At 30.4% G+C, this 57,671-nt stretch carries 52 protein-coding genes and 2 pseudogenes (1 of these 54 running past the window's edge); 47 read left to right on the top strand and 7 right to left on the bottom strand.

Features of this window, described 5'->3' with window-relative positions:
• The 38 genes from J2Z44_RS11615 to J2Z44_RS11435 form a co-directional block, all read left to right on the top strand.
• On the top strand, nt 1-2,682 hold the end of the coding sequence (locus tag J2Z44_RS11615; RefSeq protein WP_021284938.1) for a helicase-related protein. The gene continues 3,426 nt to the left of window position 1, outside the view; 2,682 of the gene's 6,108 nt are visible here — the last part of the coding sequence; the start codon falls outside the window, past its left edge; its stop codon occupies nt 2,680-2,682.
• Between the two features lie 25 nt (nt 2,683-2,707).
• Complete coding sequence (locus tag J2Z44_RS11610; protein ID WP_021284937.1) at nt 2,708-2,974, top strand: hypothetical protein; 267 nt, start codon at nt 2,708-2,710, stop codon at nt 2,972-2,974.
• The gene (locus J2Z44_RS11605) at nt 2,974-3,690 is read left to right on the top strand and encodes a JAB domain-containing protein (protein ID WP_021284936.1); all 717 of its coding nucleotides are present in this window, start codon (nt 2,974-2,976) and stop codon (nt 3,688-3,690) included. The genes J2Z44_RS11610 and J2Z44_RS11605 overlap by 1 nt, the downstream gene beginning before the upstream one ends.
• A 26-nt stretch (nt 3,691-3,716) precedes the next feature.
• Nucleotides 3,717-4,694 carry a DUF3991 and toprim domain-containing protein gene (locus tag J2Z44_RS11600; RefSeq protein WP_021284935.1) on the top strand — a complete coding sequence of 326 codons (978 nt, stop codon included), beginning with the start codon at nt 3,717-3,719 and terminating at the stop codon, nt 4,692-4,694.
• 133 nt (nt 4,695-4,827) lie between these two features.
• Nucleotides 4,828-5,139 carry a plasmid mobilization protein gene (locus J2Z44_RS11595; RefSeq protein WP_021284934.1) on the top strand — a complete coding sequence of 104 codons (312 nt, stop codon included), beginning with the start codon at nt 4,828-4,830 and terminating at the stop codon, nt 5,137-5,139.
• Nucleotides 5,140-5,148: 9 nt separating this feature from the next.
• Complete coding sequence (locus tag J2Z44_RS11590; protein ID WP_021284933.1) at nt 5,149-6,105, top strand: relaxase/mobilization nuclease domain-containing protein; 957 nt, start codon at nt 5,149-5,151, stop codon at nt 6,103-6,105.
• A gap of 23 nt (nt 6,106-6,128) precedes the next feature.
• Nucleotides 6,129-8,288: a VirD4-like conjugal transfer protein, CD1115 family gene (locus J2Z44_RS11585; protein WP_021284932.1), complete on the top strand. Its 2,160-nt coding sequence runs from the start codon at nt 6,129-6,131 to the stop codon at nt 8,286-8,288.
• The gene (locus tag J2Z44_RS11580; protein ID WP_021284931.1) at nt 8,275-8,628 is read left to right on the top strand and encodes an Mbov_0395 family pilin-like conjugal transfer protein; all 354 of its coding nucleotides are present in this window, start codon (nt 8,275-8,277) and stop codon (nt 8,626-8,628) included. Before J2Z44_RS11585 ends, J2Z44_RS11580 begins: the two co-directional genes overlap by 14 nt.
• A gap of 44 nt (nt 8,629-8,672) precedes the next feature.
• On the top strand, nt 8,673-8,903 hold the full coding sequence (locus J2Z44_RS11575) for a DUF6133 family protein (RefSeq protein ID WP_021284930.1): 231 nt from the start codon (nt 8,673-8,675) through the stop codon (nt 8,901-8,903).
• Between the two features lie 64 nt (nt 8,904-8,967).
• Entirely contained in the window at nt 8,968-9,804 is an 837-nt protein-coding gene (locus J2Z44_RS11570) for a conjugal transfer protein TrbL family protein (protein WP_021284929.1), read from the top strand.
• On the top strand, nt 9,804-10,013 hold the full coding sequence (locus tag J2Z44_RS11565; protein WP_021284928.1) for a hypothetical protein: 210 nt from the start codon (nt 9,804-9,806) through the stop codon (nt 10,011-10,013). The genes J2Z44_RS11570 and J2Z44_RS11565 overlap by 1 nt, the downstream gene beginning before the upstream one ends.
• 39 nt (nt 10,014-10,052) lie before the next feature.
• On the top strand, nt 10,053-10,376 hold the full coding sequence (locus J2Z44_RS11560) for a hypothetical protein (RefSeq protein WP_021284927.1): 324 nt from the start codon (nt 10,053-10,055) through the stop codon (nt 10,374-10,376).
• A 6-nt stretch (nt 10,377-10,382) separates the two neighbouring features.
• Nucleotides 10,383-10,649, top strand: a complete 267-nt coding sequence (locus tag J2Z44_RS11555) for a helix-turn-helix domain-containing protein (protein ID WP_021284926.1) — start codon at nt 10,383-10,385, stop codon at nt 10,647-10,649.
• Between the two features lie 18 nt (nt 10,650-10,667).
• Nucleotides 10,668-11,174 carry a prepilin peptidase gene (locus tag J2Z44_RS11550; RefSeq protein ID WP_021284925.1) on the top strand — a complete coding sequence of 169 codons (507 nt, stop codon included), beginning with the start codon at nt 10,668-10,670 and terminating at the stop codon, nt 11,172-11,174.
• 1 nt (nt 11,175) lies between these two features.
• Nucleotides 11,176-11,952, top strand: coding sequence for a Flp pilus assembly protein CpaB (cpaB, locus tag J2Z44_RS11545; protein ID WP_021284924.1), 777 nt, complete (start codon nt 11,176-11,178; stop codon nt 11,950-11,952).
• Entirely contained in the window at nt 11,953-12,756 is an 804-nt protein-coding gene (locus J2Z44_RS11540) for a hypothetical protein (protein WP_021284923.1), read from the top strand.
• Nucleotides 12,756-14,114: a CpaF/VirB11 family protein gene (locus J2Z44_RS11535; protein ID WP_021284922.1), complete on the top strand. Its 1,359-nt coding sequence runs from the start codon at nt 12,756-12,758 to the stop codon at nt 14,112-14,114. The genes J2Z44_RS11540 and J2Z44_RS11535 overlap by 1 nt, the downstream gene beginning before the upstream one ends.
• The gene (locus tag J2Z44_RS11530) at nt 14,101-15,042 is read left to right on the top strand and encodes a type II secretion system F family protein (RefSeq protein ID WP_021284921.1); all 942 of its coding nucleotides are present in this window, start codon (nt 14,101-14,103) and stop codon (nt 15,040-15,042) included. Before J2Z44_RS11535 ends, J2Z44_RS11530 begins: the two co-directional genes overlap by 14 nt.
• A gap of 14 nt (nt 15,043-15,056) precedes the next feature.
• Entirely contained in the window at nt 15,057-15,929 is an 873-nt protein-coding gene (locus J2Z44_RS11525) for a hypothetical protein (protein ID WP_021284920.1), read from the top strand.
• Nucleotides 15,930-15,979: 50 nt separating this feature from the next.
• Complete coding sequence (locus J2Z44_RS11520) at nt 15,980-16,348, top strand: DUF4320 family protein (RefSeq protein WP_245353257.1); 369 nt, start codon at nt 15,980-15,982, stop codon at nt 16,346-16,348.
• Nucleotides 16,339-16,893 (top strand): hypothetical protein, encoded by a 555-nt coding sequence (locus tag J2Z44_RS11515; RefSeq protein WP_021284918.1) that lies wholly within the window; start codon nt 16,339-16,341, stop codon nt 16,891-16,893. Before J2Z44_RS11520 ends, J2Z44_RS11515 begins: the two co-directional genes overlap by 10 nt.
• Nucleotides 16,894-17,053: 160 nt before the next feature.
• Nucleotides 17,054-17,596, top strand: a complete 543-nt coding sequence (locus tag J2Z44_RS11510) for a DUF6550 family protein (protein WP_021284917.1) — start codon at nt 17,054-17,056, stop codon at nt 17,594-17,596.
• A 66-nt stretch (nt 17,597-17,662) separates the two neighbouring features.
• Nucleotides 17,663-19,390, top strand: a complete 1,728-nt coding sequence (locus J2Z44_RS11505) for a DUF8193 domain-containing protein (RefSeq protein WP_021284916.1) — start codon at nt 17,663-17,665, stop codon at nt 19,388-19,390.
• A 15-nt stretch (nt 19,391-19,405) separates the two neighbouring features.
• Entirely contained in the window at nt 19,406-19,780 is a 375-nt protein-coding gene (locus J2Z44_RS11500) for a DUF3846 domain-containing protein (protein WP_021284915.1), read from the top strand.
• A gap of 10 nt (nt 19,781-19,790) precedes the next feature.
• Complete coding sequence (locus J2Z44_RS11495) at nt 19,791-20,462, top strand: hypothetical protein (RefSeq protein WP_209649585.1); 672 nt, start codon at nt 19,791-19,793, stop codon at nt 20,460-20,462.
• A 55-nt stretch (nt 20,463-20,517) separates the two neighbouring features.
• Complete coding sequence (locus J2Z44_RS11490) at nt 20,518-20,724, top strand: hypothetical protein (RefSeq protein ID WP_021284912.1); 207 nt, start codon at nt 20,518-20,520, stop codon at nt 20,722-20,724.
• A 2-nt stretch (nt 20,725-20,726) separates the two neighbouring features.
• Nucleotides 20,727-22,559 (top strand): VirB4 family type IV secretion system protein, encoded by a 1,833-nt coding sequence (locus J2Z44_RS11485; RefSeq protein ID WP_021284911.1) that lies wholly within the window; start codon nt 20,727-20,729, stop codon nt 22,557-22,559.
• A 15-nt stretch (nt 22,560-22,574) separates the two neighbouring features.
• Entirely contained in the window at nt 22,575-23,405 is an 831-nt protein-coding gene (locus J2Z44_RS11480) for a C39 family peptidase (RefSeq protein WP_021284910.1), read from the top strand.
• Between the two features lie 20 nt (nt 23,406-23,425).
• Nucleotides 23,426-23,593 carry a hypothetical protein gene (locus tag J2Z44_RS11475; protein ID WP_021284909.1) on the top strand — a complete coding sequence of 56 codons (168 nt, stop codon included), beginning with the start codon at nt 23,426-23,428 and terminating at the stop codon, nt 23,591-23,593.
• A complete protein-coding gene (locus J2Z44_RS11470; protein ID WP_021284908.1) occupies nt 23,568-24,578 on the top strand; it encodes a hypothetical protein in 1,011 nt (336 codons plus the stop codon). Before J2Z44_RS11475 ends, J2Z44_RS11470 begins: the two co-directional genes overlap by 26 nt.
• A gap of 21 nt (nt 24,579-24,599) precedes the next feature.
• The gene (locus J2Z44_RS11465; protein WP_021284907.1) at nt 24,600-25,217 is read left to right on the top strand and encodes a helix-turn-helix domain-containing protein; all 618 of its coding nucleotides are present in this window, start codon (nt 24,600-24,602) and stop codon (nt 25,215-25,217) included.
• A 352-nt stretch (nt 25,218-25,569) separates the two neighbouring features.
• A complete protein-coding gene (locus J2Z44_RS11460) occupies nt 25,570-26,268 on the top strand; it encodes a 4'-phosphopantetheinyl transferase family protein (protein WP_209649584.1) in 699 nt (232 codons plus the stop codon).
• Between the two features lie 20 nt (nt 26,269-26,288).
• Nucleotides 26,289-26,981, top strand: a complete 693-nt coding sequence (locus tag J2Z44_RS11455) for a thioesterase II family protein (protein ID WP_021284904.1) — start codon at nt 26,289-26,291, stop codon at nt 26,979-26,981.
• A gap of 7 nt (nt 26,982-26,988) precedes the next feature.
• Nucleotides 26,989-27,345, top strand: coding sequence for a condensation domain-containing protein (locus J2Z44_RS21830; RefSeq protein WP_342591515.1), 357 nt, complete (start codon nt 26,989-26,991; stop codon nt 27,343-27,345).
• Nucleotides 27,345-27,494 carry a condensation domain-containing protein gene (locus J2Z44_RS21960; protein ID WP_342591514.1) on the top strand — a complete coding sequence of 50 codons (150 nt, stop codon included), beginning with the start codon at nt 27,345-27,347 and terminating at the stop codon, nt 27,492-27,494. Before J2Z44_RS21830 ends, J2Z44_RS21960 begins: the two co-directional genes overlap by 1 nt.
• A 721-nt stretch (nt 27,495-28,215) precedes the next feature.
• Nucleotides 28,216-28,737 carry a P-loop NTPase family protein gene (locus tag J2Z44_RS11445; RefSeq protein WP_021284902.1) on the top strand — a complete coding sequence of 174 codons (522 nt, stop codon included), beginning with the start codon at nt 28,216-28,218 and terminating at the stop codon, nt 28,735-28,737.
• 12 nt (nt 28,738-28,749) lie between these two features.
• Nucleotides 28,750-29,754 (top strand): radical SAM protein, encoded by a 1,005-nt coding sequence (locus J2Z44_RS11440; protein WP_021284901.1) that lies wholly within the window; start codon nt 28,750-28,752, stop codon nt 29,752-29,754.
• 455 nt (nt 29,755-30,209) lie between these two features.
• On the top strand, nt 30,210-31,313 hold the full coding sequence (locus tag J2Z44_RS11435; protein ID WP_209649583.1) for a glycosyltransferase family protein: 1,104 nt from the start codon (nt 30,210-30,212) through the stop codon (nt 31,311-31,313).
• Between the two features lie 144 nt (nt 31,314-31,457).
• Here the strand turns inward: J2Z44_RS11435 and J2Z44_RS22070 are convergent.
• Nucleotides 31,458-32,512 (bottom strand): annotated as a pseudogene (locus J2Z44_RS22070) (transposase).
• Nucleotides 32,513-32,965: 453 nt separating this feature from the next.
• Between J2Z44_RS22070 and J2Z44_RS11425 the strand changes: the two are divergent.
• The 3 genes from J2Z44_RS11425 (at nt 32,966) to J2Z44_RS11415 (ending at nt 37,061) form a co-directional block, all read left to right on the top strand.
• Entirely contained in the window at nt 32,966-34,525 is a 1,560-nt protein-coding gene (locus tag J2Z44_RS11425; protein ID WP_021284897.1) for a B12-binding domain-containing radical SAM protein, read from the top strand.
• Nucleotides 34,526-35,090: 565 nt separating this feature from the next.
• Nucleotides 35,091-35,999, top strand: a complete 909-nt coding sequence (locus J2Z44_RS11420) for a 5'-nucleotidase, lipoprotein e(P4) family (protein WP_021284896.1) — start codon at nt 35,091-35,093, stop codon at nt 35,997-35,999.
• A 51-nt stretch (nt 36,000-36,050) separates the two neighbouring features.
• Nucleotides 36,051-37,061 (top strand): NAD-dependent epimerase, encoded by a 1,011-nt coding sequence (locus J2Z44_RS11415; RefSeq protein WP_021284895.1) that lies wholly within the window; start codon nt 36,051-36,053, stop codon nt 37,059-37,061.
• 393 nt (nt 37,062-37,454) lie between these two features.
• Here J2Z44_RS11415 and J2Z44_RS11410 read toward each other — a convergent pair whose 3' ends face one another.
• A complete protein-coding gene (locus tag J2Z44_RS11410) occupies nt 37,455-37,925 on the bottom strand; it encodes a hypothetical protein (protein WP_021284894.1) in 471 nt (156 codons plus the stop codon).
• 122 nt (nt 37,926-38,047) lie between these two features.
• Nucleotides 38,048-38,467: a hypothetical protein gene (locus J2Z44_RS11405; protein ID WP_021284893.1), complete on the bottom strand. Its 420-nt coding sequence runs from the start codon at nt 38,465-38,467 to the stop codon at nt 38,048-38,050.
• Nucleotides 38,468-38,735: 268 nt separating this feature from the next.
• Here J2Z44_RS11405 and J2Z44_RS11400 point away from each other — a divergent pair, with 268 nt between their 5' ends.
• Complete coding sequence (locus J2Z44_RS11400) at nt 38,736-39,902, top strand: nucleotide sugar dehydrogenase (RefSeq protein ID WP_021284892.1); 1,167 nt, start codon at nt 38,736-38,738, stop codon at nt 39,900-39,902.
• A 796-nt stretch (nt 39,903-40,698) separates the two neighbouring features.
• Here the strand turns inward: J2Z44_RS11400 and J2Z44_RS21550 are convergent.
• The 4 genes from J2Z44_RS21550 to J2Z44_RS21535 form a co-directional block, all read right to left on the bottom strand.
• Entirely contained in the window at nt 40,699-41,034 is a 336-nt protein-coding gene (locus J2Z44_RS21550; protein ID WP_242833443.1) for a transposase, read from the bottom strand.
• 17 nt (nt 41,035-41,051) lie between these two features.
• Complete coding sequence (locus tag J2Z44_RS21545) at nt 41,052-41,426, bottom strand: hypothetical protein (protein ID WP_021284891.1); 375 nt, start codon at nt 41,424-41,426, stop codon at nt 41,052-41,054.
• 306 nt (nt 41,427-41,732) lie between these two features.
• Entirely contained in the window at nt 41,733-42,029 is a 297-nt protein-coding gene (locus J2Z44_RS21540; RefSeq protein ID WP_021284890.1) for a hypothetical protein, read from the bottom strand.
• Between the two features lie 24 nt (nt 42,030-42,053).
• Nucleotides 42,054-43,268, bottom strand: a complete 1,215-nt coding sequence (locus J2Z44_RS21535; protein ID WP_021284889.1) for a hypothetical protein — start codon at nt 43,266-43,268, stop codon at nt 42,054-42,056.
• Nucleotides 43,269-43,538: 270 nt separating this feature from the next.
• Between J2Z44_RS21535 and J2Z44_RS11385 the strand changes: the two genes are divergently transcribed.
• From J2Z44_RS11385 to J2Z44_RS11370, 5 genes and pseudogenes are all read left to right on the top strand, one after another.
• On the top strand, nt 43,539-48,020 hold the full coding sequence (locus tag J2Z44_RS11385) for a non-ribosomal peptide synthetase (protein WP_021284888.1): 4,482 nt from the start codon (nt 43,539-43,541) through the stop codon (nt 48,018-48,020).
• A 28-nt stretch (nt 48,021-48,048) separates the two neighbouring features.
• Nucleotides 48,049-48,714, top strand: coding sequence for a serine hydrolase domain-containing protein (locus J2Z44_RS11380; protein WP_242833441.1), 666 nt, complete (start codon nt 48,049-48,051; stop codon nt 48,712-48,714).
• An 876-nt stretch (nt 48,715-49,590) separates the two neighbouring features.
• Nucleotides 49,591-49,992, top strand: a pseudogene (locus J2Z44_RS21950) (serine hydrolase); the annotation flags it as partial.
• A gap of 120 nt (nt 49,993-50,112) precedes the next feature.
• Nucleotides 50,113-51,996: a cyclic peptide export ABC transporter gene (locus J2Z44_RS11375; RefSeq protein ID WP_342591513.1), complete on the top strand. Its 1,884-nt coding sequence runs from the start codon at nt 50,113-50,115 to the stop codon at nt 51,994-51,996.
• Nucleotides 51,997-52,017: 21 nt separating this feature from the next.
• Nucleotides 52,018-57,671 (top strand): non-ribosomal peptide synthetase (locus tag J2Z44_RS11370; protein WP_209649582.1); only part of this gene is annotated, 5,654 nt, incomplete at its 3' end.

Here is a 57,671-nt window from a genome sequence, read left to right as displayed (position 1 = left end):
TTAAATCAAAAGGAAACAATGCTGGCAAGAGAAAAGCAAAATCAATTAAAGGAAGAATTTAAAAATTGGTTATTTAGAGATCCAGATAGAAGAAAGAAATATGTTGAGTTTTATAATGAAAATTTTAATAACATCAGATTAAGAGAATATGATGGTTCACACCTAACTTTTGCAGGAATGAATCCTGATATTAAGCTTAGAAAACATCAAGTAAATGCTATAGCAAGAATACTTTATGGAGGAAGTACATTACTTGCCCACTGTGTTGGTGCAGGTAAGAGTTTTGAAATGATAGCAAGTGGTATGGAACTTAAAAGATTGGGACTTGCAAAGAAGAGTATATATGTAGTACCTAATCATTTAACAGAGCAAATGGGGGCAGAGTTTTTAAGGCTTTATCCTTCTGCAAATATCCTTGTAACCACTAAAAAGGACTTTCAAAAACAAAATAGAAGGAAGTTTGTAAGTAGAATTGCTACAGGAGCTTATGATGCAATTATTATTGGTCATAGTCAATTTGAAAAAATACCAATCTCTAAGGAAAGACAAGAGCGAATGCTAAATTATCAGATTGAGCAAATGACTTATGCTATTGAACAAACTAAAAGGGAGCGTGGTGAAAACTGGTCTATAAAGCAAATGGAGAAATTTAAAAAAGGACTTGAAAGTGAGCTAAAATCATTATTAGATGCTTCTAAAAAAGATGATGTTATTAATTTTGAAGAACTAGGTATCGATTGTATGTTTGTAGATGAGGCACATTATTATAAAAATTGTGCAGTGTTTTCTAAAATGCGTAATGTTGCAGGTATCTCTAATACCAGAGCTAAAAAGGCAAGTGATATGCTTATGAAATGTCAATATCTCCATGAAGTTAATGGTGGTAGAGGAGTAATTTTTGCAACAGGAACTCCTATTTCAAACTCCATGACTGAGATGTATGTAATGCAAAGATATCTTCAAAACCATGAGTTAGAAAGACGTGGTATTCATCATTTTGATGCATGGGCAGCAAGCTTTGGAGAAGTTGTATCCTCACTTGAACTTGCACCAGAAGGAACAGGTTATAGATTTAGAAGTAGATTTTCTAAATTTACTAATTTACCTGAACTAATGACATTATTTAAAAATATTGCAGATGTGCAAACGTCAGATGTGCTACAGCTACCAGTACCAAAACTGAAGAATGATAATTATATACTTGCAGCATCAGAGCCAAATGAATTTATCCAAGATGTAATGATGGAGTTTGTAGAAAGGGCTGAGAGAATAAGGAATGGTATGGTAGACCCATCTAGTGATAATATGCTTAAGATAACTAATGAAGCAAGATTACTTGGTACAGACCCAAGGCTTTTAGATATTAATGCTATAAATGATCCTGCATCTAAGGTTAATCAATGTATTGAAAATATTTATGAAGAATACTCAAAATCACAAGATATAAAAGGAACTCAAATAGTCTTTTGTGATGTAGGAACGCCTAATAGTGATGGGCGTTTTTCTGTTTATGATTATGTAAAACAAGAGCTTATGAGGAGAGGAGTTCCAGAAGATGAAGTTTGCTTTATCCATGATGCTAAAAATGAAATTCAACGTGAGCAAATTTTTTCTGATATGAGGTCAGGAAACAAAAGAGTAATTATAGGAAGTACACCTAAGATGGGAACAGGAACTAATATTCAAGACAGACTTATAGCACTTCATCATTTAGATTGTCCATATAGACCAAGTGATATAGAGCAACGTGAAGGAAGAATTTTAAGACAAGGAAATATGAATAGTGAAGTTAATATTTACAGGTATGTTACTAAGAACACCTTTGATTCTTATCTATGGCAAATAGTTGAGCAAAAGCAAAAATTTATTTCTCAAATAATGACTTCAAAATCCGTTGCAAGAAACTGTGAGGATGTAGATGAAACAGTACTTTCTTATGCAGAAGTAAAAGCTCTTGCAACAGGTAATCCATTAATTAAAGAAAAGATGGATATTGATAATGAAGTATCAAGGCTTAGAGTATTAAAATCTGCCTATGATAATCAAAAATACACTATGCAAGATAACTTTACTTTTAAATACCCAAAGCTTATAAATGAAGCAAAACAGCAACTTGAATGTGTTATTAAAGATATTAATAAGCGTGATATGAACAAGATTAATGATTTTGCTATTACTATTAATGGTAAATTATTTGATGAAAGAGAAAAGGCAGGGACAATGATGGAAGCCTTATCTTCAAAAATTCCTAAAGGAGAAGAACTTCATATCGGTACTTATAGAGGCTTTGATTTAATGCTAAGAAGAAATATATTTTATGAAAAAGTAGAGCTTATACTTCATGGAAATTCAAAATATACTGTAGAACTTGGAGATAGTCCACATGGAAATATGATAAGGATTGAAAATGCACTAAATAATCTTGAAAATAAGTTAAGCAGCATTGAAGATAAAATTGAAGAATATCAAAGAAACTTACAGCAGTCAAAGATAGAATATGAAAAACCATTTCAGTATGAAGAAGAGTTAAAGGTGAAAGTTGCAAGGCAATTTGAACTTAATACGCTTCTTGATATGAATAAAAAGGATGAGGAGGTTTTAGTTGATGAAGATACATTAAATTCAGTAGATGATGAAGCTGCTATTGATGTAGAGCGGGAAGATGAAGAAATAGCTATATAAAAATTGTAAAGGAAAGGTGAAACAGATGAATAAACAAAGGAGAATTAATCTAACAGAGTATAAATATATAAGTTCTTTGCTTGGACAGCTTCTTGAGCTGGATATTGATACTGAAGAAAAAATTACAGGATACATTGAAAACTTTGGGGTAGATAATTTCCTAAATGATATTGAATTAATGGATTTACCTTATGATGTATTAGAAAAACTTGAAAGCTTAGAGCAAATTATTGAAGCTTTAGATGATGAAAAAGAGATGCTTAAAAATGATAAGAATGGGGGTGCTATTTAATGAAGAATATGCCACACACAGAAAATTTTCTAAAAGGACTAACTACATTAACAGGTATTCCTATGAAAAAAATTAAAGAATATGCAAAAGATAATAGTCCATTTAATATTTTAGAGCATCCACGTATTATAGAGCCTAATGAAAAACAGCTTCAAAAGATAGGATTACTAAATGAATTTATAGCTTCGTATAATTTGTTAAAATCCCATGAAAGCGAAAATAAAATAAAGATAACATCACCAGAGCAAGCAGGAGCTTACTTTGTACCCTTACTTAGTGGTAAGAAAGACAAAGAAAAGTTCATGGTTGCTTTTTTAGATTCAGGAAATAACATTATTCATTCAAGTGTAGTATCGGAGGGAACAGTAGCACAAGCAGTAGTTTATCCAAGAGAAATATTAAAGCAGGCTTTAGCTTGTGATTGTAAATCAATGCTTATAGCCCATAACCATCCAGGAGGTTCAATAATGCCATCTAATGAAGATAAAAACATGACACAAAGGCTTGTAGATATATTTCATCCACTAGAAATTAGAATACATGATCACATTATTGTGGCAGATACAAAATATACTTCAATGGCAGAAAAGGGATACATGCCAAGCAGTGCACAGGCAGGAGCAAATTATGAGCCTTTTGAAATTGTAGAAGCTACAAAGGAAGAAGAAATAGTTTATTCTATGGATATTGAAGATGAGGAATTGGAGCTTGAATAAATCATGGTATAGGAGTGATAGGGTTTATGACAAGAGAAAAATTGAGATTTACAGATGAACAAATTGCTCTTGCAGATAGTGTAAATATTATAAGCTATGCCGAAAGCATAGGATATGCAGTAAAACAAGTTACTCCAAAATCCTTTAAAATTCAAGGTTATGGTGGTTTATATATTCATGGTAATGGTCATAAGTGGAACTGGTTTTCTCAAAATAAAGGTGGTGGAGCAATTCAATTTGTTATGAAAATGGAGGGCAAAACTTGGGTAGAAGCGATAAAAAAGCTACTTAATATAGATAATGAAGTTGTAAGGTATGCACCACCTAGAGCTGAAAATATAGAAGAAGAAAAAGGAGAATTTATTTTACCAGAAAAAAATAGCACCTTTAAGCATATATTCGCTTACCTAATAAACACTAGAAATATTGATAAAGAAATAGTTTATGAATTTGTGAAAAAGGATAAGCTTTATGAAAATAAACATGGAAGCTGTGTTTTTGTAGGCTATGATAATGAAGCACAGCCTAAATATGCTAGTGTAAGAAGCACCAACACTTCAGGTAAATCCTTTAGATGTGATGTAAAGAATTCAGATAAAACTTATCCGTTTTGTAGGTTTGGAACTAATGATACAGTATGTGTATTTGAAGCTCCTATTGATCTAATGAGCTATTTAACATTGATTAAAAAGCATAATATTAAAGGTTTTGAAAGCCACTGTATTTCTCTTGGAGGTGTCGCTGATAAAGCTCTTGAATATTATCTTAAAGAAAATCCTAATATAACTAAAATAATGCTCTGCCTCGACAATGACGAAGCAGGGCATTTTGCATGTCAGCAGATAAGAGAAAAATATAGGGATAGGTACAAGATAGTAAGACATTTGCCACAAGGTAAGGATTTTAATGAACAGCTTATAAATATGGGTAAATCATATGTGGAAACTACAGAGAATACAGCACCACATGTAGTTGCAGAAGATGAATTATTTATTTCTCAATGACCTAAAAGGCCAAAGTCAAAGCCTATGGCTTTGGTGAGGGCAAGCTTCCTATTGGTATAGCCAATAGCTTGTTAAGAGTGGGGAATCCCCACGCCCCTTTTTAAATAAATTCTTTGCAGCAAGGAGGGAATGGATGAGAAAAAGAAACCTACAGACCAACATTAGAATGACAGAAAATGAAATGGAACGGATAAAGAAAAAGGCTAAAAGTGCAAATATGACTTTTAGTAATTACGTTATAACTTCAGCACTAAATAATGAAATTATAGTTATTGATGGAATAAAAGATTTTACTCACCAGATTTCAAAGGTAGGTACAAATCTTAACCAACTTACAATGCTTTGTCATCAAGGAAAAATAAATTGTGCAGATATAACATCAGTAAATAAATTGTTAAATGATTTATGGGAGTATTTAGTTTCTATAAGGAAACGTAAAAAGTAAGGTGAGAAAATGGCTGTAATAGAGTTTATTAATGCTTCAAATAACACCTATAAAGGAATGAAAAGAGCCATTAATTATATTAAGAATCCTATTAAAACTGAACCACATTTAGTTGGTGGAAAAGATTGTAGTCCGGATACTGCTTTTAATGAGTTTGTAATGACTAAGCAAAACTTTAAAAAGGAAACTGGAAGGCAGTTTATACATTTTGTACAGTCTTTTTCACCACATGATAAAGCTACTCCAGAAGTAATAAATGAAATTGGGAAAAGACTTTTAGAACATGAAGCCTTTAAAGATTTCCAAGTTGTATATGCTACTCATACAGATAAAGAACATTTGCATAATCACTTTATCATTAATTCTGTAAGTTTTACTACAGGACGAAAATGGCAGCTATCAAAAGAGCAATTAGAAAGCTTAAAGGAATATTCTGATGAGTTATGTAGAGATTATGGACTTATTATTGTTGATGGAGCTAAAGGAAACCATAGAAATAGAGGAGAACACAGGGCTAAAGATAAAGAGCAAAGTTGGAAGTATGAGCTTTTCTTAGCAGTAAGGCAATGCAAATGGGGTAGTAGAAGTAAGGAAGAATTTATTGAGAATATGGAAAAGCTAGGTTATAAAGTGGATTGGAGCGATGAAAGAAAATATATTACTTTCACTACTCCTAACGGTAAGAAATGTAGAAATAGAAAGCTGTATCCACCAGAACAATTTACTAAAGAAGCACTTAATAAAGCTTTTCAATTAAATGAGCAGCAAGCAACTAAAAAACAGCTTCAAGCAAAAATGGAACTTTTATTATCTGCCATTCAAATGTTATCTAAAGAGGATACCAACTATAATCAAGGACATTATCCTTTAACATCTCTTGAAGGACAGGCTAGAAAGGAAAGGGCTATTGAGGAAACTAAGGGAAGGGGATTTGATTGGGATAAAGGAAATGGAGAAGCCAGATAAAAAATAAGAAATGGAGTGATACCTTGAAATCGAAAAAGAAAAAATTACTTATTTCCTTGCTGATAATAGTTGGAGGGCTATTATTTAATGCTTATTTTTCAACAACTGTATATTTGTTACTTACAAAGAAAATAACAACTTTACAAATATCTAATTTTAAATATTGTTTAGCAAGCATGGCGTCAAGTAAAGAACACTTGATGCTTTTTTTATGTCTAAACGGCTTTGTAGTTTTATTTGCAATATTTTTCTTTGTAGCAAATAACAAGCCTTATCAAAGTGAATTAAAACAAATAACACCTAAAATCTCTACACCAGTATCAGCAGGACAAAAGCAGTTTGGTTCAGCAGAATGGCTAAGTGAAAAAGAGAAGGATTCAGCTTTTGAAAGCTTTATTCTAAATGTCAATGAAAGCACAGTTAGAACATTGATTAAGCAAGGCTATGATGACTTGCGTGAAATTATGAAGGGAAGTGAATGTAAAAATGAAAGAGAAGAAGGTAAAGAAAAACAAGAAGAAGTTCAAGAAAAATCAACATTGGGAAAACAAGAAGGAAATGATGAAAACTCAAATGAAACCACCCAAAGTATTTGTAAGTGTTACGAAGCTCTTTTACCACAGGGTGGTGTAGTACTTGGTTATAGAAAGGAAGGTGGTAAAGAAAAAATATTTTTTATTGGTGAAGATGTTCACAGTTTATGCATTGGTGCAACTCGTTCAGGAAAAACAAGAACAGTGGTACTTCAAAGTATAGGAAATATAGCACTTGCAGGTGAAAGTATGGTTTTGAGTGATCCTAAGGGAGAGTTATATCAATATACCTATCCGTTTTTAGAAAGGTTAGGATATGAGGTTATTGCTATAGATTTTAAAAATCCATTAAAGAGTGATAGATATAATTTCTTAGAGCCTGTAATTGAAGCAGTTGATAACAAGGATATTGCAAAAGCTATTGATGCTACATGGGATTTAACTTCTCAACTTGTAGGTGAGCCTAAAGGTGAAAGAATATGGACAGATGGTGAAGCAAGTATTATTGCCAGTGCCATTATGAGTGTTGTCTATGACAATAGAGAAGGGAAAAATCGAAAATATCAAAATATGACCAATGTTTATTATTTTATTAGTGAAATGTGTAAGGTTGTAGGAAACTCAATGCCTATTGTTGAGTATGTAAAAAAACTTAGCCCTACACATCCTGCAAAAGCTTTACTTGCTATATCAGAAGTTGCACCAAGTAAAACAAGAGGAAGCTTTTATACAGCAGCTCTTACTACGTTAAGGCTTTTTACTAATCCACTTATAAATTCTATGACTAATGTAAGTGATTATAATCCAAAGGAAACAGGAGATAAGAAAAGAGCCATATTTATTATTCTTCCTGATGAAAAAACAACTTACTATTCGTTAGCAAGTTTATTTGTATCACAGCATTATATAGAACTTGTAAAAAGTGCAGATGAAAGAGGCGGTAGATTAAAAAATAGAGTAAACTTCTTGCTTGATGAATTTGGAAATTTTGCTCAAATACCTGATTTCTCAAATAAGCTTACCGTTGGAGGGGGTAGAGGAATTAGGTTTAATTTATTTTTACAAAGTTTTGCACAACTAGATGAAAAGTATGGAAAGGAGGTGGCTAAGACAATAAAGGGCAACTGTGAAAATTGGATTTATCTTCAGGCAGATGACCTTGAAACCTTAGATGAAATATCTAAGAAGTTAGGCAATTACACAGTAGCTACTTATTCATTAAGTGCTTCCCATGGAAAATATAGTACTCCATCAAGTTCACATAGTATTAACCTTACTCATAGAGCTTTACTTACAGTTGATGAAATAAGACTTATTTCAAGACCTTATAGTTTAATTACATCAAGAAATAATCCTGCAATTATGTATTCTCCAGATTTGTCAAAATGGCAATTAAATAAAATCTTTGGGCTAGGAGATAAGGAGCATAATCGAAAGGTAAGAGAATTAAGGGAAAACAGAAGGAAAGTAAGAAGTGCAAGTATGGAAGAGATGGAGCTGTGGGGAGTATGGCTTTATTACACAGCTAATGAGCAATTAGGTATTACAAAAAATTCAATAACGGGATTACAAGAAAAGGTTGCTAAAGCTCAAAGAATTAGCTATGTAGCAGGAAACGAGAAAGGAGAAGATTATTTTGAAGAAGATTAGAAATTTTTTAGAAAAGACAAAAGAAAAAATATTACTAACTATATTATCAGTTTATACAGTCAGTATGATTTCAACACCAGTTTATGCAGCAGATGATGTTAAGAATAGCCAGATTGTAAAAGGTACAGAAAAATTAATTAATGATACTACAACTTGGTTAATGGTACTTGCTCCTGTACTCGCAGGACTTTTAATTATATATTTTTGTGTTAGAAGAAGTGCAGCAGACGAGATGGATCAGAAAAAATGGAATAACAGAATTGTGGTAGCAATTGTTTCATGTATTGGAGCAGTTCTAGGTTCGGCAACATTAAATCTTATTGTAGGTTACTACAAATAATTAATAAAAAATTATAATAATCAAATTTATGGAGGTATAACAATATGAAAAATTTAGTATTAAGAACACAAATAAAGGCTATGAATATGGTAGGAAAGGCAAAAGAAGCTCTCACAAGCAAAAGCGGTGAGGGCTTTGTTGATACAGCAGTAAAAATTTTAATGTCTGTAGTAATAGGAGCATTAGTACTTGGAGGACTGTATTTATTATTTAAAGACACAGTTCTTCCAACACTAACTCAAAAAATTAAAGATATGTTTAACTTCAAAGGTTAAGATAAATCCATTTAAGGAGCTTATGATATAAAACGTAAGCTCCTTAAAAATTGGAGGTGATGATGTGGAATATTTATTAGTGCTTTTAATTGCAGGAATATTAAGTGGTTGCCTTGCTTATGTAAATTCATTATTAAATGATTTAGTACCTATTGCTTTACATGCAGAAAGATATATGGATACAATGCTTGGAACTAATGGTTTGACAGAAGTATTTAATATTTTCTTTGGTTTTGGTGTCTCACTAATAGTGCTGAAATTTTTAAAGAAAGGCTTTGAGCAATATATTCTTTGGATAGAGGGTGATGCAGATGCAGACCCTATATTAATGCTTACAGGATTTTTTAAAGCGTTAGCAATAGCTGTAAGCTTTCCAACTTTATATGGTTGGCTAGGTAAAATCATTGAAGATTTAACAGATAAATTGATAAAGGCAGTAAGTAAAGGAATGGTAACAGATTTTACAGCTATAATTAATGGAATATCAAGTGCAGGGCTTTTTACAGCCATTATTTCACTGATATTTTTTATATGTTTCTTCCTTCTATATCTTCAATTTTTAATGAGAGGAATGGAGATATTAATACTTCGTGTAGGTCTTCCAGTAGCTTGTGTTGGCTTATTAGATGCAGATAATGGTGTATTTAGGACATATATTCAGAAGTTTTTCCAGTCAACTTTAGCAGTATTAGTACAAATAGTTTTAGCAAAAGTTGGAGTGGCGTTAATGCTCAATACTCATGTGTTTTGGGGAGTAGCAGCTTTAATGCTTGCAATAAAAACACCGAAATTCTTACAGGAATTCATTATTGTATCAGGTGGACATGGAGCAGGAGTTATGGGCAATGTTTATCAATCAGTAAGGTTAGTACAAATGGCGAAAGGAGCGTTTAAAAAGTAATGGATTTAGTAAAAGAAATGGCAGATGCGTTTGTAATGCTCATTAGAGTAGGTGCAGGATTAAGAGTTGTTTACTGTTTTATAAGAATGGGTGCTTCTGAGGATGAAAGTTCTATGTATAAAAAAAGAGCAAAAAATACATTGATATTTTATATACTTGCAGAAAGTATATGGCAAATTAAGGAGTTGGTACTGGCATATTATAGTTAAAAATATGATTTGACATTATATAGTTTGGGAGGTGTTACATTGGATAATTATGAAAAAGAAACCCTATATATTCCACTAGGTCTAAAGACAAAGACAGAAATCTTTGATGGCTTTGGTAAAGAAGAGTTGTTTCAAGCTATTCTTGCTACATTAGTAGCAGGAGTAATTGATGTAATTGTATATATGTTGACTAAGAGCACCGCATTTTGTGTGGTGTTTATTTTATCTTCAATTGCAGGTTCTGTAATGATGCTTACAAAGGACAAAACTAATATTTCTGTTGTAGATCAGCTGAAATTTATGATTAAGTTTGCTAAATCACAGAAGAAATACCAATATAAATATCTTGATGAATGGAGATGAAGATAGATGAATGATGAATTGGTAAAGTACAAGTTAACAGGCACATTAAAGACAACTATTGCAGGTAAACTTATATATGGCTTATTGTGCGAACTTGCAGATTCTGATGGAAAGATTCAAGTACCTATAAAGAAAATTAGTTATACATTAAATATAGGTGAGAACACAGTAAGGAGGAATAGTCATAGACTTGAGGAAAAGGGGTATATAGATATTAGGAAGATTTATCATGATGATGGTGGAAGAGCACCTAATATTTATATTATCAAGTAAAGGAGAATTAAGGGATGAATGAAAAAGTCAAAAATATTAATGATTCTTGGAGCAATACTTACAATAATAAGTTTAATAGGGTTATTTAAAGCCTTTGATGATACTAATTTAATCGTCAAGGGCTTTTTTTACGCCTTAATTTTAATTTATGCAAGCTATAAGGACTCAAAAGAAAAGATTATTCCAGATAAAATACATTTAATGATTATTGCTATTAGCTTGATTAAAGTGAATTTTATGATTGCTATTATGGGATTTATTATTGTTCCACTACCATTTTTTATAACAGCATTATTAAAAGGAGATGGAATAGGTGGCGGTGATATAAAATTCATGGCATCTAGTGGATTTCTATTAGGAGTGAAGGGAGGGTTTATTGCAAGTATTATAGGACTTACTTTAGCAGTAGCTATCAATTTCATTTATTACAAAATCAAAAATAAGGATAAAAATATATCTTTTCCATTAGCACCTTATTTATCTATAGGGTGTTTTTTATCATTTTTAATTACAGGAGGATGTTAAGATGAGAAATTTATTTAGAAATAGAACAGTAGTAGGGCTTACAGCAATTGTATTATCACTTTTAATTTGCGTTGGAATTACACCACTTTTTAATAATGCATTACAGTCTAAAATATCAGTTGTAAGAATTGTTAAGGATGTTAAAGCAGGAGAACAAATCACATCAGATAAGATTCAAGTTGCAGAAATAGGTGGATATAACTTACCAAATACAGTTCTGAAAAATAAGGAAAATGTAGTAGGTAAATATGCAACAGCAGACTTGTTTAAAGGTGATTATGTATTAAATACTAAAGTAGCAAATAGTCCACTTGCAGAGAATAAATATCTTTATGGACTAGATGGAAATAAACAAGCCATTTCAATTTCTATTAAAAGTTTTGCAGCAGGATTATCAGGAAAGCTTGAAACAGGGGATATTATTTCAATTATTGCATCTAACTATGGTGAGTTTAGAGAAACAATTACACCAAAAGAGCTTCAATATGTAAGAGTACTAGCAGTTACAACAAATAAAGGGTCAGACAAAGAATTTACAGATAATAAAAAGGATGACAAAGAACAAGAACTTCCATCCACAGTAACTCTTTTAGTAAATAAAACACAAGCAAAACTATTAGCAGAATTAGAGGAAAAGGGCAAAATGCATGTATCACTTATTTATCGTGGTAATGAAGAAACAGCACAAAAGTTTATAGATGAACAAGAAAAGGTTATAAAAGATTCTAGTGGCAATGCTGAAACTAATACTGTAAAACAAGTTCAGGGAGGAATGTAAATGAAGAGTAATCAAATTCTTGCGATATGGGGGAATCCCAATTCTGGGAAGACAATAACAAGTATAAAGATTGCAAGAGAGTTAGCATTAAAAAAGAAAAATGTAATTATTGTAATGTGTGACACACTGTGCCCTGAATCTATGATAGTTTTGCCTAATGTTAAGGTAGAGAAAAAATCACTAGGAAGTTTATTATCAGCACCTACTATTAGTCAGGAAGATATTTTATCTAAGTGCATTACTTTAGATAAAAATCAGTATATAAGTATTCTAGGATATGAGCAAGGTGAAAACATATTTACCTATGCTCAGTATTCAAAAGAAAGAGCTAATGATTTATTTATATTACTTAGGCATTTAGCAGATTATGTAATAGTAGACTGTTCTAGTGTTTTTACTTCTGATATTTTATCAACGGTGGCACTAGAAATTGCCGATAAGGTTATAAGGCTTAACGGTGCAAATTTAAAAGCTGTGTCCTATTTTGATTCTTATTTACCTTTATTAGCTGATAGAAGATTTAATATAGATAACCATATTAAAGTCTTATCAGATGTGAAGTACAATGAGCCGAAGGAGCAGATAAAAGAAAAATATCATGGTATAAAGTATGAGTTACCACATCTTGAAGAAATAGCAGAACAATTTTTATGTGGTGAGCTTTTTCAGGGTTTAAAATCAAAGGAAAAGGAAGAATACAATACAACAATTAGAGAGGTAATAACCTTGGTTTTTGATGAAAGCTTTGAGGTGAAAAAGAGCTCAGGGCGAGTGTTACCATGGTTCAAGGGAGGAAAGAAGTAATGAACAATGCTGCTTTGTTTTTTAATTCAGGACAATGCATTAAGGAATTTCCTGATATATTACAAGAGGTACAAGAGTATATTTCAAATAAATACTCAACATTGATATCAGATAATCCAGAAGAACAAAGGGAACAGATTAAGTCCTATATATCTAAATATCTTATGGATTATTCATTAGGGGTTAGAGATTTATCTTTTGATGAACTTGTAGAAAAATTGTATTCAGAAATGGCGGAGTTCTCTTTTATTACTAAATATCTGTTTAGAAAAGATGTAGAGGAAATAAATATAAATCAGTGGAGAGATATAAAAGTTACTTATACTAATGGTCAAATATTACCCACAAAAGAAAAATTTAATTCACCAGAACATGCCATTGATGTTATTAGAAGATTACTTCATAAATCAGGTATGATACTCGACAATTCACAGCCTGTAGTAAGAGGACATTTATCTAATAAGATAAGAATTACTGTGTTTGGTAGTGGAGTAATAGACCATGATAAAGGGCTTGCAGTATCTATTCGTATTGTTAATCCTCAGAAGCTTGCAAGAGAGGATTTTATAAGTAATGGAACAGCCACAACAGAGATGCTTGATTTCCTAAGTATCTGCTTAAGATATGGTTTAAGTATGTGTGTTACAGGTGCTACATCATCAGGAAAAACGACTTTGATGAGCTGGTTGCTTTCAACTATTCCTAATGATAAGCGTATTTTTACTATAGAAAATGGAACAAGGGAATTTGATCTTGTAAAAGAAGATGAAGAAGGAAATATTATAAATAGTGTAGTTCATACTGTTACAAGGTATAGCGAGGATAAAAAACAAAATATAGACCAAGAAAAGCTACTAGAAAGTGCTTTAACCTCTAATCCAGATTATATATGTGTAGCAGAAATGAAAGGTGATGAATCTTTTTCAGCACAGGAAGCAGCAAGAACAGGACATGCAGTTATTACAACAACTCATGCTAATTCATGTGAAGCCACATATTTCCGTATGGTTACTTTATGTAAGATGAAATATGATATTAATGACGATACATTATATTCGCTAGTAACGGAAGCTTTTCCAATAGTATTCTTTTCAAAAAAGTTAGAGGATAATTCAAGAAAGATTATGGAGATTACAGAGTGTGAAATATTGCCAGATGGTAAAAGGCAAATTCACACTCTTTTTCGTTATAACATCAAAGAAAATAAAGTTGTAGATGGAAAGTTAAAAATAATCGGTAATTATGAAAGGGTAAATAACATTTCAAAGAGCTTGCAAAAAAGACTGCTTGAAAATGGGATGCCTCTTAATATCCTTGATACTTTGTTGAAAGAAGGTGATAGCAGTGACATTACTTAGTGTAATAGCATTTTTAGGATTAGTGGCAGGAAGTTTTATACTTCTTTCCATAAATCCATTAGAATTTGCAGAGGCTATTTCAAAAATATTTAAAAGCAAAGAAAAAACACTAAAAGAAAAAGTTATAGAAGTTACTAAGAAGAAAAAAACAAAAGGATTAAAGCTATTAATAGAAGAAACAAAGGATATTTTACAAGCTACTAATAAGAGCAGTAAATTTTCAATACTTTGTGTGCTATCTTTTGCACTATTAATTTTAGGAATGATGGTAGCTATTTCAATGAATAACTATTTCCTAATACCAATACTTGCAGGAGGGTTTGCACTACTTCCATTTTGGTATATTAAGTTTACAGCTACTTTTTATAAAAAGCAGTTAAATTCAGAACTTGAAACAGCCTTATCGGTGATAACAACATCTTACTTAAGAAGTGAAAGTATAATTACAGCAGTAGATGAAAACATCACGTATATTAATCCACCTGTAGCAGATGTGTTTAAAAGTTTTCTTACACAAACCAAGCTGATAAATTCTAATATTAAAATGGCTTTAGAAAATCTAAAACCTAAGATTGATAATGACGTATTTAGAGAATGGATTGACGGAGTTATAGCTTGTCAAGATGATAAAAATTTGAAAAGCACCTTAACACCAATAGTTGTAAAACTTTCGGATATGAGAATTGTAAGTGCAGAACTTGATTATCTTTTATATGAACCAATGAAAGAGTTTATAACTATGACAATACTTCTCATAGGAAATGTACCACTGATGTACTTTTTAAATAAATCATGGTATCAAACTTTGATGTTTACTACTATAGGTAAAGCAATACTTGCAATATGTATTTTGGTTATATTTATATCATTAGCAGCGGTAATTAAACTAACAAAACCAGTTGAATATAGAAAAGTTTATAAGGATTAGAGGGGGGTGAGATTTTGTTAAATATATTATTTGTTTTTGTATGCCTATTCTCCTTTGGAACCTATATGATTTTGGCAGATTATTTTAAATTACCAAGTTATAAGGCTTCTAAAGTTGTTTTAAGCATCAATAAAAGGCAAAAGAAAAAGACAAAAAATATAGATGTATTCATTTTAGAGATTTCAACTAAGATTTCTAAGTACATCAAAATAAATGATTATAAAAAGAAAAAGATGATAGCAAGTTTAAAGTCAGCAGAAATTAATTTATCACCAGAAACTTATATAGCAAGAGCTTATGTTAAAGCAGGAATGGTACTTTTAAGTATTATCCCTGCTTTGATTATTTTACCTATGATAAGTCCAGTAATTTTATTTTTAGCCATTGCAGTTTATTTTAAAGAAATGAAAAGCGCTGATGAAGCAGTAAAAAAGCAACGGGAGGAAATTGAGTATGAGCTTCCAAGGTTTGCTTCTACTCTTACTCAGGAGTTAAAGGCAAGTAGAGATGTTCTTTCAATATTAGAAAACTATAAACAAAATGCAGGAAAGAGTATGAAAAGAGAATTAGAAATAACTGTTGCAGATATGAAATCAGGGAGCTATGAAGCAGCTCTTACAAGATTTGAAACAAGGCTTGGAAGTTCAGCATTATCAGAGGTTGTAAGAGGATTAATTAGTGTACTTCGTGGAGATGATGGAGTAGTGTATTTTCAGATGTTGTCCCATGATTTAAAACAGTTAGAGCTTCAAAGACTTAAAGGAATAGCAGCAAAACAGCCTTCTAAAATTCGTAAATATTCATTTGCAATGCTTATATGTTTTGTCTTAATGTATCTTGGAGTAATGGCAGTTGAAATTGTTAAAACACTTGGAAATATGTTTTAGGGGGTGGCAAGGTGAAAAAACTTCTTAAATGCAAACGTGGGGAAGGTTACATGGATACAGTTGTTATTGTTATAGCTGTTATGTTTGTTATTGCTTTTGCAGTAAAGGTATTTCCAGTATTTATTGCTAAAAATCAGCTTAATAATTATGCCAATGAAATTATTAGAACTGCTGAAATTTCAGGAAGAGTAGGAACAGAAGTAACTACGAAGGCAAATCAATTGAATGAACAGTTAGGTATAAAGACTAGTATTTCATGGAAAGCGAATTATATAAGTGGTACAAATAAGGTGCAGCTTAATGATGAAATGGCAGTAACAGTATCAAGTACAGTAGACATAGGATTTTTTAGTTTTGGTTCTTTTCCTATTGAACTTAAAGCAAAGGCAACAGGAAGGAGCGAAGTATATTGGAAATAAAAGATTTTAGAAGGATATTGAAAGAGAAAAAAGGAAATGCTTTGCCACTTGCTTGTGCCATAGTTATGTCACTAATACTTATATTTAGTGCAGTATCGGAATACATGAGGCTTCAAATAATTGCAAAGGGAGTAAGGGATGCACTTCAAACCTCAATAATATCTGTTGCAACACAGAATTATGATGATGTATATAACGGACTTAGAGAAGGTTACAGTGGAGGATATACATTATCATCGTCAGATAAATGGGAAAGCAAACTTGATACAGGTGATGTATATGCATATCTTGATAATCTTTTAGGATTACAAAAAGATGGAGTATATCATATTAAAATTACAGGAAAAGAAGCAGAATACAAACTTTCAGCGCTAAAAGTAAATATTATAAATACTCCTTTAGCACCAACAAATCCTAATGGTTTACAGAAATTTGAGTCAGAAGCATATATTAATCTTGAAGTACCATTATCTTTTGGATGGGGGATGTTACCTCCACTAAAAATTAACTTAAAAGTTAAGGCTGGGTATACACCTAAGTTTTAAGTTAATAACATATCCACAGTAAAGCTTGTGGACAAAATGTGAATAAATAAAAAGATAAATTTTAAAAAAAGAACTAGACATTTTGATGAAAGTATGTTTATTTTTTAACAAGCGTAGAAAAACACGTTATGTTATAAAAAAAATAAGGGAGGTAGTTTTCATGAACAAATTTAATTTAAAGGTAAAGAAAAATATTTTGGTATCAGTTCTCGTGGTGTTAGTTATAGGTTTAGGAATGGTATTATTAGCTTCTATTACGAAAGAGCATAATGCTAAAGATGCTCAAGCTTTGGTAAAGGATAATAAATCAGTAGATTTAAAAAAGGATGATACAAAAGACAATAATTCATCACAAGTTAAAGTTCCAGTAATAGGAAGTGATGAAAAAATGGAAAAACCTACTGAGGATAAACAGTTAGATACAAATAGTGAAACTCCAAAGAAAGCGGATAAGGTTATTAAACCTGAACCACCAAAAGAAAAACCAAAAACTAGTGATGATGTAACAAATAAAAATAAAGTTCCAACATATCCAGAAAAAGAAGTGAAACCTCAATCTCAACCTCCAAAGGGTGGAGAAGCTAACAATAAAGGACAAGGAAACTTCCCAGGATTCGGAACAGTTGAAGACGGAGGAGCAAATAAAGGAGAAAACGTAAATTCTAGTGGAGATATAAATAAACAGGTTGGACAAATGGATTAAGGCTTATTAAAATATATTTTAAGAGTATGGCAAAAAGCTGTACTCTTAATTTTTTGGAGGTGTTTTATGAGGAGAATAACAGCATTTTTACTTTGTATAATGCTAATAGTAATTTCTATTCCCAAAAATGCTTTAGCCACAGGAGATGGGAATTTTGATGGTGGTGGGGGTGGAATGGGAAATGGTACAAGTCAAAACTTTTGGAATCCAGGTAATGATGGGGTTAGAGTAACAGTTATTAGAAATAGTGATAAAATGCCAGTTACTACACCAATTGATTTATCAAATAATAACCAGCCATCTAACATTGGTCACTTTGGTAAAAAGAGCAAAATTCAATATGTTAATGGTGCTACATTATCTCCAAAGATGAATGGATATGTGTACTATAAACCTTCACAGCCAATGCCAAGAATAATAGGTTCAAGCAGTTACAGTATAAATATTGAAGCTACTAAAAAGTATTTTTGCTCAGAGTATGCAATAAGGTTAATTGCAGATATTACAGGTATGAAATATGATAATCTTATAAACGGTGATTATAAATTACTAATAGAACCTATAGCATATATGACGTTTCAAGGTGTTTATATAGCTATGACTGCACATGAAGCAGCTTTATATGATGAAAAATTAGGTGGAGGCTTAAGAAGCAAGATGGTAAGTTTATCTCATAAAAATTTACCTCTTGCTTTATTTTTGCAAACTTCTGATTTAGGTTTTCCTGCATGGACAGGTGCAAATAACCAAAAAGTATCTAATGCACAGATAAAGGCATATTTAGGGCTTGGAGTTATACGTTTTGGTGAAGCTGATAAAGGAGTTGTTATAGATACTAATTATTATGAATACAGATGTGATACTGATGTTATTTCTTCAATAACAGTAAGTACACAAAAAAGACGTACACCAGATAGTCCTGTATCTGTAACTTTTAGAGTGAATGGACAAAATTACACAGTTAATAACATTTATATTCCAGAAGATGAATCTCAAAAAGTTTGGTTTAAATGGCATACTCCATTAACACCACAAACACTTAATATTGATGTTAGTGTAAGTGGAGCATCAGCAGGCAGAGCATCTATTACAGCAAAAATTGTTGATTTAAAAGAAAATACACCACCTAATCCAACAGCTTATGATAAAAATAATAATTTTAAAATTCCAAGCATTCCAAGTAAAGCTCAAAAGACTTCTGCAATATGGGGAGAATGGGATTGTTATTGGGAACCTAAGTGGGAATGGGAGGCAGATTGGAGTTGGGTTAGTAATGGTAGTGGTGGAGGACATTGGGTTGATAATGGGCATTGGGTAGATAGAGGAGATTGGAAATATAGATGGATAAGCTATAATGCAAATCTTTCAGCTAATATAAATGTTCAGCCTGACAGCAAAGTTCCTACAGCTTTATTAAAAACAATAAAATCTGGCTATGGAGTAAATGTAAATGTATCAACAAATTTAAGCTCTAATGCTCCAAGTTCAGCAATAACAGGTGCTCAAAATGTAATATCCTATTATCCAGAATTTAATTATCAAAATTACAATAGAATTTTAGAAAAAATGTCAGCAGGGTATTCTGCAAGCTTTAAGCTTAAAAGTAATAAATACTCAACTTATAATCAAAGAGTACACTTTACACCGATATGGTATCCAGATGGAACATATAATGTGTATTCACAGGTTATTGACACTTGGACACCAGATGGAATGCTATCTATAAACTTAAATGATTATGTAAATATTAAAGGCAGCTTATATGATGATTGGCATATAGCTCCTAAAAATTAAAGGAGATGGAAGAACGTGAGAATATTAATAATTGAGCCACAAAAAGTACCTTATGAAGCAGAAATTATTAAAGATTTAGCTTCAATGCAAAAGATAGTTGAAGGATTAATTCAAGCTGTTGATTTAGATGAAAATACAAGTCTTGTATGTAATGAAGAAGGAAAATTAATAGGATTAGAAGGTAATAGGCGTGTTGGCAGAGATATTATTGCTGGCACGTTTTTTCTTTGTGGATTTAATGAGGAAGGAGAATTTACATCTTTAAATGATGAGCAGATAAAAAAGTACTCAGAAAGATTTAAAGAACCAGAACAATATGGCTTTTATGATGTGAAGGAAGTAGAAACAATAGAAGTCATGCCTTGGGATGAAGAAGAATTTGAACTTTAGGAGGTGCAACATGAAACCTATTATACCAATTATTATGATTATAGTTTGTTTAACTTTAGGAGGAACTTTAATTTTTCTAAAAAAAGATAAGAGAAAATGTAAAGATGCTTTAAATAAAGATGAGCATACAGCCAATGAGTTTGTAAATGTAAAAGATATTAAAGACCGTTTCCTTTATACAAGGGACGGTCAAATTATTATGTATATAAAAATTAATCCTATAAGTATTGATTTGTTTTCAGAAAGAGAAAAGAAACAATTAAACAAAACACTTACAGCGGAGCTTTCTAGTGAACAGAAGCCTTTTAAATTTCTTGCTGTTTCAAGACCAGTAGATATTTCACCACTTATTAATGAATATACACAAATAATTTCAAGTACATCAGACCAAAAGCAAAAGGATTTATTAAGAAATGAAATGCTTGTAATGAGTAATTATGCTTTATCAGGGGATGTAGTAGAAAGACAATTCTATATCATGCTCTGGGAGAAATATGAAGAGGGAGTAGAAAGAGATCTATCTAAAAGGTGTTATGAATTTGTATCAAAATTTGAAAGTGGAAGTATAGGTTGTGAAATATTAAAAGAGCAAGATATAGTAAGGCTTTGCAATCTTGTTAATAATCCTGCCTATTCTAACATTGAAGATAGCGAGTTTAAGGCTACTATTCCGTTGTTATAGAAAGAACAATAATTTAGTTTAAATAACAAACTTAAAAAAGTGAGGAGGAATTAGCATGGCGTATATAGACAATAGCTTTTATGGGAAAATTGATTTTTATTCCATGAAAGGTGCGGTTATGGAAACATTGTATTATTATAACAAAGAGGAATTTGATAGAGAAATACAAGAAAGTTATGAGATTGGGAGACCAATTAAACCTGAAATATTATCAGGGCATGAATATTTAGAGAGTGATTATGAGGAAGAAATGGAGTGGTAATAATGGTAAAAAAGAATACTAACACAGAGAATTTATTAAACAATGCACTTTTAAATATAATAACTCCAATGGGATTAGAATTTAAGAGAAATAGTCTTGTCATTGGAGAAAATACAGGTAAAGTTTATGGCATAGTAAAATATCCTCAGAAAGTTGATTATGGGTGGCTTTCTAAAATAACTAATATACCAAGCACCATTGTCAGTGTATCATTTACACCTATTGATAATGGTGCTTTTATTGAGAGTTTATCACGAAGTATTATTCAAAATCGTGGAGCTGCTGAAAGTGCAAAAGACCCTTTAGCACAGAAAAGAGCAGAAAGAGCAGCTTTAGATGGAGAAAAAATTATGGTTCAGATAGACCAAAATGGTGAAACAGTGGGATTACTAGGAATAACTATTATGCCAATATCTAAAGATGAAGAGGCTTTTAATAAAGTTTGCAGAAAGACAGAAAGCACTTGTGCAATGAATAAATGTAAACCAAGAACTCTTGCCAATTTACAAGAACAAGCTTTTAAAACACTCTCGCCGTTTTATACAAGTGACGAAAACATAGAGCAAATAGTATCAAGAATTATACCGTTATCCACCTTTGTAGGTGGATTTCCTTTTTCATCAAGTGGTTATAATGATGGGACAGGTTATTATTTTGGAAGAGATACTAGTGGTGGATTAATTGTTTTTGATACTTGGAAGCGTGGTAATGATAGAACCAATACTAATATGGTTATTATGGGGGTTGCAGGTGTTGGTAAAAGTACAGCAGTAAAGCATATAGCACTTTCTGAGTACATGAAAGGTACAAAAATAATTTTCGTAGATCCAGAAAGAGAGTATAAAGAATTGTGTGAAGCTCTTGAGGGCAATTGGATTAATGCAGGTGGTGGAAGTAACGGAAGAATAAATCCATTACAAATAAGACCTACCCCAATAGATGAGGATGACGAGGTTTATAAGGATGAAGGTTTTGGTATGGGAGATATGGCAATTTATATTAAGAATTTAGAGATATTCTTTAATCTGTATCTACCTTCACTTACTGATAGAGAAAGAGCTATATTAAAAGATTGTATAATTGAGCTATATAACAGCTTTAATATAACTTGGGATACTGATATTACAAAATTAAATAATGACGATTTCCCTATATTTTCTGACCTATATGAATTAGTAAACAAGAAAGCAAAGGCAAAAGAGAAAACACGCAAGGAAAGTGAACAAAATATATTCACTGACCTTGCTTTATTACTTAAAGATATTGCAATGGGAAGTGATTCTTTTTTATGGAATGGACATAGTTCTATTAAAACCAATACAAGATGTGTATGTCTTGATACTCACGATTTACAAAACACTAGTGATAATATAAAGCGAACTCAATATTTTAATATTCTTACATGGTGTTGGCAAGAAATGAGTAAGGATAGAAATGAGAGAGTTTTACTAATATGTGACGAAGCTTATTTAATGATTGACCCTAGTGTACCTCAAAGCTTAGTATTTCTTAGAAATGTAGAAAAAAGAGCAAGAAAGTATGAAGCAGGAGTTGCTATTATAAGTCATTCAGTTGTAGATTTTCTTGACCCACAAATTAAAATGTATGGTCAAGCTTTATTAGATATACCATGCTTCAAGATAATTATGGGTACTGATGGTAGAAACCTTCATGAAACAAAGGAGCTTTATAATCTCACAGATGCAGAGGAAGAGTTACTTGCAAGTAAAAAAAGAGGAAATGCTTTAGTTATGATTGGTTCAAAGAGATTACATGTAGTTTTTGAAATACCTGAATATAAGTTTGAGTACATGGGTAAAGCTGGAGGAAGATAAAAGCGAGGTGATTTGATGGCAATAGATCCAAAGACAGCAGCTACATTAGCTAAAATAGCAATACAAGCTGTAAAAGATGAAGAAGCAAGGCATAAAACAATACTTATTGTAATGGCACCGTTAATAGCGGTGCTTTTAATTATGACGTTTATGGTATATATACTTACTAACCCTTTTGAAGCTATAAAGTACCAGTTCAAAGGTGCTGAGTTAACGAAAGTTGAAAGTATTGTAAATCAATATAGCTATGAACAGTTAATAAATCCCAATGATAAAAGCTATTTAGAAAGTAGTGGATTAGACTTTTCAGGTATATCTTTTAAAGATGGAGCTACAGAAGTAGTTTACTATAATCAAGCCGATTCAAGATGGAAAGACAAGCCTTATGGTAAAACAGGCACAATAGGAAATAGTGGTTGTGGACCAACAGCATTATCAATGGTAGTTTCAAGTTTAACCAATAGAAAAGTTGATCCAGTTCAAATGAGCCAGTGGTCTTATGATAATGGATATTGTTGTGAAGGTGCAGGTTCTTATCATACTTTAATTCCAGAAGGCGCAAAGCATTTTGGATTAAAAGTAGAAGGTTGTACAGTAGATGAACCACAAAAATTAGTAAATGCACTTTCAAGTGGAAAGTTAGTTATAGCAATTATGGCTAAAGGACATTTTACAAGTTTAGGACATTTTATTGTTCTTAGAGGAGTAACAGCAAATAGAAAAATCCTTGTGGCAGACCCTGTAAGTAGAAATAGAAGTGAAAAAGAATGGGACTTATCAATTGTTTTAAATGAAGCAAGACAAGGAGCGGGTGCAGGGGGACCATTTTGGATAATAGAAAAATAATTAGTGAAGGAGCAAAATAAATGAAAAAGAAATCGTTAATAGAACTGTTTATATATATCATAATTGTTGTAGTAGGAATTATTCTACTGTTTACTTTCAAACCAGAAAAAAAGCCAATTGAAATACCATCAGATTTCAAAATTGCAGCAAGAGGTGAGAACAGTGCTTTTGTATATATCAAGCAATAAAAATATAGGAATATTTGATTTTCTCACAAAAGAAAAAGGGATTATTATTAAAAAGCTATCAGGAGAATTTTATTTAAATAAGTTTGTTATTCATGATATGAGAAATTTAAGTCATTACAGTTATGTAGCCATTGATTTACAAGCAATAAAGGATGCAGAGCAAGAAATTATTGAAGCATTAAGAGCCTTTAAAGTTATGTATGATTCCAGAGTTATTATATTTGCTGAAGGAAAAAGCAAAGAAGAAAATTTAATAAAGAGCTTAGTAAATGAGAAGATTTATAACATTATCACAGCTAATACTGTAGCAGAAATTAAAAAGGAAATTTTAAAATGTATAAGTGAAGAAGGAATGACATATGAAGATTATTTTACAAGAGACAAAAACAAACTTTCAAGTAATGTTTCACAATATATATTTAAGGAAAAGGATATTAAAATTGCAGTTGCAGGTGTATCGAGAAGATGTGGTACAACTACAACTGCTTTTAATTTAACCAATTATTTATATAGATTAGGAGCTAAAGTTAGCTATACGGAAGCTAATGATAATAATCATTTACAGGTCATTGCAGATTACTATGAGTTCATAAAAGATAGTGGAGAGAGTCTTAAATATAAAGGAGTAGAATATTATCCAGATAAGCAATTTCCTAATGAATATAATTTTAATGTTTTTGATATAGGTGTTTTAAATGGAAATACGATACCTATTTATAAAGCATGTGATGTTAGGATGCTATGCAGTGGAAGTAAGCCTTATGAAATAACAGAGTATAAAAAAGCTTTGGAATCTATATTTGAATTAAGTATAAACACCATATTTAATTTTTCTCAAGAGTTAGGAAGAACAAATTTAAAGAAGCTAGTAGAAAACGAAAATAATAAAGCTTATTTTACAGACTATTCACCAAATCTATTTGATGGAAAAGTAAACGAGAAGATATTTAAAGAGATATTGAAGGATTATATTATTGAAATTTAAGAAAGAGGAGGCTGTTTTTCAATGAAGAAGCATGAGTTACTAGAGAAAGTATATAAATCAAATTTACCAAGTAGAGCAAAGCAGGTTATGTTTTATCTTATTAATAGAGCTAATGGAGAAGGAACTTGTTTTCCTTCTATTAAAACCATAGCTAGTGATTGTGGCGTAGCTACAAGAACAATTCAAAGAACAATGGTAATTCTTTTAGAAGCAGGTTTTGTAAAGAAAGACAGCCGATTCAGAGAAAAAGGGGGACAGACTTCAAATCTTTATACATTGGCGTACCCTTCTCAAAATAATGAGGATCAGTGTAAAAAAGAGGTTAAGGAAGAAGAAGTAAAGACTGAAGAAAAGCAAAAATCAGATGACTGCGAAGAAATAGAAAGAGTAAGTTTTTTAGATTATAAAATAAGTGATGAGAGCATGATTAAAACCAGTAATGATGTGAATTTAGAGGACAATAATGAAGTGATTAATGATATACCAAAAGAAAATTATAGGGGTGACATTTCTATAATACCGATAGAATGTCACTCTATTTTTATGAAATTGGATAGAGTTATTAAAAATGTGAGTTGTAAAAATCTGATAGATAATATGCAATGTCATGGGGAGGGTGACAATTTGTATCCTCCATGAACTATATAGTCTAAGAATGATTTAGGGTTATTGAAAGATAAATATTATATTAATTAAAAACACAGAATATTTTGTCTAATTATCTCTATACCATTTAAAGTTCAAGAAGAGAGCGATTTGTGAAATAAAATATAATGAAATTAAACGCTAATTGTAAAAATATAAATCTGTAGAAAATATTATTATGAAAATGCAAAAAAAAATGCAGAAAGTTGTTATAAAAAATAATAAATTTAAGACAATAAACTACAAAATAATCCGTATAGATGTCTTATAATAGTATTGGTAAAAGTTTTATATATGTGTATTAGTTTTTAATATAGTTAAATAAAAGTATATAACGAGGAGCTTTATGGAAATTTATGCTGTAAAAATTTTAGATATTAGCGAAGAAGAGTTAGACAAGTTAAGTTTGCTAATTGATTCAGAGAAAAAATATAAAATTAAAAAATTTATTAATAAAAAAGATAAAATTAGAACACTGATTGGGGAAATATTGATAAGAACAATAATTGTTGAAAACTTAAAGATTAATAATAGATATATAAGATTCAATAAAAATCAATATGGCAAACCCTATTTGAAAGAATATCCAAGCTTCAATTTTAACATATCTCATTCTGGAGAGTATGTATTATGTGCTGTTGATGATAAACCTATAGGAATTGATGTTGAAGAGGTGAAACCTATTGAGTGTGAAGAGATAGCTAAAAACTTTTTTGAAACAAAGGAGTTTGAGTATATTATTAATCAAGACTTGAAATTTCAATTAGATAGGTTTTATGAAATATGGACATTAAAAGAGAGCTATATTAAATGTTGTGGACAAGGATTATCAATACCTTTAAAGTCATTTTCTATTGAAGTAAATCAATATGAAAATATTAAAGTGATTGGCAATAATGAATATAAAGAACATACTTTTAAGTTGTTTGATATAGAATTAGGTTATAAAGTAGCTGTATGTTCATTAAATAAAGAAATTTCTAAGAATATAATAAGGTTAGATCAGAACTGTTTAATTAGTAAATATATTGGATCTAATCTTTAATAGGTAGGTGAGATATTTAAATGATATTATTTTGTTTACCATATGCAGGAGGATCGGAAGTCATATATTATAAATGGAAAAAGTATTTAAATTCTTCAATACAGCTAGAACCCATAGAACTTAAAGGTAGAGGTAAGCGGTTCAATGAAGCTTTTTATGAAAGTTTAGAAGAAGCTGTTCAGGACATATTTGAAAATATAAAAGATAAGGTATTACATGATGAGTATGCTATTTATGGACATAGTATGGGGAGTCTTTTAGCCTATGAGTTGTATTATAAAATATGCAAAGAAAATGTTAGAAGGCCTAAACATATGTTTTTTTCTGGGTATAAGGCACCTAGCATACCAAGGAATGAAAAACAGATATATTTATTACCAGATGAGGAGTTTATTAAAGAAGTAATTGAGTTAGGTGGCACACCACAAGAAGTTGCAGACAATAAAGAATTGCTTCAGTTATTTACTCCAATTCTTAGAAGTGATTTTAAAATGTTAGAGAAGTATCTTTACAAAGAAAAGAAAGACAAAATTCAATGTGATATTTCCATTTTAAATGGAAAAGAAGATGATATAACTTTAGAAGAACTATTAGCTTGGAAAAATCATGGGGATAGAGGATTTAAAGTTTACAATTTTGAAGGAGATCACTTTTTTATAAACACTAATGTTGAGAATATAACAAAAATTATAAATACTACATTAGTTAAATAGAAGACATATCAGAAGAGGAATAAAGATTAGAAATAATGAGAGGATTTATTGGAAATTAATACATCCACAAAAAAGAATATGGTACATAGATAAGATAAATATAAACTCACCATTACATAATATTGGTGGATGCCTAAGTATATATGAAGATATAGATGTTGAAGTTATGAAACAAACCATTAATCTTATAATAAAAAATAATGAAGGATTAAGACTAAGGGTTTCAGAGAAAGAAAACGAACCATTTCAATATATTAAAGACTTTGAAAATGAAAATATAGATTTTTTAGACTTTAGTAATTACGAAAGTACTCAAAAGACACATGAGACATGGTCAAATGAGTTGTTTAAAAAAATGTTTTAATTTTATATTATTTTGCAATATACAAGATAAGTGAAAAGGAGTATGGTATTCTTCTTAATATTTATCATATTATATCTGATGGATGGTCGATCTCTCTTATACAAAAACAAATTTGTGACATATATAGAAAGTTAATGAATAAAGAATAGATTTATATAGTCAATTATTCATATCTAGACTTTATTAAGGATGAGGAACGTTCCGTAGGATAGTGTATTTTTTATTTTCTATAAATCTTAAAGAGCTTCAATCTTTTTATATAAAGAAGTACTTTAATACAATTAGAAGACAGTTGTTTAAAACATTAAATAGGTTAAGCCAACGGAGAATCTGTAATTGTAAAGAATTTAATGGACTACAGGGAGCTATAAGTTAGTAAAATCCAAAATATATGTAAACATATTTGAATTAAGAATGGATATAACATATATTCTGTTAATGATAGTGCTGTTATAGGTTAAGATAAATGGCAGTAAACATGCCTTTTGCGACAGGTATTTTGCTGGCAATTTTCTAGGCTAAAACTATTGTTTTGCTGCAAAAATTCTTGACTTTGCTACTGTCATTTCACTTGACTAATAACAATAGTGCAAAAAGAAAAAAAGCCGATTTAGGGCATGACAAATAAGCCCACGATAGAGCCTAAAAAAATAATAACTAGTATATAAAATTGTTAAATGATGATAAATTTATAGGAATTTAAATAGAAAACTATATAACTTTATGACATGCGGGTACCCCAAATGGGTTATTTGGAGTTGTCTAATATAAGAATAATAAATAAAAAAGCAAGGTGTAATATTCGGTAGAAACGCATTTAGTTTTCTATCAAATGCTATACCTAGATTATACAAGGAGGAAGTGATTATTTTGAATATATTTGAATATAGTCGCATTATTATTATTGGCAATAATGGAAGCGGGAAAAGTTTTCTGGCTAAAGAATTGTCTGCTATAACGGGGTTGCCAATTGTTCATCTAGATGTTGAATTTTGGGGTCCTAATTGGGAGCAACCAACGAAAGAGAAATGGATAATGAAGCAAAACGAACTTATATCAAAGGAAAAATGGATTATTGATGGTAATCATACAGGAACAATGGAATTGCGATTTAAATCGGCAGATTTAATTATATTTCTAGATATAAATCGGTTAATATGTTTGTTTGGTGTATTTAGAAGGTATGGAAAAAAGAGGTCAGATATGCCTCAACATCTTGAAGAAAGATTTGATTTCGAATTTTTTAAGTTCTTAAAAGGACTATGGACATTTAATAAAACAAGAAAATGTACTATCATGGAGTTGCACGAAAAATATTTACACAAACCATTTTTAACCCTTAGAAGTAGGGGCGAAATAAATAATTTATTAAATCAACTGAGAGAAATATAGGAGGGGAGTTTAATGAAAAAAGATTTAAACTTTGTTGTAAAGCTCACAACAAATTGTCCCGCAAATTGCATGTGTTGCATAAATCGACAGAAGGAGATTAAATTTAAGAATGAAAATAATAGCATCTTTGATATAACAGTTTTTGAAAAAATATGCATAAAAATTAAAAAAATGGGTGCCACTTATGTTTGCTTAAGTGGCGGTGAACCTACAATGGTTTCAAACATTGATGAATATTTTAAGATAGCGCATAGTAATGGCTTATCTGTAAGGTTAAATACTAATGGTTGGGGAGTTACAAAAGAAAAAATAGCTAAATGGCTTTCTTTGGGGTTAGAACAAGTAGTGTTATCCATATACAGTTTGGATAGAAATGTTATTAGAAAAACCAGAGGTAACGAAGCACTACTAGATAAGTCTTTAGAGGCTGCTGAGATAATAAAAAATCATAAAAAAGAAAATGATTTTGTATTCATTATTCAAACTGTAATAATGAAACAAAATTACAGTGAAATGTCTAAATTATTAGAATTTGCATTTTTCAATAAAGCTGATTTATTTTGGACTTCTTATTTGGAGGATGCTATAAATCTTTCAGAGATTAGAATGGAAAAAAAAGATATAGAAAATTTTAAAAGAGAAACAATTCCTAAAATGAAAAGTATAATAGAAAAGCATATATCCAACACAAACCATAAAGAAAATTTGAAATTCAATATAAATAAACTATATAAACAGGAATATGATGATTATATATATCATGACACAGATTTTGATTGTCACTGGTTGGGAGTACATTTAACATTTTATCCAAATGGAACAATTTATCCTTGCCCAGGGCATGAGTATTTTAGTAGTACATGCCAATATAATATAAACTATGAATCAATTGATGATTTTTTAACTTTAGATAGCCTAAATAAAAATGTAAACAACAAACCCCATAATTGTAAATATTGTCCGCAAGGGATTTTTTCTGATATAATTATTAATGAAAATGAAATTTATAAATACTGATGTTCAGAGGTGTAATTTGTACATATATAATGAAGAATAGTTAAAAACTCAGAATGGAGCATTTTAATAGAAAGATCGAGAAATACATTCTAAAAAGATCAATGACCTTCTTGAGGATCATTGGAAGTGTCTAATACTGAAAATTTAGAAAAGTTAGTTTTATATCGAGTCTATATTCTCGTTGAATTTGAAGAACAATAAGTTGCTAGAGTCAATTTACTATTTTGTTTAACATCAAAGTAAACGCTAGTGGTGTGCAGAATATTTAATCTAACATTGTTGGTGAGTACTCAATTTGGTGTTAGTATAATATTGTCGATATAAAATCAAATCCAAAAGCAAGAATGTCAAATCAAAGATATCTTTATTGAAGTGTGGCAAAATGAAAGAGTGAAGGATAACTGACTATAATGATTTGTTTTGCAAAAACCACAAGGATAAGGAGTGATGTAGAAGTGAAAAAAATATTAATAGGAATTTGTGGAGTTGGGTATGGTCATATTAATCGTCAAAGATTGATTATTGATCGATTAATGGAATATAATGTTGACTTAGTTTTGGCAATACCAAGCGAAAGGTGGAAGTTTATTGATGATTTGTATCCTAATATTAAGAAGATTCGGGTTTATTCCCCTTGGATTGTTTTTAATGATAAAGGAGTTGATTTTGAGGCTACCAAAAGAAAATATGTGCAGGATGGTATTGATCAATTTGAAAGCTTTTTGACATTTTCAAGTGAGATCCAAAAGGCCTTTGAAGGAAATAATCCTGATTATGTATTGACAGATTATGAACGAAATGTAGCGCAATATGCATATGCTACAAATAGACCATTGATTTGTCTTGATCAACATTCAAAATTTTTAAATCTATCCACAAGAATTATAAATAATATTCCAATCGATTTAGATACCAATATGTTACATTATTTTTTCCCAAAGGCAACTAAAAGGTATGTGTCCTCATTCTTTCCTATCGAAAGGTGTAGTGAATACAATATTGAAACTTTACCACCTATAATAAAGAACATAGAGAGAGGCGAAATTAATAGTAAAAAAGTGGTTGTATATTTTTCAACTTATACTAATGATTCTTCTGATTATATAAAAATCTTGGAATTAATCAAGAATTATGAAGAATATGAGTTTAAGATCTATACAGAAAGTGAATTCCTTAAATATGAGAGGTACAATAATCTTGTGTTTAATAAAATTGGAGATGAATTTGATAACGATCTTTCTGATTGCAATTTTATAATATCCTCATCAGGACACCAGTTAATAAGTGAGGCAATTCAATTAGAAATACCACTTTACATATTCCCATTTGATACATTTGATCAAAATTATTGTTGCTATATGGTGGAAAAGTATAATTTGGGTAAAAAAATTAAGGTCTGTGATTCAAAGGAATTAGATTCGTTTATCGATAATGTAGGTGATTATAGACAAAACATGAAGGAGTATAAAAATATATACTTCAAAGATAGATGGGACGAAGTATTGTTTAAAAAATTAGAAGATGACCTTGGTATTACAAAAAAAACTTATAAATTTTAGAGTGCCAAAATGGTGATATAGTTGAATTTTAGTAAGAACAGCTAATTATAGTCAAGTAAAAAATTAAAAAAATATTTTTTATAGAAAATTGCATAGCAAATAAATCATCCTAAAACCCGAATGATTGAAAATTTTGGAATGAACTTAAGTAGCTTTAACAAATGTTTTTAGAAAACAAAACATTTGTTTATGTATTTTAGGATCACGTTGTTCAAAAGGTGTTTGATTTCGGAAAACCGAAAAAATATAGTTTGTTATCTTATGCATTATAGCAACTAAAGCTACTAGCTTTTTTACCTTTAAGATTTTTTTATAATAATCTAATAAAACTTTATTTATAGGATTTTCTTTACGGATGTTTCTTATGGAAGCAAGTGCGACAGCATACAATGCTAGTCTACATATACCAGTTCCACGTTTTGAGATTTTATTTTGATTACCTTTAAATTTACCTGACTCATTAATTGAGCTTATTTATACCAAAAAAAGCAACTAGGTGTTTAGGTTTAATGAAACTATTAATATCGCCTATTTTAGCTATTAGTGTAATAGCTATCAATAGTCCTACTCCTAGAATTGAATCCAAAAGGTCAATATTCCTTTTGATTTGTTCAGAAAAATTATCTGAGACAATGAGAGATTTTATTTCAGTTAGCAAGTTGTTTATTTCAATTTCTAAAGTGTTTATTAATGTTAGTGTAGTATTAATTTTAACCACTAATACATATACCGGTACTCCGATGGTAGTGGCTTCATTATCAACATTAATTAGCTTTGAATATACTTTTTCGGCCCACGCCAACCCTTTTTTAGACTTGTTAATAAGAATATCTAATATTCTATCTTTAGGTCATCTAAAATGGATTGAGGTTATTGGGTAATCACTTAAGATAGCAATAGAACTATTTGCGGTTACATTTGAAAAAATAGTATTGTAACCCCGAAATATAACTCTTAAATCAGTAGATAACTTTTTATTAAACACAGAACAAGTGTATGTAAGTTTATAGTAGTCTCTTATGAGATTTTCCTGTTTTAGCAATAGATAAAGCATCTTTTTTATCATTTTTCACTTTTTTTATTTGGTTAATTAAGTGGTTGAAACCATTAAGAACATGCTTTATCTCAAAAGCCTTCCTATAAATATCTCTATTAGGAGCAAGTATTGCAAACTATGAGAAAACTGCTGAAATATCAATACCTACTGTAGGACTGTAAAAAAATTAGATATAGTATATATCTCCTTTGAATTTATTTTGAGATAGAATAGAGCTTCCAATCTATCAGTTAGTCTATAACCTTGTTTGTGACACGGGTAATTCCTAAAGGGAAACCCAACCAGCTAAACATAGAATTCTACCTGATGGAATGATACGATAATTCACGAGTATAAGTTCTTATAAACTTCCCAGGAGGTGTACATATATCCTCTATTCAGGAGTATTATACTAAATTTAATTTGATTAGGTTCCTTTATAGGAATTTAAATAGAAAACTATATAACTTTATGACATGGGGGTTGCCCCAAAGGGGTTATTCGGAGTTGTCTAATATAAGAATAATAAATAAAAAAGAAAGGTGTAATATTCGGTAGAAATGCATTTGTTTTTTTATCAAATGCTATACCTAGATTATACAAGGAGGTAATTTATATGCATAAACCATTAGTTATATTTGTGACTACAGCACCCACTTGCATAAAAAGTGCAGAGGAAAATTTAGGATTAGCTTATTTAGCTGCTGTATGTAGAAAAGATGATATTGAAGTGATTATTATTGATGGGTGGTTAGAGCGGTTAACAACAGATGAGATTATTGAAAGAATATTGTTGTTAAGAAGACCTCTTTTTCTTGGATTTTCATGTAATTTGCTTAATGGAGATTCTGCAATAGAAATTGTAGAAATATTAAAATCTAAAAACTATAATGTACCATTTATTGCAGGAGGATATGGGCCAACATTTGAACCAGGCAAATTTTTGAAATCTGGTTTCGATTATGTTTCTGTTGCAGAGGGAGAAGAGACGATTTTAGATTTGTGTAGTCATTTTTATCATGGATATCCAGATATTTCACATATAAAAGGATTATACTATTATGATGATCAACATATCCTGCAATATAATCGTCCGACATACGTTTCGAATTTAAATGAATTACCTTTTCCAAGTAGAGACACAATAAAATATGCTGTTAGAGACAAAATTCCAATTAATGTTTTGGCATCAAGGGGTTGCATGTCAGATTGTTTGTTTTGTAGTATATCTGCTTTTGGGAAATTGGGAGATACTCCCAAATGGCGAGAAAGAGATATCTATAATATTGTTGATGAATTAGAACAACTTTATAGTTATGGAATTAGACATTTTAAGTTTGTTGATGATTCATTTATTGAACCATCACGTGATGAAGAGTGGTGTAATACTTTCGCTGATGAGATTAATAGAAGAGGATTAGATATACGATTTAGAATTACGTTGAGAGCAGATAGGGTCAGCGAAGGGATTATGACTGCATTACGACGTGCTGGTTGTGAATCAGTTGCATGTGGGATAGAGAACTTTAGCGATAGTGCATTAAAACGAATGGGCAAAAAAGCAAATGTGAGTCAAAATCAAAAGGCATTAGATATTTTCAAAAAATGCAATTTATATGTTCAAATGGGATTCATTTTATTTGATTATGGTACAACTCTTAAAGAGCTAAGAGAAAACTATGAATTGATGAATAAGTATTCGTGGACAATATGTAAAGGTATTTTTTCTGAGATGTATGCTGCTACGGGAACTTCATACACTAGATTATTACAAAAAGGTGGGTTGATTACAGGTAAAGATATTCAGTGTACTTATGAAATAGAAGATGTTAAAGCACGAATGGTGTATAAAGCATTAAAAGATTGGCATATTAGCTTTATGACAATATATAATATGGTGGTAGAACCTATAAATAAACCTAAGGCTTTAAATGATGATGGATTAGCTGGTTTTTATAATATATTTCAGGAAATTAGAAAACTGGATTTAGAATTTATGGGAAATGTTTTGGATTTAGTTGAAAATGACGTAGAACAAAATTATTTGAATGATTTTGTTCAAAATTCGATTAAAAGCCAAACGCTATGGTTCGAAGATTATAGGGATGAAGTCGAAAAATTGTATGTTTCAGAGGGAATCGTTTATATGGCAGATGAAGATCCATTCACAAAGTAACCTTGTATAGAAAAATGTATTGTCGAATATTATTAATTTAACCATTACGAAACTGGAGTAGAAAGGATTTTCGATGGATTATAACAACTTGATATCAGGCATAAAGCGTGTCTGATATCAAGTTTAGGATATGTGTTTAATATATTGGGAATAGATTCAAAAAAGATTCTAGAAGATTTCGTAATCGCACAAGGGGGAGGGAACCGTTTCCTGGGCTGGGTAAAGCAGAATATATCTATATATCGCGCACAATAATGTTACCTTTTTAGTGAACAATTATGTTGAATAATTAACTTCCTGTATTTACATATAATTTCTGTTCAAGAGATATTACTAACGAAGAAAAGTGTGAATTTGAAATAAGATTATGAACATTCAAAAGTTTTGTTAAGAAAATATTACAAAGATATTGGGTGTAATGATATAACATTTGATCTTGTTCACTATGGTAAAGTGCAAACGTTCTAAATAAAGCGTTGATAAAAGTATAAAAGTGAATGTGCTTCACTTACATATCATAGAAATATGCATGGATGGAACTTACATATTGATAGGAGGTTAAAGATTGAAGAAAAGATTTGCATTATTATTAACATTAGTTCTTTTAGTATCACTATTATCATTTGCTATAATGACTGTTACTTATTCTTCAGTTAATCTATATGAACAAAATGTGATGGGGACTCTTTGGGTTCAGAAATCAGCAGAGTTTAGAGCACTGTCATACCAAACTTTCAATTTAGCTAAAGTAAGGGTTCAAGCTGACCTAGCTGACGAAAGTGTTAAAAAACCAAGAACTATAGTTGTAGACCTAGATGAGACAATTTTAGACAACAGTCAATATCAGGCATGGTTGATTGTACATGGATTAGAACATTCGTCATCTACTTGGAATCCTTGGACTCAAGCAGGAATCGCACCTGCTATGCCTGGTGCTGTACAATTCTTAAAATACTGTGAGGCTAATGAAGTTGAAGTATTCTACATTTCAAACAGAAAAGTTCTTGATGATAATTCTGGTTATACTGGAACAGTTAAAAACTTAAAAGCATTAGGTTTTCCAAATGTTGATGAAGAGCATGTACTTTTTACAACCGATTCTTCAAACAAGACTGATCGTAGAACAATAGCTGAAGACGAAAAACATGTAATATTATATATGGGGGATAACCTAAATGACTTCTTAAATGACTTTGCAAAACTTGGCGTTGATGAAAGAGTTGTTATGACTGATAAATACAAAGACGAATTTGGATCTAAGTTTATTGTAATGCCAAATCCAATGTATGGAGAATGGGAAAGCGCTATCTATGAATACAAATTGGGGGCTTCGGTAGCAGAAAAAGCTCAAATGAGAAAAGATAAATTAGAACTTTGGGATTTTTCAGTTGATAAAACTAAATCAAAAAGGCTTTTCTATTTATTGAAGAACTTTTTCATGCTTGAGAAATATGCATCAGATAATACCAAATGAAAGTGTTGTTAATCTATTTAATGTTTGTCACAGAAAAGAGGAGGTGAATTAATGATTAAAATTGTTGTAACTGGTGTAGGTGGGTTTATTGGATATCACGTATCGAAATATCTAGTTAATAATAATGTAAGTGTCCTTGGTATTGATAACTATGATAGTTATTATGATGTTAATCTAAAAAAAAGTAGAGTTGGACAGCTTGCTAATAATGAATTATTCCAATTCATTAAATGTGATTTGACAGACTTTAATTCTTTAGAGCATGCTTTCGACAAGTTTACACCTGAATATGTAATTCATCTCGCTGCTCAAGCGGGTGTTCGATATTCAATTGAGAACCCTAATGCATATATAGATTCAAATTTAGTAGGATTTATGAATGTATTAGAAGCTTGCAGGAAGTATTCAGTTAAGCATTTGATTTATGCATCTTCTAGCTCAGTTTATGGAGGTAACAAAGTGGCTCCGTTTTCGACAGGACATCACACTGATCACCCTGTTTCTTTTTATGCAGCTACAAAAAAAGCGAATGAACTATTTGCTCATTCGTATAGTCAACTTTATGGCATCCCGACAACTGGGTTAAGGTTCTTTACTGTTTATGGACCTTGGGGAAGACCAGATTTGGCGTATTACAAGTTTACTAAGAAAATCTTCGATGGTGAAACAATTGATGTCTATAATCATGGGCAGATGGAGCGTGATTTTACATATATTGATGACATTGTGGAAGGTATCGTACGATTGATTGATAAACCTCCTGTTGCTAATCCAGATTGGGATGAAACAAAGGATAGTATAAGTAGTAGCTTTGCTCCATATAAAGTTTATAATATTGGAAGTAGCAATCCGGTTAAATTGGAGGATTTTATTAATATTCTAGAAAAGAAAATCGGTATTGAAGCAAAGAAGAAGTTTATGGATATGCAACCTGGAGATGTTCTTCGGACTTATGCAGATGTCAGTGATCTTGAAAAAGATATTAATTTCAAGCCTCAGACATCTTTAGAAGAAGGTCTTGGAAAGTTTGTTGATTGGTATAGAGAATATTATAACGTGTAAAATATGATTATTGTAAATAGTTGGAAAACAGTAATCGACAAATTTAAATATATTGAAATGATGGTAAATATTATGAAGTTGGTTATGATAAATTTAATTTTGTGCATAACAAAAAGACTTCATATATGCAATTTTAAAAAAAGCCTTAGGCTGGAGATTAAACTTAATTTAAATATAAATTAAGCAGCTGTTTTCTTAAGATTTGGAAAAATATCAGTAATTGATATTGGTTTTTCTGACGCCCAAGCATCTATAAAACAATTAATTGCACCAAAGGAATACCCTTACTATTCTGCGTTTAGCAGAATAAACAATGGCATCTTCGGCATGAAAATCGTTATTTATTCGGTCCCAACATCTTTCGGTCGTAGAACGCCTTTTATAAAGAGTTTTCTACTGTTTTGAACCCCTTAATATTGGAGTAAAATATCGAGGGTTATCTAAAATTTGGGTGTAAAAAGTTTGATTGCTTTTCATTGGGTATTTATCACAATTGTTACATTGAACAGGGAATAACCATTTATGCCTAAATTCTTTAGAAATGATTCCTAAATTTCGAAGCTGATGTCCATAAAGCAAACCGTGGGGAATGCTATGTTCATTAAGCTTAACAAATTCACTGTTAGATGAAAGCTTTGATGAACGAGAATTTAAATCAATAATAGGTCTTATTCCATAATGCATGCATAAAAGATAAAAAGCATTAGTATCATATGCAGAATCAAAGGCTGCAGAATAAAATTTGATTTCAGCATATAAATTAACAAGTTCTTTAAGTGCATAAACGTCAGTTACAGAATCATGACGTGTAGCACTAACAAATTTAATATGGATAGAGGAAAGGTAGGCTGTAAAAGCTATCACAAGCTATAAAACCATGAAAGGTATGTACATAATAATATTGTTCATTGAAGCTATCCAAACCCCAAGTAGCAGATGGGTCAGTAAATTTGCGAAGGCAATCGCATTTTTCACCGGGTTTTAGTTTACAGTTGCATACCTTTTTGCCGTAAGGCGAAGCCTGTGTAGGCATGCAGGTCTGCATAAATGCCTCCGGTTTTACGGGATGAATAGCATACTGGAATAAAACCTGATAAAATTACGTAAAACGATTCTGACTGTAGGGTATTTACCCAGGCTGATATGCTAGTTTCATTGCTATAAGTCATAATAATGAGAGATTTAAGCAATGCTACTGCATCTTTTGGCGGAGCACTTTGAGTAGATTTGGAATAAGTACTTTGTATTAATGGTACAATTCCAGTAAGGTAGGTAGACCATAATTTTGTTATTAGAGAACGACGATTTAGTAAAGTAATTTGTTGATGAGTTTGAATAAAAAATTTATCCAAAAATGATTCAACAAAATTTTGATATTGAGTATGAGAAAATTTAACATTTAGCATAAAAATTACTCCTTAAAACGAAAAATTGAAAATAGTATCCATATTTCATTTTTGGGGGGGTTATGACATTTGTAAAGTCTTGTTTTAGATTGTTTTTTAAAATTAAAATGATAATGATGCGGATAGCTTAAATTATACGAGTTATTCGTACAATATAAAGATTAAAAAAATCTGGGGTGAAACTGATTTTTACAGAAAAATGAATGTAGAAATTTCAATGCCTCGAGAGTTTTCGAGAGTACTAGGTTATTATTATAAGAGGTGTAGTATGAAGATTACAATTGTAGGTGCTGGTTATGTTGGACTGTCAACTGCTGTACTATTAGCACAAAAAAATGAAGTGATTACATTAGATATCATCAAAGAAAAAGTTGAGATGATCAATAATAGAAAGTCTCCAATAATTGATAAGGAAATTGAAGAGTATCTTGCGAATAAAGAGCTTAATTTAAGAGCAACGACCGATAATTACAAGGCTTTCCAAAATGTGGATTATGTAGTGATTTCCACACCTACTAATTATGATTCAGAGAAGAATTGTTTCAATACACGAACTGTTGAAGCTGTTATAGCCAATGTTTTGGCGATTAATCCTGAAACTGTTATGATTATCAAGTCAACTGTTCCTGTTGGTTATACAGAAAGAATAAAAGAAATGTTCAAAACGGACAATATTATCTATTCTCCTGAATTCCTACGTGAAGGAAAGGCTCTGTATGATAATTTATACCCATCAAGAATTGTTATAGGGGAGAATAGTGAGAGAGCGAGAGTTTTTGTTGATTTATTGGTAGAAGGTGGAGAGAAAGAGAATACTGATGTGTTGTTTATGAATTCAACTGAAGCAGAAGCAATTAAACTGTTCTCGAATACTTATTTGGCGATGAGAGTGGCATACTTCAACGAATTAGATACATTTGCTGAACTGAGAGGTTTAGATACGAAATTAGTCATTGACGGTGTTTGTTTGGATCCTAGAATTGGTAATCATTACAACAATCCCTCATTTGGCTATGGTGGTTACTGTTTGACGAAGGATACGAAACAACTTAGAGCAAATTACTCTGATGTACAAAATAACATAATTGGTGCAATTGTTGATGCCAACAGAACAAGAAAAGACCATATAGCAGATCAGATAATTGCTAGAAAACCTGAAGTTGTTGGTGTTCATAGACTCACTATGAAAAAGGATTCTGATAATTTCAGAGGTTCATCGATTCAAGGTGTTATGAAGAGAATCAAAGACAAAGGTATTGAAGTTGTTGTATATGAGCCAACATTTCAAGATGAGCATTTCTTCAACTCGAGAGTTATCAAAGATTTGGATGAGTTTAAGTCTGTTTCTGATATCATCATCACGAATAGACTGAGTGATGAAATAAGAGATGTTACAAATAAGATTTATACAAGAGACTTGTATTGTAGAGATTAGCAATTAATTAAGTTTATATGAAAGATATGTAACATGTCTCTCTTTTTAGTTTGCGAGGCATTTTACCGAGCCGAGGGTTTGAAAGAAAACCTATCACTTAGCTAATGAGAAGAAAAGCTGTACAAGGGCTTTTTCGGCTTATATATAATATTTACAAATTATAATATAAAAAAACTACCAACTGCTAGACTCTCAATATAATTGCATTCTCTTACATTTTATCTTATTCTCAACTCTATAAGGTGTATTGCCAACACCTCTGTTCTGAGAGGAAAAGTAACCAGCGATGGCTCAACACTACTAGCCATTGCTGGTTATTGTAAAGATGATTTTAGGAAAAAGAATCTAAGATAATATAAATTTTGACTTTTGGGGATATACTTTTAGACCAAGAAGTCAAAAAGTAAAAAGGGAAAACATTTTATAGATTTTTCACCGGAAGTAAGTAATAAAGCGTGCAAATCTATGAGACAAACGATAAGAAGTTGGGAACTTCAACTAAAATCCGATAAAGAGTTGTCTGATATATCCAATATGTTCTATCGATACATGTTTCCTTAATCTTATTTTATAGAGTTAATCAAAATGTGTCCATAAAACTATACTAATACCAGATTATAAAAACTACATTAGTTAAATAGAAGATATTTCAAAAGACGACTGGTAATATGTCAAGATAAAAAAATTATTAATTTGGAAAATTTCTAGTTTGTCTTATGTAAAAAAAGGTGAACTAAATAAACCTCGATTGATTTACGAATTTTACCTGTAAATTACAAAGGGAATTAGAAAAATATTAAGTTGTAGCTTTTTCAACTACCTCGTTAGAGGTATAAAGTTGATTATTTCGTAGTAAGGAAAAAATCAATCTTACAAGTTTACGTCCAGTTAGTGTAAGTGCTCTTTTATGTTTATGCACTAAGGCTTCAGAATATTTTCGATAATAATAATCTTTATATTCGTTGTCATGTCTAGCAACGCTAGCGACGGCTTCAAGTAAGTAATATCGAAGATACTTATTTCCTGTTTTAGTCAGAAAAGTATTATCTGCAGTAAAGTTACCAGATTGCTTTTTCCGCCAGGTTAAGCTAGCATATTTAGCTAAACAACCTTGGTTGCTAAATTTACTGATGTATTATAACTCGGAAACTATACCAGCTGCAAAATAGGTCCTATGCCTGGAATAGATACTAAGCATTGAAATTGATTATTATCAAGCCTTTTTACGGCTTTTTCAATAGCTTTATCTAAGCACTTGACCTCTTTCTCTAAAGTTTTAATGCAGTTTAGAGACGCTGCAATTGTGGCATTTAGAGGGTCATATAGTGCTTTATCTAATCGGTAAGAATCTCTAGCGGCGTTTTGTAGTAATTTAGCAGTTGCTTCAGGATTAGAAAATCTATTATTACTCTTATCAACTAAGAAGACAACTAAATCTTCAAGACTTGCGTTAACAAGATCTTCGATAGACATAAATTCTGTAAGTACTGCTAATGAAGAAGTACCAAATGTATCCCAATTCATATTATAAATATTTACGTCTAGGAATAATTCTAAACAGTCTTTAATAATTTCCAGTAATCCTTAGTTTATTACAGTTAGTTTAGGTGCTGGAAATTAACTTAAAACTAACTTAAAACTAACTTAAAACTAACTATAAATTAATAGTATAGTCGGAAAACAATAATTAACAAATTCCAATACATTGAATTAGTGCAATATATTTCATGATGGACTGTGGTGAATTTAATTTTACGCATGACAAAAAGACTTCGTATATGCAATTTTTAAAAAAGCCGTAGGCTGGATTAAGGTGAAATTAAATATAAATTATGCAGCTATATTATTAAGACATGGAAAAACATCAGTAATTGATACTGGTTTTTCAGAAGCCCAAGCATCTATAAAACAATTAAATGCACCAAGGAAAACTCTTACTATTCTGCGTTCAGCAGAATAAATAATGGCATCTTCAGCATGAAAATCGTTATTTATTCTGTCCCAACATCTTTCAGTTGTAGAACGTCTTTTATAAAGAGCTTTCCACTGTTTTGAACCTCTCAATATTGGCGTAAAATATCTAGGGTTATCTAAAGTTTTGGTGTAATAAGTTTGATTGCTTTTCATTGGGCATTTATCACAGTTTTCACATTAAACAGGGAATAACCATTTATGTCTAAACTCTTTACTTATAATTCCCCAATTGCGAAGCTGATGTCCACAGAGTAAACCATGGGGAATGCCGTTTTCATTAAGCTTAACAAATTCACTATTAGATGAAAGCTTTGATGAACGGGAATTTAAATCAATAATAGGTTTTATTCCATAATGCAAGCATAAAAGATAAAAAGCATTAGTATCATATGCAGAATCAAAGGCTGCAGAATCAAATTTGATTTCAGGATATAAATCAACAAGTTCTTTAAGTGCATAAACACCAGTTACAGAATCATGGCGTGCAGCACTAACAAATTTAATATGGATAGGTAGGCTGTAAAAGCTATCACAAGCAGTAAAACCATGGAAGGTATGTCCATAATAATATTGTTTATTGAAGCTATCCCAACCCCAAGTAGCGGATGGGTCAGTAAATTTGCGAAGGCAATCGCATTTTTCACCGGGTTTTAATTTGCAGTTGCATACCTTTTTACCGTAAGGCGAAGCCTGTGTAGGCATACAGGTTCCATCACCAGCAATATTTAGTTTTGAAGGTTCACCAAGGATACCCATTTTTAAAGAAGGTAACACAAATAACTCTTTAAGTATGGTATTTAATGATGATTCAATGCTTTCAGGAAGCCTAGAATTATCATGTTTTAAAACCCTTTTAACTAAACGTTCAACTACACCAGGTTTGGAATTATTCATCTTTTGGTTTTTCTTTTGCTTTTTACGAGGTTTACGTTTAACTTTACGCAGTTTGGATTTATAAAGGATTTTATCCTTACGAATCAGCCTATCCATAAAATCATAAAAAGTACCAACACCGGGTAGTGGATCTGCAGCAATGCCTTCGGCTTTACGAGATGAATAGCATGCAGGAATAAATCCTGATAAAATTGCATAAAAGGGTTCTGACTGTAGAGTTTTTACCCAATTTGATATACTCGTTTCGTTGGTATAAATCATAATAATAAGGGATCTAAGCAATGCTACCGCATCTTTTGGGGGTGCACCTTGAGTAGATTTAGAATAAGTACTTTGTAGCAAAGGTACAATTCCAGTAAGGTCGATAGACCAAATTTTTGTAATCAGAGAGCTACGTTTTTGCAGAGTAATTTGTTGATTAGTTTGAATAAAAAATTTATCCAAAAATGATTGAACAAAATTTTGATATTGAGCATGAGAAAATTTAACAGTTAGCATAAAAAACACTCCTTGTAAATGAAGTAATGTAAATAATATCCATATCCCATTTTGGAAATTTTTTCTAACTGTCAAGTCTTAAATTTGGCTATTTTACTAAAATAAATTAATAATACTACGAATAGCTTGAATTATATAAGTTATTCGCACAATATAAAGCTTGAGGAAATTCTGAGGTGAAACCTATTTTCACAGAAAAATGAATATAAAAATTTCAATGCCTTGAGAGTTTTCGAGAGCACTAAAATTAATTATACGAGGGGAATAAATATGAGAAATAGCAAGAGGGTTTATTATAAATTAACACATCCACAAAAAAGAATATGGTACATAGATAAGATAAATACAAATTCACCATTACATAATATTGGTGGATGTTTAAGTATATATGAAACTATTGATGTTGAAGTTATGAAAGAAACACTTAATCTTATAATAAAAAATAATGAAGGATTAAGACTAAGGGTTTCAGAAAAAGAAAATGAAACATTTCAATATGTTAAAGAGTTTCAAAATGAGGATATAGACTTTTTAGATTTTAGCAGTTATGAAAATCCTCAAAAAGAATATGAGACATGGTCAAATGAATTGTTTAAAAAATGTTTTAATTTAGAGAATAGTAAGCTATATTATTTTGCAATATATAAGATAAGTGAAAAAGAGTATGGGGTTCTACTTAATATTCATCATATTATAGCTGATGGATGGTCTATTACTCTTATACAAAAACAAATTTGTGAAATATATAGAAGATTAATGAATAAAGAAGACGTTTATATGGTCAACTATTCATATCTAGACTTTATTAAGGCTGAGGAAGAGTATTTGAATTCAGAAAGGTTTATAAAAAACAAAAACTTCTGGAAAGATAAGTTTTCAAGTGTTCCTGAGGAGTTTTTATACAAAACATCTGACAGTTTAGAAGGTAAGAGGCAATGCTTTAACCTTGATGAAGAGTTATCAAATAAAATAAGGAAGTTTGCAGATGACAAAAAATGTTCATTAAATACTTTATTTATAACAATACTACTTATTTACATTAATAAGGTTACATATAAAAAGGATTTAGTGGTAGGTACGCCAGTATTTAATAGAACTAATAAAGACCAAAAGAATATGATGGGTATGTTTACAAGTACAGTACCTGTTAGGTTTAAGTTAGATACTGAGTTAAAAATAGAAAACTTAATAAATTTAGTTAATAGAGAATTAAAGTTGTGTTTTTTAAATCAAAAGTATCCATATGATCTTTTAATTAAGGAACTAAATTTAATGAAAGATGGTTATGACAGTTTATTTAAAATGTGTGTAAACTACTATAACTCCAAATATGATAGTGACATTAATGGAGTAGATGTAAAAGTTAAGGAGTATTATTGTGGAAATCAAAGTTACTCATTACAACTAACAGTTAAGGAGTGGGACGAGAGTAATATAACACTAAATTTTGATTATAAAACATCAGAATATTCGGACAATGAAATGAAAACAATGTATGAAGCTATGATTAATATAGCTAATCAGATAGTAATGGATGAAAATATTGTAGTTATTGATTTAAAACTTATGAACAAAGAAGAAAGCAATTATAAGGTACATGATTTAAATTCCACAACCAGTTGTTATCCACAAAAAACAGTTTGTGAGTTATTTGAAGAGCAAGTATTTAAAACACCAAATAAGATAGCATTAGAGTTTAAAGACAACACTTTAACATACAAGAAACTTAATGAAAAATGTAATCAATTAGCAAATCACTTAAGAGAAACAGGAATAGGCAAAACATCAATTGTAGCAATTATGGAGACTCATTCAATAGAACTTCTTGTAAGTATTTTAGGAGTTTTAAAGGCAGGAGCAGCCTACGTACCTATCGATCCTAGTTATCCCATAGAAAGAATAAATTATATGCTTGAAGATTCAAAAAGTACTATTCTATTAACTAATTTCAAGATAGCAGATGAAATTAAATTCAAAGGAAACATAATTAATATAAATAATGAAGATTTGCAAGGCTATAACAAAAATAATTTACCAAAATCTAATGGTTTAATGGATTTAGTTTATATTATATATACATCTGGGTCAACAGGAAAACCAAAGGGTGTAATGATTGAACATCAAGGTCTTACAAATTATATATTGTGGTCTAATAAGATGTATTTAAAAAATGAAGAGGAAGCTATGCCCTTATATTCTTCAATATCCTTTGATTTAACAGTAACATCCATATTTACACCATTAATTTCAGGCAATAAGATTGTTATTTATGATAATGATGAGACAGAATTTGTTCTGTATAAAATATTAAGAGAAAATAAAGCAACGGTTGTGAAGCTTACACCTGCACACTTAACCTTATTAAAGGATATGGATAATACAAAATCTAGCATAAAGAGATTTATTGTTGGAGGAGAAGATTTAAAGGCAAATTTAGCAAAAGAAGTTTGTAATAGTTTTGGTAAAAATATAGAGATATTTAATGAGTACGGTCCTACAGAAACTGTGGTTGGATGCATGATATATAAATATGATGAAGAAAAGGTGAAGAGTATATCAGTACCCATTGGATACCCTGCAGATAATGTTCAAATTTATATACTAGATAATGAATTAAATCCAGTTTTAACAGGGTTTATTGGAGAGTTATATATTTCTGGTGATGGAGTTGCTAGGGGTTATTTAAACAGAGAAGATTTAACTCATGAAAGATTTATTGAAAACCCATTTATTAAAGGAAAAAGAATGTATAAGACTGGTGACACGGCAAGGTATATTGAAAATGGGGCTATTGAGTATGTAGGAAGAATTGATAACCAAGTAAAAATAAGAGGTCACAGAATTGAACTTGGGGAGATAGAGCGATATCTAATGGAAAATCAAAGCATTAAAGATGCTGTTGTGGTATTTAAAGAAGATTCATTAGGTAATAAGATATTAAATACTTATGTAGTAAGAAAAAAAGAAATTACAGATTCAGAGTTGAAAGAGTGGCTTTTAAAATTCTTACCTAAATATATGATACCAACTAATTTTGTATTCATAGAAAAAATTCCATTAACTTTAAATGGAAAGGTGAATTATGCATTGCTACCAGAACCAGAGATAGTTGAGAAAGAGTTTATAAAATATGAAACCTTAGCTGAAAAAGAGTTAGTTAAAGCAATGGAAGAAATATTAGGTGTAGAAAATATCAGTATGAATGATAACTACTATCAGCTTGGTGGAGATTCTATAAAAGCTATTCAAATATCTTCAAAGCTTAAAAATCTTGGTTTTAATATAAAAGTTAAGGATATACTAGCTCATGATTTCATAGAGGAGATAGCAGCTACAATAGAAGAAAGTAAAGCCGTTAAATCAATAAGACAAGATAAAATTGAAGGAATTGTTGGGAGAACACCTATAATAGAATGGTTTTTCAATCAAAAATTTTCTAACGAAAACTTGTATAATCAGCATGTACTATTAGAGTATAAAGGAAAGTTAGATATAAATAAGGTTATAAGCGCTGTAAATAAATTAATTGAACATCATGATGCTCTGAGAATTAATTATGATAGAAGAAGTAATGATTTGTATTACAATAACAAGAAGTTTAATGAAATGTATGCATTTAAATATTTAAATTTATCTCAATATTCCTACAAGGAGCAATGTAACAATATAAAAAAATTAATAGAAGAAACCAATTCTAGTATTAATATAGAAAATAATAGTTTATTCAATGTAGTGATGATGGATTTAGATGAAGATAGACAAGCTTTACTATTTATAGCTCACCATTTAATAGTAGATGGTGTTTCGTGGAGAGTAATATTAGATGATTTCATAACTATCTTAAAACAATTGGATGAAGATAGTGAGCTAAGATTACCGTTAAAAACCAATTCATATAAAGAGTGGGCAGAAGCCTTACAAACTTATAGCAAGAATGATTTTAGTGATGAAGTTGATTATTGGAAAGCAATATTAAATAAAGAAATCAACTATAACGTAGATTATGATAATGAAGAAGATATTGTTGAAACTTCTAATATTTTAAGTAAAGAAATAGATGAAAAAACCTTGAATAGTTTAGTAGAAAAATCCAAAGAAATATATAATATAGACCTTAATGAAACTTTAATAATTGGATTAGTTATTGCGCTAAATAAGTTAACTAATAAAGATGAGATAATAGTTGAACTTGAAAGACATGGTAGAGAGGCTATAAATGACTATATTGATATATCTAGAACCGTTGGATGGTTTACAAGTATGTACCCTGCACATTTTAGCATAGAGCATGAAGATATAGAAGATAGCATTAAATCTTTAAAAGAACAGCTTAAAAATATACCTAACAAAGGATTTAACTATAGTATTCTTAAATTCTTAAACAAGGCACTTAAGGAACAAGAAATTAAGTATGTAAGATTTAATTACCTTGGAGACTTTGACAATATAATAGATAAAGAAAAATTAAATTTATCAAATATTGAATTTGGGCTAGATAGTGATAAAGATAACTCATTAACAGCATTGATAGATATAGCTGTTATGATAGTAAATAAAAAATTAAAAATAACTATTGAATATAGTAAAAAGAGATTTAAGTATGAAACTATAGAAAAATTCATTGAAAGTTATATAGAAATATTGAATTTAATTCTAGATAAATGTTCTAATAAGGATTTTAAGCAATTTACTCCATCAGATTTTGATGCTGTTGATATATCACAAGAGGATTTAGATGCTCTTTTTGATTAAAAATATTTATATAAGGAGCAATATTATTATGAAAAAACGAAATAAATTAGTAGTTATGCTTAGCATTTTTATAAGTATAGTATTATGTCAAATTAATGTGTATGCTTTGAGCAATGATGATAAAGAGATAAATTATTTAACTAAGGATGAAACTGTAAAGATAGAAAAATTTATAGAAGAAAATATGAGTGGGGGTAGCATTCCAGGACTATCCGTTAACATAGTTAAGGGTGATAAGACTGTTTATCAAAAAGGATTTGGATATTCAGATATAGATAAGAAAAAACCAGTTACTTCTCAATCCTTATTTGAAATAGGATCTAATAGTAAAGCTTTTACTGGCTTAGGTATTTTAAGTTTAGAAAAAAGTGGACAAATTAACCTTGAGGATGAAGTGGTTAAATATATACCTTGGTTAAAGGTAAAATATAAAGATAAGGAAGTATCAATAACAGTTGAGCAGTTACTGTACCACACAAGTGGTATACCTTTTAAGACTATAGATAAGATTCCAGTTTCTAATGAGGATAATGCACTTGAGGAAACAGTTAAAACTTTAGTAGGGATAGAACTAGACAGTGAGCCAGGTGAAAAATTTCAATATGCAACTATAAATTATGATGTTTTAGGACTAATTATTGAAAAAGTGACGGGAAAGACATATGAAAACTATATTGGTGCGACACGTTGCTAATTGAAAAGATTAGCCATTAACTAAAAAGTTAAGAGAACTAATAACTTGAAAAGTCAAATGATAGGGTAACGCCTTGAAGGGCTTTCTCTGATACTCCGAATAGCGAAACGTTAAGTATGAAATGTTTTGTTATAAGCTCGGTGAAGTCGGCTGAGGTTATCTCCTAACAGGTTAAGCTGAGGAAATGCGAACTAGAGGTAGTTGAGGATAATATAGGTCGGGAGTCCAAAAAATATCTATGGTAAGAATGGTTCAAGAGGACTGACGAAATTCCGAATGTACGGGTCTAAAAGTTTATGAAATAGAAATGTTTCACCTACCAAAGTTGTAGGGCATGTGAGGGTGAGTAAAAATCTTTGTTATGAAAATCCTTATACTGTTAAAGGCAGTATAAAGCATGCAGGCTCATAGGAATTACCTAAGGATATATGCAGGGATAAAGTTATTGGAACGTGGTAAGCTGATAACATGGAGGACTTACTTCCGTTGAAGTGGTAGCAAGGAAAAACGTAATGTTATAATTTGCTTTTATATCAGTGAAAGTAGTGGCACAGTACCGTTGAAACTCTAATAATAAGGAGTGGAGGGATAGCCACAAGTCAATGAAATTAGAAATATTTTATTATACAATACAACCAGGTTCGATTACGACTAAAAAGGAAGAACTTTGGGGAATCCCAATGATGACGCCAACTGGATGGGACCTTATGTGTTTGTAGGATTTCCCATAATGTTTATGTTGTACTAATAAAATAAAGTAGAATTTCGTTGATGGAACGCCGTATGAGGTGAAAGTCTCACGTACGGTGTGGAGGAGGGGAAAAGAAGGAGATAATATCAAGTTCTTACCTATTCCTATAAGAAGCTGTCTTAAAGCCAATGGGTTTAAATAATACCCACCTATTTAAAAACGAAGCTATAAATGCACATATGACTAGTGGATATAAAATTGGATTTTTAAAACCACAATTATATGAAGCGCCAGTGTATAGAGGAAATAAACCAGCTGGATATATCATATCTAGCGGTGAGGATATGGCAAAATGGCTTAAGATTCAAATGGGTACTATGAATGAAGTGAAATTTGATAAGGACATAATTAAAAAGTCCCAAGAAGCCAATATAGGGGTTAGTGTCGAAGGCAATGAGTTATTCTATGCTAGCGGTTGGTATGTTTATCAAAAAACACAGGTTTCTCATGCTGGAGGAAATACTAACTATTCTTCGTATATAATATTTAATCCCCAAGAGAAAATTGGAGTCGCAGTATTAAGTAATATTAACTCTAAGACTGTACAAAGAACTGGATTCGGTATTTATGGTATATTGCAAGGAAAATCACTTAGAAAAGAGGTAAAAGATTTAAATATAAATGCAGATAAAGTGGCTGTTGTCATCATGTGTATTTCGAGTTTAATAGCTTTAGTGACTTTATTTTTTATGATAAAAGCTTTAAGAGATGTATTTAGAAAACAAAGATATTTTAAATTTAATGGTATAAAAAGTAGTTTAAGATTTATTTTTTCTTTACTATTTATGCTGGGATTAAGTTATTGTATATATTTAGTGCCACAGGTTTTATATAACGGAGTGTCATGGGGATTTGTGTTTGTTTGGCTTCCTAAAAGTGTTGAAGTGGCACTGTATTCAGTATATATAGCTATCTGGTTTACATATGTATATTTTATGTTTACAAGCTTTTTAAAAAAAGAAAAGGATAAAGGAATATTAGTATTATCTTTATTAAGCGTTTTAAGTGGATTTGGAAATGCTCTTATAATATTCACTATTAATATGGCTATAAATAGCAATAATACTTTAAAGGTTAAACTTTTAATATATTTCATTCTAGGAATTGTTCTTTATGTTTATGGACAAAAGATAATGAGAGAGAAATTAATAGATTTTACTAATGAAATAGTATATTCCAAGAGAATGGAAATTGTTAATAAATTACTAGGAGCTAAGTACAGCAAATTTGAACAAATTGAAAAAGGCAGAATTCAGTCCACTTTAAATAATGACACTGAGACTATTAGTAGATTCGTAAATATTTTAATAAGTGGTATAACTAGTGCTGTTACACTTATATGTTGCTTTATATATTTAGGAACTATAAATATATATGCATTGTTACTTTCTGTATTAATAATAGTACTTATTGTTGGTATTTATTATTTGGTTGGTAGATATGCTAATAAACTTGGAGAAGAGGCTAGAGACCTTCAAAATGTATTTTTCAAATTTATTAGTGACTTAATAGGTGGATTTAAAGAGTTAAGCTTAAATGCAAAAAGGAAAAATGAATTTGAGAAAGATATGGAAGAAAGTTGTGGTAAATATAAAGTTAAAAGAAGTAAGTCAGCATTAGCCTTTGCAAATATGTTTGTAATAGGAGAACTCTTATTTACTTTAGCAATTGGATCAGTAGTATTTATTTTCCCTTTAATTTTAAAAAATTTAGATTCAACTAGTCTTACAAGCTATGTTTTTATATTACTTTATATGACAGGTCCAGTTCATGGAATATTAAATACTATCCCAAATGCTATTGAAGTAAAAATTAGTTTAAAAAGAATAAATAGTTTAATTGATGAAATAACAGCTTCTACTAAGAAAGAAGATAACGTTATTGATGAAAACATTGTAGGTAATTTATCTTTAAAATTAAAAGATGTGGAATATGAATATGATAAAACAGATGGTCAATCATTCAAAGTAGGACCAATTAACTATGAATTCAAATCTGAAGAAATAGTTTTTATAACAGGTGGAAATGGAAGTGGAAAATCAACTTTAGCTAAGTTGTTAACAGGTTTATATTTGCCGTCCAAAGGTGAGATAACATTAAATGGTATAGTATCACAAAAACGATTAAGTGAAAGCTACTCAACAGTTTTTGCAGATTTTTATCTCTTTGATAAGCTTTATGGTATAAATTATAAAGGCAAAGAGGATGAAATACAAAGATACTTAGAAATATTACAACTAAGTGATAAAGTTCAAATTCAGGATGGAAAGTTCAGTACAACAAAATTATCAACAGGTCAGAAAAAGAGGCTAGCTTTATTAGTTACTTATTTAGAAGATAGACCTATTTATTTGTTTGATGAATGGGCAGCAGACCAAGACCCTGAGTTTAGATTATTCTTTTATGATACTTTGATACCAGAATTGAAGGCTAAGGGAAAATGTGTAATAGCTGTAACTCATGATGATAGGTACTTTAATCTTGCAGATAGAGTTATAAAAATGGAATTTGGTAAGATAAGTGACTCATAAATACTGTAGCGAGGTGATAATGTGGTTAAAAATAATAAATTAAATAAAAATAATATAGATAATTTTATGTCATTAACTAGCTTACAACAAGGAATGTTGTTTCATTATATTAGTGATGAAGAAAGTAACATGTATCATGAGCAGTTAAGTTTAACTCTTAGAGGAGACTTGAAATTAGAGCTATTACGAAGAGCTTTGCAGTTTGTAATAGATAGTAATGAGATGTTAAGAACGATCTTTAGGTGGAAGGGAATAGAAAAACCAGTACAAGTTGTTCTTAAGCAACATGAAATTCCAATAAAATATTTAGATTTTACAAATGAAGAAGATAAAGAAGGCTTAATAATAGAAGTTAAAGTAGAGGATTTAAATAATAGAATAGATATAACAAGAGAAACTTTAAGAATTTACTTATGTAAGTTAGATGAAAGTACTCATGAGATGATTATAAGCAATCACCATATTTTATATGATGGTTGGAGTAACGGAATAATACTGAAGGGAGTTATGGAAGTATATAATTGTTTATACGAGGAGAAAGATTTTAAAAAGCTTAATAAAACAAGGTTTAGCCAGTTTATTAAATATTTAAATACTATAAATAAAGAAGAAGAAAAAAAATATTGGTCAAACTATCTAGAAGGACTAGATGATAAGGATGATTACTTTAGTTGTAAAGAAGTAGGAGTTCATAAAGAAATATCTTACAAGATAGATGATATTAAGGCAAATAAAATTAAGGATTTTTCAAAAGAAAATAAGGTTCTATTATCATCAATATTATATGGAGCGTGGGGAATATTACTTCAGAAGTTTAATTCTTCAAATGAAGTCTTATTTGGTACAACAGTTTCAGGAAGACCAGAAAATATAGGTTCTATAGATAAAATGGTAGGATTATTTATAAATACTATACCCTTAAGAGTAAAATCGGATGAGAAAACTACACTAATAGGGTTAATAAATTATTTAGATAAAAATCTTAATGAAAGAAAAGGTTTTGAGAATACATCTTTAATAGACATAAAAGAGTATTGTGGACTAAAAGTTAATGAAGAGATTTTTAATTCAATAGTTACTATAGAGAATTATCCTTTAGATCTTAGTTCAAACAAAGAAAATATATTATCTATAGAAGAGTTTTCAATTGTGGAGCAAACAAACTATAACATGGCTCTAGAGATATTAACTTTTGATGGAATTGAGTTTAAGTTTAATTTTAATAGCTTATCTATAGATGAAAGTATAGTTGAGAAATTGGGAATTTATTTAGAAAGGATTATAGAAAATTTATTAAATAATCCTAACATTTGTATAGAAAATGTAGATTTATTATCAGAAGCAGAGAAAAATCAAATACTATATGAGTTTAATGATACAAAGGCAGATTATCCAAAGGATAAAACAATCCATGAGTTATTTGAAGCTAAAGTAGAGAAAACACCTGATAATATGGCAGTGGTATTTGAAGAAAATAAATTAACTTATAGAAAGTTAAATGAAAGAGCAAACAGTTTAGCTAGAGTGTTAAGAGATAAGGGTGTCAAAGCTGATTCTATAGTAGGAATAATGGTAGAAAGATCACTAGAAATGATAGTAGGAATAATGGGAATCTTGAAAGCAGGAGGGGCTTATTTACCGATAGACCCGAACTATCCTAAGGAAAGAATAGAATATATGTTAAAGGATAGTGAGAGTAAAATTTTATTAAGTAAGGGAGATTTATTAGAAACTATAGAGTTTGATGGTGAAGTTATTGATTTGTTTAGTGAAGAGTTATTTAGAAATGAAGCATGTAACTTAGAGAAAATAAGTAACTCAAGTAGCTTAGCGTATGTGATATATACATCAGGAACAACGGGACCCCCTAAAGGCGTAATGTGTGAACACAAAAATGTTGTTAGGTTAGTTAAGAATACAAACTATATAGGATTTAAAGAGGATGATAAAATTCTTCAAACTGGTTCCATGGTATTTGATGCATCGACCTTTGAAGTTTGGGGGGCACTACTTAATGGACTAGAGTTATATTTAGCTAAAAATGAAACGATTATATTACCTGAACTTTTAGAGGAGTTTGTAGTTAGAAATAATATTACAATATTATGGTTAACATCTGAACTGTTTAATCAAATAGCTGAAGAAAATATAAATGTATTCAAAAATTTAAGGTATCTATTGGCTGGTGGAGATATTTTATCACCAAAGTATATTAGCTTAGTGAGAAAACAATTTACTAATCTTAAAATTGTAAATGGGTATGGACCAACTGAAAATACAACATTCTCTACAACTTACCTAATTGAAAAAGAATATAGTTCCAATATACCAATAGGAAAACCAATAGCTAATTCACAAGCTTATATATTAGATGCAAATTATAACTTAACACCAATAGGCGTTTGTGGAGAGTTGATTGTAAGTGGAGATGGATTAGCGAAAGGATATCTGAATAGACCAGAGTTAACAGCCCAAAAGTTCGTAGACAATCCATTTGAACCAGGAACTAAGATGTATAAAACAGGAGACTTAGCTAGATGGTTACCAGATGGAAACATAGAGTTCTTAGGAAGAATAGATAATCAGGTTAAGATAAGAGGATTCAGAATAGAACTTGGTGAGATAGAAAATAGATTATTACAACATGAAAGTATTAAAGAGGCAGCAGTTTTAGTTAAGGAAAATAAAGATGGTGAGAAATATATATGTGCCTATGTTATAAGTGATAAAAAACTTCAAGAGTTAGATTTAAAAGGTTACTTAAAAGAAACATTGCCAGAATATATGGTCCCAGCTTACTTTGTGGAATTAGAGAAAATGCCGCTTACAGCGAATGGAAAGCTTGATAGAAGGGCGCTTCCAGAACCAAACTTAGATGCAACTTTAACTGAATATGAAGCTCCAAGAAACGCAGTTGAAGAGACTTTAGCAAAATTATGGAGTGAAATATTAGGGGTTGAAAAAGTAGGTATAAATGATAACTTCTTTGATCTTGGAGGACATTCTTTAAAAGCTACAATACTTATGTCTAAGATTCATAAGGAATTAAACAAAGAGGTACCTTTAAAAAAGTTATTTAAGTCGCCAACAATAAAAGAGTTAGGTAAATATATTGAAAGTGCAGAAGAAAATCTTTACTCAAAGATAGAAAAAGTAGAGGAAAAAGAATACTATGAAGCATCTTCAGCTCAAAAGAGAATGTACATGCTTCAACAATTTGATAAAGATAGTACAGCTTATAATATGCCAGCAGTTTTTGAGTTAGAAGGTAAAGTTGATAATAATATTATAGAAGAAACTTTTAGAAAGCTAACACAAAGACATGAGGCATTAAGAACTTATTTTGAAGCCTTAAATGGTGAAATAATACAGAAACTACAAAATGATCATGGAATCGTATTAAAGCATAGAAATCAAAGTGGAAATATAGAAGACATAATAAACAACTTTATAAGACCTTTTGATTTAAATAAGGCGCCATTATTCAGAGTAGAACTTGTAGAAAACAAAGAAAAAACTTATTTACTAATGGATATGCATCACATAATATCTGATGGTTTATCTATGAGGATATTAATAAACGAGTTTACTGAGCTTTACAGTGGAAAGACTTTAGAACCATTAAAACTTCAATATAAAGATTTTGCATTATGGCAGAATAAATTCTTAAAATCAGAAGAGATGAAGAAGCAAGAAGAATATTGGATAAATATATTTAACGATGAGATACCAGTGTTAAATATGCCTACTGACTATGAAAGACCTGCTATACAAAGTTTTGAAGGAGATAGTGTAAGTTTTGAAGTTCAGGAAGACTTAACCTTAAAATTGAGAAAACTTACAAAAGAAACAGGAACTACAATGCATATGGCACTATTATCAGCCTTCAATATACTACTATCAAAATATAGTGGACAAGAGGATATAGTAATAGGAACACCAGTAGCTGGAAGACCACATGCAGACCTTCAAAATATAATGGGTATGTTTGTAAACACATTAGTTTTAAGAAATAAGCCAGAAGGGGATAAGAAATATATAGATTTCTTAAAAGAAGTAAAAGAAAACTCTCTAAAGTCATATGAAAATCAAAGCTATCAACTTGAAGCTTTAGTAGAAAAGCTAGATATAAGAAGAGATACAAGTAGAAATCCATTGTTTGATGCTATGTTTAATATGGTTGATACGGTAACCGGTGTAGATATTAAATTAGATGATATTGAGTTGAAGCTATATAATAATAAAAATAAAGTATCTAAAGTTGACTTAACATTAAATGCTTTAGAAAAGGATAGAAAATTAAGCTTTACTATAGACTATTGTTCAAAACTATTTAAGAAAGAAACAATAGAAAGATTAAGCAGTCACTATATAAGAATCTTAGATAGCATAGTAAACAATGTGGAAATAAAATTAAATGAAGTTGATTTACTATCAGAAGCAGAGAAAAATCAAATATTATATGAGTTTAATGATACAAAGGCTGATTATCAACAAGATAAAACAATTCATGAGTTATTTGAAGCTCAAGTTGAAAAAACACCAGACAATATTGCAATAGTATTTGAAGAAAATAAGTTAACTTATAGAGAGTTAAATGAAAGAGCAAACAGTTTAGCTAGAGTATTAAGGAATAAGGGTGTTAAATCTGATTCTATAGTAGGAATAATGGTAGAAAGATCACTAGAGATGATAGTAGGAATAATGGGAATACTAAAAGCTGGCGGAGCCTACTTACCCATAGACCCGAACTATCCTAAGGAAAGAATAGAATATATGTTAAAGGATAGTGAGAGTAGGGTTTTATTAAGTAAAGATGATTTAGTAGAAAATATCGAGTTTGATGGAGCTTTTATAGACTTATATAATGAAGAATTGTTCAATAAAGATTGCAGTAATTTATATAAGATAAATAACTCAACTAATTTAGCTTATATTATCTATACTTCAGGAACTACCGGAAATCCTAAAGGAGCTATGATTGAACACAAATCATTGGTTAATAGATTAAATTGGATGCAAAAGAAATATCCAATAGGTGAAAAGGACACTATCTTACAGAAAACAACTTATACTTTTGACGTTTCTGTATGGGAGATTTTATGGTGGTCATTAGTAGGAGCAAAAGTATGTATGCTTAGCCCTAACGCTGAAAAAGACCCGATGAAAATAATAGAAACAATAGATAAGTATGAAGTAACAACAATACATTTTGTACCTTCCATGTTAGATGTTTTCTTATATTGTGTAGAAGAAAATCGAAACAATATAAATTTATCAAGTTTAAAACAAGTATTTTCAAGTGGAGAAGCATTAAACTTTAAGCAAGTATCAAAATTCTATAAAGAGTTTGATGGCGGCAAAAATCTTATAAATTTATACGGTCCAACGGAAGCAACTATAGATGTATCTTACTTTGACTGTAGTAAGGATAGTAAAAAAATAATACCAATAGGAATGCCCATAGATAATACTGAACTATATATTTTGAAGAATAAGGAACTTGTTCCAATAGGGGTAACAGGAGAGCTATATATAGCAGGTCATGGATTAGCAAGAGGGTATGTTAATAGGTCAGAATTAACAGCCCAAAAGTTCGTAGACAATCCATTTGAACCAGGAACTAAGATGTATAAAACAGGAGACTTAGCTAGATGGTTACCAGATGGAAACAT

It is taken from the genome of Clostridium punense (assembly GCF_017874425.1).
Classification (GTDB): Bacteria; Bacillota; Clostridia; order Clostridiales; family Clostridiaceae; genus Clostridium_J; species Clostridium_J punense.
The sequence above is the reverse complement of the archived record's forward strand: the minus strand, read 5'-3'. Positions and strand labels throughout refer to the sequence as shown.

Bases quoted from the DNA above. Each gene is read 5' to 3' on its own strand.
- J2Z44_RS11610 (WP_021284937.1), top strand. From the start codon at position 2,708: ATGAATAAACAAAGGAGAATTAATCTAACAGAGTATAAATATATAAGT.
- J2Z44_RS11605 (WP_021284936.1), top strand. From the start codon at position 2,974: ATGAAGAATATGCCACACACAGAAAATTTTCTAAAAGGACTAACTACA.
- J2Z44_RS11600 (WP_021284935.1), top strand. From the start codon at position 3,717: ATGACAAGAGAAAAATTGAGATTTACAGATGAACAAATTGCTCTTGCA.
- J2Z44_RS11595 (WP_021284934.1), top strand. From the start codon at position 4,828: ATGAGAAAAAGAAACCTACAGACCAACATTAGAATGACAGAAAATGAA.
- J2Z44_RS11590 (WP_021284933.1), top strand. From the start codon at position 5,149: ATGGCTGTAATAGAGTTTATTAATGCTTCAAATAACACCTATAAAGGA.
- J2Z44_RS11575 (WP_021284930.1), top strand. From the start codon at position 8,673: ATGAAAAATTTAGTATTAAGAACACAAATAAAGGCTATGAATATGGTA.
- J2Z44_RS11565 (WP_021284928.1), top strand. From the start codon at position 9,804: ATGGATTTAGTAAAAGAAATGGCAGATGCGTTTGTAATGCTCATTAGA.
- J2Z44_RS11555 (WP_021284926.1), top strand. From the start codon at position 10,383: ATGAATGATGAATTGGTAAAGTACAAGTTAACAGGCACATTAAAGACA.
- J2Z44_RS11550 (WP_021284925.1), top strand. From the start codon at position 10,668: ATGAAAAAGTCAAAAATATTAATGATTCTTGGAGCAATACTTACAATA.
- cpaB (WP_021284924.1), top strand. From the start codon at position 11,176: ATGAGAAATTTATTTAGAAATAGAACAGTAGTAGGGCTTACAGCAATT.
- J2Z44_RS11540 (WP_021284923.1), top strand. From the start codon at position 11,953: ATGAAGAGTAATCAAATTCTTGCGATATGGGGGAATCCCAATTCTGGG.
- J2Z44_RS11535 (WP_021284922.1), top strand. From the start codon at position 12,756: ATGAACAATGCTGCTTTGTTTTTTAATTCAGGACAATGCATTAAGGAA.
- J2Z44_RS11520 (WP_245353257.1), top strand. From the start codon at position 15,980: ATGGATACAGTTGTTATTGTTATAGCTGTTATGTTTGTTATTGCTTTT.
- J2Z44_RS11510 (WP_021284917.1), top strand. From the start codon at position 17,054: ATGAACAAATTTAATTTAAAGGTAAAGAAAAATATTTTGGTATCAGTT.
- J2Z44_RS11505 (WP_021284916.1), top strand. From the start codon at position 17,663: ATGAGGAGAATAACAGCATTTTTACTTTGTATAATGCTAATAGTAATT.
- J2Z44_RS11495 (WP_209649585.1), top strand. From the start codon at position 19,791: ATGAAACCTATTATACCAATTATTATGATTATAGTTTGTTTAACTTTA.
- J2Z44_RS11490 (WP_021284912.1), top strand. From the start codon at position 20,518: ATGGCGTATATAGACAATAGCTTTTATGGGAAAATTGATTTTTATTCC.
- J2Z44_RS11485 (WP_021284911.1), top strand. From the start codon at position 20,727: ATGGTAAAAAAGAATACTAACACAGAGAATTTATTAAACAATGCACTT.
- J2Z44_RS11480 (WP_021284910.1), top strand. From the start codon at position 22,575: ATGGCAATAGATCCAAAGACAGCAGCTACATTAGCTAAAATAGCAATA.
- J2Z44_RS11475 (WP_021284909.1), top strand. From the start codon at position 23,426: ATGAAAAAGAAATCGTTAATAGAACTGTTTATATATATCATAATTGTT.
- J2Z44_RS11465 (WP_021284907.1), top strand. From the start codon at position 24,600: ATGAAGAAGCATGAGTTACTAGAGAAAGTATATAAATCAAATTTACCA.
- J2Z44_RS11460 (WP_209649584.1), top strand. From the start codon at position 25,570: ATGGAAATTTATGCTGTAAAAATTTTAGATATTAGCGAAGAAGAGTTA.
- J2Z44_RS11455 (WP_021284904.1), top strand. From the start codon at position 26,289: ATGATATTATTTTGTTTACCATATGCAGGAGGATCGGAAGTCATATAT.
- J2Z44_RS11440 (WP_021284901.1), top strand. From the start codon at position 28,750: ATGAAAAAAGATTTAAACTTTGTTGTAAAGCTCACAACAAATTGTCCC.
- J2Z44_RS11425 (WP_021284897.1), top strand. From the start codon at position 32,966: ATGCATAAACCATTAGTTATATTTGTGACTACAGCACCCACTTGCATA.
- J2Z44_RS11415 (WP_021284895.1), top strand. From the start codon at position 36,051: ATGATTAAAATTGTTGTAACTGGTGTAGGTGGGTTTATTGGATATCAC.
- J2Z44_RS11405 (WP_021284893.1), bottom strand. From the start codon at position 38,467: ATGCTAAATGTTAAATTTTCTCATACTCAATATCAAAATTTTGTTGAA.
- J2Z44_RS11400 (WP_021284892.1), top strand. From the start codon at position 38,736: ATGAAGATTACAATTGTAGGTGCTGGTTATGTTGGACTGTCAACTGCT.
- J2Z44_RS21545 (WP_021284891.1), bottom strand. From the start codon at position 41,426: ATGAATTGGGATACATTTGGTACTTCTTCATTAGCAGTACTTACAGAA.
- J2Z44_RS21540 (WP_021284890.1), bottom strand. From the start codon at position 42,029: ATGAAAAGCAATCAAACTTATTACACCAAAACTTTAGATAACCCTAGA.
- J2Z44_RS21535 (WP_021284889.1), bottom strand. From the start codon at position 43,268: ATGCTAACTGTTAAATTTTCTCATGCTCAATATCAAAATTTTGTTCAA.
- J2Z44_RS11385 (WP_021284888.1), top strand. From the start codon at position 43,539: ATGAGAAATAGCAAGAGGGTTTATTATAAATTAACACATCCACAAAAA.
- J2Z44_RS11380 (WP_242833441.1), top strand. From the start codon at position 48,049: ATGAAAAAACGAAATAAATTAGTAGTTATGCTTAGCATTTTTATAAGT.
- J2Z44_RS11375 (WP_342591513.1), top strand. From the start codon at position 50,113: ATGTGTATTTCGAGTTTAATAGCTTTAGTGACTTTATTTTTTATGATA.